The sequence below is a fragment of the Algoriphagus sp. UBA3586 genome, from assembly GCF_002376385.1.
Lineage (GTDB): Bacteria > Bacteroidota > Bacteroidia > Cytophagales > Cyclobacteriaceae > Algoriphagus > Algoriphagus ornithinivorans.
Window position 1 is genome coordinate 1 of the sequence record NZ_DFMT01000041.1, and the last position, 57,671, is coordinate 57,671.

Genomic DNA, 57,671 nt, shown 5'->3' on the forward strand with positions numbered 1-57,671 from the left:
TGATTCGGTGAAACAGTTTGTGGGAACCACCGTGGATTCGTACTCGGTTTTATTTACCGACAAAAACACCGCGTATGTCGATCTGGAAAAAATGGTAGAGGAGCACATCAAAGTGAAATCCTCCAAGGATTCAACAAATGGAACACTCAATTGGGTACACACAGCGATAAGTAACCTGAAGAAAAATCTCCTCGGGATATATCACATGGTTTCAGAAAAATATCTGCAAAACTACTTGGATGAATTTGCTTACAAGCTCAACAGAAGATACTTTGGAGAAAAATTATTTGACAGGCTGATTATCGCGGCGGTCTATCCATACGTGCAACATTACGAATAGTCATAAAAATTAGATAAGCAATCCTCTAAAAGAAGTAAACCGATTCAATAATTTACTGAATCTGAATAAAAGTCGCCACCCCAAACCTAACTCCTCCTCTGAGGTAAGTTCCGTTTTCAAAGCCTGCTCCCAACTCCAACCTGAAAATCCTGAATAAATTATCCAGGGAATAGCCTACTTCCACATAGTGAGGGCTATTTTCGGTTTTAAGGTAGTTCAAAAACAGATTTTCACGTAATCCTGAAAAACGCAACATAGGCAATTGAGTCAGGAGAAATTTTCTAAACTGGTAATGAAAAATACCTGATACATAGGATCCCGCTGTACTGTATTTGTAATAATCCATAAACCTGTAATTGGAGGCAGGACCGAAATTGGAAAAGATGGTTCTATTTCCTCCAAAGTGCTGGAAATCGGGAAAGTATACCTGATTACTGTTGAAAAATGTACCTGCCATCACATTGAAATCCAACTTCCCGCTGACCCCAAACCTAAAATCATGTTCTATTCCTAGTTCCACATGATTAAAATCCGCCGCAGTATTAGATTGTAATAAATTCGGGAAAGCCCTGTCATAATTAAACTTGATCAAAGGAACTCGGTCTGAAATAGGGTATTTCCTTCCATTTCTGATGCCATAACGAATCCCCGGTTTCCACTCTATGTTCAGGTTAAACTTAGCTATTGAGTGATTTTCAAAAGCAGATGGAAAAGCAGCTTGATCGGCTTCTATATTATCTGGTCTATTTGAGGTGTAAGAACGCTCCGGCTTTTTGTAAAAACTATAAGCCGAATTGTTGAATAATTCCCTTCTGGATGCTAATGTGAAATTCATTCTATAGGTAAATCCGTAATCCACTCTATGGGCCCAATAAACCCTGCCAAAACGCTGCTCGTAAAGCTTCATATAATTCTGCCTGAATAGAATGGAGTACAATGCATTCACCTGTTCGTTGATCGGCTCTCCCCCATTGAACTGATAGATGTATCTTCCTCCTTGGATCCCCCAAGAAGTCCCTGAAATTGGAAGTGTTCTAGACCATCGAAAATCAACAGTTCCATAAGCTTTTTTACTGGAAAATCCGTACCGGAATTCCGGTTCTACATTGAAACTTTTCCTTAAAACCGAGACGCTATCAGCTAGCTTTTCTTCTTGGTATTTTCTGTAAAATAGGCCGAGACCTGCTTTCCATCCTTCTACGGTATTGAAAGAAATTTTTGTCCAGTTTTGACGGAAACCAACTGAAACTCCCTTTCCAAAACTATAATTGGCCCCATTAAGAAAATCCAGAGGCTTATACTTTCTTCTTGCCTTTTCTGCGATGGAATCTACATCACTAAGTTTGGCAGCTTCTACAGTAGCCAAACTATCATCCCTTTGATATCCTTGAATTTCTTTAAGCGTCAATGGAACGGGACGAATACTATCCCAATAGCTCAAATCTCTTTTCTTTGCCATAGAATCAATCTCATAATATCGCTCAGTGACCACTTCCGGATTCTTCTGCTCCTTGAGCATTTCTTTTTCATACTCATTCATGAGCTTTCTGTACTCCTTTCTGGTTTTAGGAGATTCAGAAGAGAGTTTTTCGACAACAGATAATTCAGTACTCTGAGCTGTATTTTTTTCAGGAATGGACTCTAATGTTTCATCTATAATCTCAGGAGCTTGTACCAAATCCGGATTGAGTGTTACTTGATAATCCCGAGTTGAGGCCAGGTATTGGAACTCCCCTTCAAAGCCGAAAAACTTACCTCCGAAAGTATAGGTATGAGTCAAAGGCATCCATACATTTTCAGCAACAGAAGCATATTGCTGGGTAGCTCGTATTTGAAAGCCTAAAAGTGAGGTTTTGAGATCTAAGCTATGTATGGCCCATAAATCCTCAATGATATATATGTATCCTTCAAAAACACGTTCCCCGCGGGAACGGGGAGTCACCTTGATTTTATTAACCATCACATTTTGATCAAAGAAACTCCCCTCATATTTGAAGCGATAGTAATTAAATGCTGCTCGGGACAAAGGAGAGATTATTTCATTGATTTGGTCCTGATAAAAACTGGTTTGAATGTAAGGGGCTGGAGAAGTTGCCTGATTATCCCCATTGGTCCGAATTGAGATAACTTTTTCCTCCACCTTATCGGGTTGGGTAAAGGTGATTTTCGATACAGACTCCGAAGTATAGGCTTCATTCAAATTAAGCCCATCTTTCTCCAGGGATTTTCTGAGGAAAAAAGGCGCATCAGTCAATTGACCCGTTCCTTTCAGATATACCATCATGGAATACTTTTGGAGTTGAAGTCTATGATACTTCGCTTTAGCGATCGCTTTTCTCATGATTGTCAATGCTGGATCTTCTGCCCCGGCTTTCACTTCCACCTGACTCAAGGTGTAAACCTGTGGTTCCAACTGCACATTAAACTCTACCCAATCATCCTGTACTATTACGGTTTCTATTCTGGATTTATAGCCTAGATACTGAAAAAGGACATCGTATATTCCTTTTTTAAGTTTGATTTCATATTTTCCATCCAAATTGGTTGGCACTCCATCTCCCAAATTTCTGATATAAACAGAGGCGTATGGTAAGGGATTCCCAGCATCGTCCTTCACTACTCCTTTGATACCTTGAGAAAAGGCGCTAAGAGAAATGATCAAAAAAGCCGAAAAAGAAAGGAGTTGCTTGCTGTATTGAGACATCCAATGAGATAGATTAAAATCTAGGTCAATATAAGTACCTGTTTATAAGCGAAAAAGAACGACTAATGGTTTTAAGGTTTTTTGAGAAAAGTTTATCCAGATAAGGACTAGACGAAAATTACAATTCTATCAAGTTATTATTATAATGTCTGAACTTACTTCAAAACTGACAACAACTTCTCTTTATATGAAAATAATTACTAGTATTGAATATAGTAAGGGAGGATTAATGGTACGTTTCATAGAACAGTTAAAACCCTTTTCCAAAATAAGAAACCACAAACTACAGTGAGCTAGACTGATTTTTTTAATTAAAATTAAATACTTAATTAATTTTTTTCAAAAAGGCTCATTTGTGCTCAATTTGATGATTTTGTTTCTCTAAGAAATTTTCATTTTTTTAATAAAAATTCGATTTTTTAATATTCAGCAAAAGGAAAACGATTTCCATTACTTAATTATTAAAAATAAGTGAATTCCAATGAATTATTATTAAAATATACATTATTCTGTTAAAATTGGATATTTTACGATTAGTGTTGGTGAAAAGTTAATAATTGCAAAATTAAATTTAATACTTCACCTTAGGTTTGAAATTAAGTACTCATACCTATTTCGCTTTTTTCAAAACAAAAAACCCTATGAGAAATTATTTACAACAACTTAAGTCATTGATGCTGGTGATGGCGCTCATATTCGGAGCTTCGCTAGCAGCCAATGCCCAAAGTAGAACCATCACAGGAACCGTCCTGGATGCTTCACTTGGAGACCCTGTACCTGGTGCCACTGTACTAGTAAAAGGCACCACCAGAGGCGTGGCGACTGATTTGGATGGAAAGTTTACCCTTGAAATCCAGCCAGGAGACCGTGTTCTGGTAGTATCATTTGTAGGTTATCTCACCAAAGAAGTGGAGATCGGTAACCAAAGCACTTTCACCATTAATTTGGAAGAGGATATCCAGAGCTTGGAAGAGGCAGTTGTAATTGGTTACGGCTCCCAAGACAAAAAGGAAATTACTTCTGCTGTAGTCGGTGTAAAACCTGAGGATTTTAACAGAGGTAACGTAGCAAACCCTACTCAATTACTTCAAGGTAAGGTAGCCGGTCTATCAATCACCCGTGCTGGAGGTAATCCTAACGGTGGCTTTGATATTCGATTGAGAGGTCTATCTACTTTCGGAGCTAACTCCTCTCCATTGATCGTATTGGACGGTGTAATCGGTGCATCTCTTGACAACGTTGACCCGAATGATATTCAGTCTATCGATGTATTGAAAGATGGATCCGCTGCAGCTATTTACGGTGCCAGAGGTTCTTCCGGTGTAATCTTGATTACTACCACTAAAAAAGGTACTAGAGAACCATCTACAACTGTTTCCATCAACTCTTTTGCAACTTTAGATCAGGCTACTAACCTTATCCCAATCCTTTCTCCTGAAGAATTTGTGGCAAGAGGCGGTCAGGATTTTGGTAGCAGAACCGATTGGAGAAAGGAATTGATTGATGATGCACTTTCGTATACCACCAATGCCAGTGTTTCCGGTAGTTTTAATAATACCTCTTACATGGCTTCAGTTAACTACCGTGATAACAACGGTATTGTAAATGGAGTAGGAAACGAAAGATTGAACACTAGAATCAACCTTTCTCAATCAGCAATCAATAATCGATTGAGAATGAATGTGAACTTATCCTTCACAAATGTAGATTCCGAAGATATCAATGGCGCTGCATTCAGATATGCCACTATCTATAACCCTACTGCTCCAATCTTCGAAGACACAGAAGATGCTAATCAGAGATTTGGTGGTTATTTCCAGAGAGATTTGTTTGACTTCTATAACCCAGTTGCTTTAGCAAATCAACAAAAATTTGTGAATGAGATTAAATCTGCTTTGACTTCGTATAGAGCAGAGTTTGATATTCTTCCTAATTTGACTGCTTCGGCTCAGTACTCTCAGGATAGAAGAAATCAATTGATTGGTGGATTTTGGTCTATTCAAGATTTTCAAGTAGGATTAGGAGCTAGAGGTTCAGCACAAAGAATCACGGAAGACAGACAGCAGAAAATCTTTGAATCTACCTTGAGATATGAAACTGAGGTAATGGATGGTTTAAACATGACCTTATTGGGTGGTGTTGCTTTCCAATCAACAAAAAATCAAGGATTTGGAGCAAGAGTTAGACAATATCTGTTTGACCTAGGATGGGATAATTTAGGGGCAGGCGCTATCCGATTAGGTAACAACACAAACCTATATTCCTTTGCTAATCAGGATCAATTGAATTCTGCTTTCGGTAGAGCTAACTTTAATTACAGAAACTTACTATTCCTTTCTGCTTCAGTGAGAGCTGAAACATATTCTGGATTTGGAGCGAATAACCAAACTGGTGTGTTCCCTGCATTCTCTGTAGGTTCTGACTTCACTCAGATTTTTGATATGGGAGTATTCTCTCAGTTCAAACCGAGAGTATCTTATGGTGTAACTGGTAACCTTCCTCCATCTCCAACCTTGGCATTAGGTGTATTCGGAAATGGAAACAGAATTGACTTGGATGGTGACCCATTGACTACAGATGATATCTACGTAGGTATTGTACAAAACTCCAATCCAAACAGATTCTTGAAGTGGGAAACCAAGAAAGAATTCAACGTGGGTGTGGATTATGCGATGTTTGACGGAAAAGTAAATGGTAGTGTAGACTATTATGTTAGAAATATTTCCGACTTGCTATTCAATGTACCGGTTTCCGGTGGTCCAAATATTTTCGATCCAGGAAGATTCAATACAGTTGGAAGTACTTGGGTAAACTTGGCTGATTTGAGAGCTGCAGGTTTTGAATTCGCAATAGGTGTAGCAAGAATTGGAAAAGGAACATTGAAATGGTCTCCGAATTTCAACTTCACTATTTATGACAAAACCACTATCGAGAGCTTATCAGCAGGTGGTCTTGGATTTGACGAATTGAGATTTGCTACTCCAGGTTCTCCAGGACAAAATAACAACCCTATCATCTACAACAGAGTAGGTCAAACTTTGGGTGACTTCTACGGACCAAGATTATTGGGTATCAGTGAAGCAGGTGAATACATCCTTTCTACAACCAATCCTGATGAATTTGAAAGATTAGGAAATGGTCTTCCACAGGGTGAATTCGGTTTTGCCAACGGATTTGAATATGGACAATGGACTTTGAATGTATTCTTAAGAGGTGCTTGGGGACATGACTTATACAACTCTTATAGAGGTTTCTACGAAAATGCAGATGCTCCATCTAACACTTGGAACTCTGTAATTACAGATAAAACTCCAACAAGTCCTTTGATTACCTCAACTCCAACCTTCAACAGTTCGTACATAGAGGATGCAAGCTTTATCAGACTGGATAACATGGAATTAGGATATAATTTCAAAACTAATTCTCCTAATTTGAGTTCTTTCAGAGTGTATTTTGCAGCACAAAATCTATTTACAATAACCAATTATTCTGGTATAGACCCTGAAGTGAGAGTAAGAGACTTAGAAAATGGTGATCCATTTACAACTTCTTTGTCACCTGGAATTGAGAGAAGAAATACATACTTCCAAACCAGATCTTTCACTTTGGGTCTTAGTTTAAACTTTAAGTAATCAATCAAACAACAGAGATATGTTAAAATCAATTAGTAAAACCTTTCTGTTGATTCCGGTAGTATTCCTACTGGGATCCTGTTGGGAACTGGAGCAGGAGGTACTTGACGGAGTAACTCCTGAGGATGTGGCGAATAGTAATAACCCAGCCTTGATTGACGTTTTGAAAGCTTCTGCATACTCCCGTATTGTGGGTAGCTGGGGTGGACACAACAGTATCTGGTCTATTTACGAGGTATCATCTGACGAAATGGCAATTCCACAAAAAGGAGCTGACTGGGAAGATGGTGGATTATGGTTAAGAATGCACAGACATACTTGGCAGCCATCTGACGAGGCTTTCAATAACTCTTGGGCTTACTGCTATACCGCAATTGGTGAAATCAACAACCTAATTGTGAGTTATAGAGACGTGGAAGCTTTGACAGCTGAATTAAGAGTATTAAGAGCTTTGATTTATTCTTGGTTGATCGACAGCTTTGGAAATGTTCCTATCGTAACTGAAGATGACTTGGAAGGAAACCCTTCTAACAATACTCGTCAAGAAGTATTTGACTTCATCGAAAGATCAGTTAAAGAAAACGTTGACTTGCTACCTAAGTCGGATACTAAAACAACCTTGAATTATTACAGTGCTCATGCTATCCTTGCGAAATTATACTTGAATGCTCAGGTTTACACTGGAACTGCAAGATGGGCTGACGCTAAGGCTGCAGCAGATGTAGTTATTTCAGGTCCCTACTCTTTGTCAGCAAATTTCTTTAGCAACTTTGCTACAAGAAATGGCGGATCTACTGAGAATATCTTGACATTACCGTATGATGAGAATAATGCAGGTGGATTTAACCTTGCTCAAATGACCTTGCACTACTTAAGCCAAAATACTTATAATCTGCAGGCTCAGCCATGGAATGGATATGCATCTTTGGAAGAATTCTATAATTCTTTTGATGACAATGATGTGAGAAAGAATTCCTTTATTGTAGGTCCTCAATTCGCTGCTGATGGTACTCGTTTGAATGATATTTCAGCAGAAGCAAATGATCCTGATGGCCCTCCATTGACCTTTACTCCTCAGATCAACATGTTGGCTCCAAATGCTTTCAGACAAGCTGGTGCAAGAGTTGGTAAATTTGAGTTTGCTTCTGGTGCAGCGCCAAGTTTGAATAATGATTATCCATTGTTCAGATTGGCTGACATGTACTTAACTAAAGCAGAAGCTGCTTTCCGTTTGGGACAAACTTCAGAGGCCTTAACTGCCATCAATATGGTAAGAACTAGAGCAGGTATGCCAGCATTCAATACCTTGACTTTAGATACCATCTTTGCAGAAAGAGGAAGAGAAATGTTTGCTGAAGCTTCCAGAAGAACTGATCAGATCAGATTCGGAAAATGGAATCAGCCATGGTGGGAAAAAGGGCAATCTCAACCTTTCAGAGCTCTATTCCCTATTCCATTACAGCAAATCAATGCTAACCCTAACCTGACTCAGAACCCAGGTTATTAATTAAAAATAATATCTAATTGAAAGGAAGTGTACATTTGTGCACTTCCTTTTTTTTACAAAATCATGAAGTACAGTAAAAGCATACTGCCTATTTTAATGATCATTTTGCTTTCTTCCTGCAAAAAGGAAGAAGCACAGGAAAAGCAACTTTTTAAACTTATTTCAGCAGAAGAAAGTGGGATTGATTTCAGAAACGATCTCACCTATAATGAAAAATATAACCCTTATACATTCAGGAATTTTTACAACGGGGCTGGTGTAGCCCTTGGAGATATCAACAATGATGGACTCTTGGATATTTTTATTGCCGGAAATCAAACCTCTAATCGCCTCTATTTAAATAAAGGCAACTTTAAATTTGAAGACATTACAGACCAAGCAGGCTTAAATTCTTCTGGAGTTTGGTCTACCGGAGTCAGTATGGCAGATATCAATAATGATGGCTTATTAGATATCTATGTTTGCAAATCCGGCCCTCCCGGAGGAGAAAAGAGATACAATGAATTATTTATCAATAAGGGAAACCTAACATTCAAAGAAGAATCAAAAGCTTATGGAATTGCCGAAGAAGGCCTCTCCCAGCATGCGGTATTTTTTGACATGGATAAGGACGGGGATTTAGACATGTACCTTTTGAGTAATTCTGGAAGATCTATAGGACTCTTTGATTTAAGAGAAGGCCAGAGAGAAATCAGGGATCCAGAAGGTGGGAATAAATTATTCAGGAATGATGGAGCATTTTTTACAGATATCAGTGAAGCAGCAGGAATCTTTGGAAGTAGTATTGGCTATGGTCTTGGAGTAACTGTAGCAGATTTGAATGAGGATACCTGGCCTGATTTGTATGTATCTAATGACTTTTTTGAAAGAGATTATCTCTACCTCAATAATCAAGACGGAACTTTCAGAGAAGTGCTTCCCGAATTGATCCCGGAAATTTCTATGGGCTCCATGGGTGCAGATATTGCTGATCTGGATAATGATGCAAGGCCTGACATATTTGTAACAGAAATGCTCCCTGAAGACTGGAATCGGGTAAAAACAAAAACTCCATTTGAAGATTGGGATAAATTCCAGGCCAACCTCAAAGCAGGGTATCACAGACAGTTTACCCGAAACACCTTACAAAAGAACCTAGGTCAAAATCCCAATACCGGAGCTCCCATGTTTACTGAGGTTTCTCGAATGACTGGCATGCATGCCACAGATTGGAGCTGGGGAGCATTGATTTTTGATGCAGATTTAGATGGTCTGAATGATGTTTTTGTGGCCAATGGAATCGTAAAGGACCTTACTGATTTTGACTTTGTGGATTTTTATGTCAATAAACAATCAGATATTAGCCAATTTAAAAAAGACTCAGTTTTGATCACCAAAATGATTGATGAGTTTCCCTCCACCCCACTACAAAATTATTGGTTTAAAAACCTTGGCAATTGGTCATTTGAAAACAAAGCCATGGAAGTTGGCCTCAATCAATTAACCTTCAGTACAGGAGCAGCATATGGAGATTTGGATAATGATGGGGATCTGGACTTAGTTGTCAATAACCTCAATGATTTCCTAGGAGTCTACAAAAATCAAAGCATTGAAAATCAACTCGGCAATTATATCACCATTAATTTAAAAAATGCTTTTGGCGCTACCGTAGAGCTTCATATGGAAGGTCAGACTTTGTATAAAGAATATCAGCCTGTCAAAGGCTACATGTCATCGGTAGACCCTAGAATTCATTTTGGTATTGGACAAAACAAAACTGTAGATAGTCTAATTATCGCATGGCCAGATGGTAGCAGGAGTATCCAGAAAAACATTGCTGCAAATCAGGTTATCAATCCTCAAAAAAATAAAATTCAGACTCCGACTGAAAAGACTTCTAAGCAAACGCCACTCATATTAGCTTCCAACCCTATCCCATTTAGACATCAGGAAAGTCAGTTTATTGATTTTGACCTGGATAGATTACGTTTTTGGTCTATCAGCAATGAGGGCCCCAAAGCTGCTGTGGGAGATCTAAATCAAGACGGAAGAGATGACATTTTCCTTCCAGGTGCAAAAGGACAGGCAAGTCAACTCTTTTATCAACAGCCAAACGGAAGCTTTCAAACTGCCTTGGAGGGCTTATTTGAGCAAGACAGTCTTTCTGAAGATGTGGATGCTTTAATTTTTGATGCCAACAACGATCAACTTCCCGATCTGTTAATTGCCAGCGGTGGCATTGAGTTTGGAATGGGGAATCCACTCTATCAAAATAGGTTGTATATCAATCAAGGAAATGGCAAATTCCTTAAGTCCCAGCAATTATTTGATCCTGTACCTAGCTCATTTATTCTGGCAACTGATATTGATCAAGATGGAGATTTAGACTTAGTCATTGGTGACAGAGAGCAACCTTTTGCTTACGGAATTCCAACTGGATTTAACACTTGGCTAAATGATGGTAAAGGGAATTTCACCAAAGCAGCAACTTCCCAAGAGTTCAAAGAAGGAATGCTGACATCAGGAAGCTTGGCTGACTTGGATGGTGACGGTCAGCTAGAACTTATTATTGCCGGAGAATGGTCTCCTATTCGCATTTTTTTCATTAAAAGTGGGCAGTTCTATGAAAGAACAGAGGAATTTGGTTTTTCCCAGACGAGAGGATTGTGGAACACGCTTCTCGTAAAGGATTTAAATGGAGACGGAAGCACGGATATATTAGCGGGTAATCTAGGTTTAAATACCCGATTCAAACCTCCGACTGGCAGCAAGCTGAGAATGTATGTCAATGATTTTGATCAAAATGGAAGTTTAGATCAAATTCTCTGTTTCTATGACGGAAATAGGGCAATGCCTTTAGTAATGAAGAACACCTTACTCAAGCAGATTCCTTCTTTACGAAAGCAATTGACTACATATGCAGCTTACCAAAATAAGTCAATGGAGGAACTTTTCCCTGCCCAAATTCTTTCAAAATCCCTAAATTTGGAAGTCGATATCTTGCAAACCTCCCTGTGGATCAACGATGGAAATGGGAAGTTTAAACTCCAGGAATTACCTGTTGAAGCTCAGCAAGCCCCCATTTACACCAGCCTTTTCTTTCAGGATTCAAAAAGCAATGATTTCCTCATCTTAGCAGGAAATCAAAGTCGGAATAAGCCGGAAATGGGATCCAATTTGGGAAGCTATGGTTGGTTACTAAACCATACAAAAAACGACACTTGGATGGTATCCCTTCCAGAAGAAAGCGGATTGGTTCTTCCCGGAGAAAGCAGGGATCTTCATAAAATAATAATCAATAACAAACCCTATTTAATAGCAGTAAGAAATAATGATGAACCGATTCTTTTTGAGATTCGCTAAGGCAATTTTAATAGTTAATATGCTTGGTGCCTGCAAATCTGAGTACCAAAAAATTGAAGATAGGGAATTGAGCTCCGGTAAAGAAGCTAATGAGCTATTCTTAGGATTGGAATTGGGAATGGATAAAAAGGAGTTCTTCGAGACTTGTTGGGACCTCAATAAAAAAGGAGTTTTATCTAATGGCCCCACTGAATTATCTGTAGAATATCAGGCTGAAATGCCCTCAGGCAATCCTGCCAAAATGCGCTTTTACCCAAGATTTGAAGAAAATAAAATTTATATGATGCCCATGGAGTTCACCTATGAATCTTGGGCTCTTTGGAATGAAGAGTTAAGCGTAGAAAAACTCAGGGATGACGTTATTGCCTTATTAGAAAGCTGGTATGGAGATGGCTTTTTTGAGGTTTCCAATGAGGATAAATCATTGATAGCATTTGTCAAAATTGACGGAAACCGAAGAATCCGTGTTTTCAAAAAATCTATTTCCTCAGTTCGAGTAGAAATAGTGGATTTGCCTATCCAAAAACAACTAGAAGCTAACCCATCATGAAAAACAATATAATTGGCTTTTGCGCACTCATTCTTATGTTTTCCTGCGGAAAGGAAGAGGCTAAAACTCCAAGTCTCTTTGAACAAATATCTCCAGAGGAATCTGGCATAACCTTCAGTAATGACCTTTCATTTGATAAAAAGTTCAACATTTTCACCTACAGAAATTACTATAATGGAGGTGGAGTTGCATTGGGAGATATTAATAATGATGGATTGCTAGATATATACTTCACGGGAAATCTTGCAGACAATAAGTTGTATCTCAACAAAGGCAATTTTCAATTTGAGGACATTACTGAAAAAGCCGGCGTTAAAGGTAACCGGGCTTGGAGTACCGGAGTGGCTATGGCCGATGTAAACGGAGATGGATATTTAGACATTTATGTTTGTAACTCGGGAGATATTTCAGGAGATAACAAGCAAAATGAGTTATTCATTAATCAAGGGGATGGCACTTTTTTAGAAATGGCTGAACAATACGGTTTAGCTGACCAGGGATTCTCAACCCATGCTGTATTTTTTGACTATGATAGAGACGGAGACCTTGATGTTTATCTTTTGAATAACAGTTATCAGGCAATTGGAAGCTTCAACAAAATGCAGAATAAGCGTCCTGAACGAGACCCTGTAGGTGGAGATAAATTATTCAGAAACGATGGTGGAAAATTTACCGACGTAAGTGAGGAAGCTGGGATTTATGGATCAGTAATTGGATTTGGGTTAGGAATCACCATTGGAGATGTGAACCAAGACGGCTGGCCAGACATTTTTATTTCTAATGACTTTTTTGAAAAGGACTATTTATATATCAATAATCAAGACGGCACTTTCACAGAATCTTTGGAGTCTGCTATGAGATCTATTTCTGCAGCTTCCATGGGTGCAGATATTGCGGATATCAACGGAGATGGACTGTTAGATATTTTCGTCACAGACATGCTTCCAGAGCCTATGGATAGATTGAAGCAAGTGACCACTTTTGAAAACTGGGATAGATTTCAATTCAACAAGAATTACGGCTATCATTATCAATTTTCAAGGAATATGCTTCATATCAATAATGGGGACGGCACTTTCAGTGAAATGGGCAGAATGGCCAATGTAGAAGCCACAGATTGGAGCTGGGGAGCTTTAATTTTTGATATGGACAATGATGGCTTGAGAGATTTATTCGTAGCCAACGGCATCTATCAGGATATTACTGATTTGGACTATTTGAACTTTATCGATAATGAGGAGACCAAAGTAAAAATCATCACCCAAGAAGGAGTGGATTACAAAGCCCTTATTGATCCTATTCCAGTCAATCCAGTACCCAATTATGCATTCAAAAATTTGGGAGACCTTCAGTTTGAAAACAAAGCTCAGGAATGGGGATTGGGAGAAGCTATTCACTCAAATGGCTCTGCCTATGGAGATTTGGATAATGACGGAACTTTGGACTTGGTCATCAATAATGTAAATAAGCCTGCTCAAATTTTTAAAAACCTCAGTAAAACTCTATTACCTGAAAATCATTCCATCCAATTCGAATTGATCGGAAAAGGCATGAACACACAGGCAATTGGAACCCAAATCTTGGCAATTGCAGGTGATCAAAAGTTTTACTTGGAACAAATGCCAAACCGGGGATTTCAGTCCTCAGTGGACCCTAAACTGACTTTGGGGCTAGGGAAAATCACAAAGCTTGATCAAATCTATATTACATGGCCTGATGGAAAAGTAAGTTTATTGGAAAATCAATCAGCAGACAAATTATTACAGTTGAAATGGGAAGATGCTCAAGCAGGAATTGAGGTGCCTAGCTCGAAAGGAATCAAGCCTTTGTTTAGCAAGGAAGAGCAGCCCCTAATTGATTTCCAGCATCAGGAAAATACTTTTGTTGACTTTGACAGAGACCGATTACTGTATCATATGTTCTCTACCGAAGGTCCTGCTTTTGCCAAAGCGGATGTCAATGGAGATGGTATAGAAGACCTATATTTCGGAGGATCGAAAGGGTTTAGCGCCAAGTTGTATCTTGGTTCTAGCTCTGGGAAATACTCCTTATCAAGACAAGCTGCATTTGAAGCTGACTCCACTGCAGAAGACTCCGACGCTTTATTCTTCGATGCCAATGGGAATGGTTTTCTGGACTTATTGGTGACTTCAGGCGGAAATGAATTTCCACTCAATGCACCTGATCTTGCGGACAGGCTTTACATTAATGACGGGAAAGGAAATTTCAGCAAAAGCGTCCAAACTGGCTTCCAAACGATAAGAGGAGTAAGCTCATCTGTTCAGTCCATAGATATCAATGAAGACGGAGCTTTGGACCTTATTATCACCGAAAGGTTAGTTCCTTTTGTCTATGGTGCACCGGCAAGCAGTCATATTTGGATTAATGATGGGAAAGGGAATTTCACTGAACAGAGCCAAGATTTTGCTCCGGGATTTCAGGAAATAGGAATGATCACCGACGCAGCAGTAGTGGATTTGGACCAAGACGGAAAAGAAGATTTGGTACTTGTCGGTGACTGGACTGAACCTATTTTTTTCAAAAACACCGGAAAAAAATTGGAAAGGATGGAGCTTCCCAAACTAGCGAAATTAAAAGGCTGGTACAGATCTGTAGAAGTTGCAGATTTGGACGGAAATGGTTTTCCAGATTTGATTCTAGGGAATCAGGGACTTAATACCCGGTTCAAGGCAAAATCCGATAGCCCTATTCGGATGTATTTAAATGACTTTGACCAAAACGGATCTATAGAGCAAATATTCACTGCTACTCAAGGGGATATTCAGGTGCCATTTACGCTGAAACATGAACTGGAAAAACAAATCCCGACTATCAAAAAGAAGTACATGAGGTACTCGAATTACAATAATCAATCCTTAGATCAGATTTTCGATCCCGCTATTATTTCCAAATCCATTGTCAATGAATTAACTCATTTAGAGTCGGGGGTATTAATGAATCGAGATGGAGCACAGTTTGAATGGGTTTCTTTCCCAAGAATGGCTCAGAGATCCTGGGTGTTTGCAAGCGAGACAATAGACATCAATCAAGATGGAATAATAGATTTGATTTTGGGAGGAAATTTAAGTGGAGTAAAACCGGAAATCGGCAAATCAGACGCCAGTTTCGGTGAGGTGTTGATAGGAAATGGAGATGGAACTTTTCGTTACCTTCCTAACGCTCAACATCAACTCAAGCTTTCCGGTGAAATCAGGGCAATCAGCCGATTAAATGATCAAAAACTCCTAATTGTAAAAAATAACAGTGCTGCAGAAATCTGGAAATATGACAATTACTAAATTTTGGAGATTTACAGGCTGCATCCTGGCTATCACATTGCTTTCCTGCAAAAAAGAGGAGAAAAAAGAGAAACTCTTTGAGTTACTTTCGGCTCAGGAAACGGGGATTGATTTTCAAAATAATCTTACCTCAAGCCCCGAGATAAATATTTTAGAATATCTCTATTTCTACAATGGAGGCGGGGTAGCCGCGGGGGATATCAATAATGATGGACTGGTTGATTTGGTTTTTACTGGCAATCAAGTTCCCAATCGCCTCTTCCTCAACAAAGGCAACTTCCAGTTTGAAGATATAACTGAATCGTCGGGGATATATGAAGAAGGCAGCTGGTCCAATGGCGCCACTTTTGCAGATATTAATGGAGATGGCCTGCTTGATTTATATATCAGTCAAGTTGGAGATTACAAAGGGATACAGGGTAAAAACAAACTTTATATCAACCAGGGCGATCTGACTTTTATTGAGCTTGGCGAGCAATATGGAGTAGATTTCAAAGGTTTCGGTACCCATGCCGTCTTTTTTGATTACGACAGAGATGGAGATTTGGACCTTTATCTGTTAAATCATGGAGTGAAATCACCCGAGGTTTTCGCAAAGTCAGAAAACAGGGTAATAGCTGATGAAGGAGGAGACAAGTTATTAAAAAACCTCGCATCTGAAGGCCAAAGAGGCTTTATAGATGTAACTGAAGAAGCCGGGATCTACTCCAGTGTTTTGGGTTTTGGACTAGGAGTAAGTATAGAAGATTTCAATCAGGATGGCTGGTTGGACATTTATGTTTCCAATGATTTCACTGAGAATGATTACCTCTATATCAACCAGCAGGACGGAACATTTTTAGAGAGTCTTCAAAGTATTATTTCTAATACGTCCCGATATTCAATGGGAAATGATGCTGCTGATATTGACGGAGACGGGTATCCGGATATTTTCACCACAGATATGCTTCCTGAAGATCCGGAAATTTGGATGAAATCTGTTGGAGAGGATAAAGCAGAAGTTTACTCCATCAAAAAGCAGTTCAATTATGGGGATCAATACGTAAGAAATCACCTGCAACTCAATACAGGCAAAGGAGAGTTTAGTGAAGTAGCCTTATATGCGGAAGTTTTTGCTTCTGATTGGAGTTGGTCTCCCTTGATATTCGATATGGATAACGACGGGCTGATGGATATTCATGTCACCAATGGAATTGTCAAGAGGCCTAATGATTTGGATTTCATCCAATACTCTCAAGAGGCAGATCCAAATCTGAAAATGGATGAGCTTAGGAAGCGGCAAATTGAAATGTTACCTTCTGTCCAGCTCCCGAATTATACTTTTCATAATCAAGGTAATTTAAAATTTAAGGCTAAAGCAAAAGAATTTGGTTTGGATCAGGCCTCCTATTCCAATGGAAGCACCTATGCTGACTTGGATAATGATGGAGACTTGGATTTGATCGTCAACAACCTTAATCAACCTGCATTTATCTACCGCAACAAGTCTGAAAGTCTCGGCCATAATTACGTCAGTGTAGAATTAAAAAGTGCTGGAAATAATCCATTTGCGATCGGAGCTGAGGTTAAGGTTATTACTCCTGAAAAAAAATATCGGCAACTTTTAAGCACTTCTAGGGGATTCCAATCAGGAACTTCTACGAATTTAATCTTTGGATTAGGCAAGGTGGACAAAATTGATGCTATCCAGGTTAGATGGCCGGATGGAACTTTTGAGCAATTCGAAGGCCTCTCTATCAATCAGAAGCACTTATTAATCAAAGGAGGAGGAAAAGAATTTATTCCTGAGGGGAGAATATCTGAAGCCGCCAACTCTGACTTTTCTATCTCCTGGTATCATCAGGAGAAAAATGAACTGGACGAAACCAAAAGAGAGTACCTAATCCCTAGAAGTTTTGCAGCTGAAGGTCCTGCATCTGCTAGCGCTGATATCAACGGAGATGGACTTACAGATATTTTTCTGGGAGGAGCCAAAGATCAGGCAGGTGCATTTTTCCTACAAAAGGAAGATGGAGGCTTTGAACCCATAGAAAGTAAGTCATTTTCCCAGCTTGCCAAAGCCGAGGATGTGGTAGCCGCTTTTGAAGACTTTAATGGAGACGGATATTTGGATTTATATGTAGGAAGTGGGGGGAATGAATACGAAGCTGATAACCTCTTTCTCTTTGATCGCATACTTTACGGGAATGGAAAAGGAAATTTTGCCTTCTTTCCCAATGCACTTCCTCCAATTGGACAAAATACCTCCTCACTGGCCATTCATGATGTCAATGGAGATGGCTTTCCCGATATTTTTGTCGGCGCATCGGTTCTAACCGGAGATTATGGAGCGAGTCCATACAGCTATCTTTTGATCAACAACGGTCGCGGTCAATTCCGTGACCAAACTCAAGAATGGTTTGGTGCAGGCAAAGATTTGGGAATGATTCAGGATGCTACTTGGAGTGATTTGGATGGAGATGGAGCCAAAGAGTTGATCCTGTCAGGAGATTGGCAAGCCATTCGGGTTTTCAAGAATAAGGGCAACAAATTGGACGAGATTTTTTCAGGTGGTTTAGAAAAGTCTACTGGATGGGTCAATGAGATAATGGTGGAAGATATCAACGGAGATGGTCTCAAGGATATATTGGTGGGCAACCTTGGACTTAATTCCAAGCTAAAAGCAAGTCATGAAAAGCCAGTTGTTTTTTATCATCATGATTTTGATGGAAATGGTCAAGCAGATCCATTGATATTTCATTATATGGGAGAGAAATTAGTTCCTTTTGCTACGAGGGATGATTTGATCAAGCAAATTCCCGGAGTGAAAAGAATGCATTCTTCCTATCAAGAATATGCTAAGATTTCCAAGCCAGAAGATCTTTTTGGGAAAGATATAATTGGAAAACTTAGCCCTAAATATGCCTATGAGTTTAGATCCGGGGTTTATTTTCAAAAAGAAGATGGGACGTTTGAGTTTGAAGCCTTTCCATGGCAAGCACAACTTAGCCCCATCAAAGACATGAAATGGAATGCTGCAACTCAAACACTTTGGATAGTTGGAAATGATTCAGGATTCAGAGTAGATCTTGGGAAAAACACCTCCAGTTCCAATTTAAAATTACAATGGACAAAGGAAGGGTGGAAAGTAATCAAAGAGGAAAACAAGGTTCCCTCTCAAGCCGAACTGAGAAGAATAGAGCAAATCAAATCCCTGAGCAACAGCTACATTATCGGAATCAGCAATAATGGCCCGGTATATTTTCTAGGTAATTCTGAAAATTGACAAAAATCATTTGAGAGAGCTGAATTTTAACATACTTTTGGCTTCACCCTAGCGGAGAATCAGTCCAAAAACTTGAGTCTCCCAGCACTATTCAGTAAATTTAAGATTCATTAAAAGACAGTAATTCAAATGATTAGATTAAAAGGGTTGCTCTTTTCGCTACTACTCTTGACGATTTTCTCTTGTCAGGAACCAGTGGATTATAGCGATGCAATTACCGACGGCCATTATTTAAGTGAAGCACAGGACAGGATTACAGAAGTAATTATTCATGATATATTTTCTCCTCCCGTAGCAGCACGAATTTATTCCTATTCTTCCCTTGCAGCCTATGAAGTTGCAGCGGCAGTGGATCCAGGATATAAGTCTCTTATGGGACAATTAAATGGCTCAGAAGCTATTAATATTCAAGTTCCGAAGAACATTTATCCTCCACTTGCTTCTTTGGCAGCCTATTACAAAATGGGAACTGCCTTGATCTTTTCAGAAGAAATGGTTCAAAACCACAAGGAGAAAGCTTTTGCAGAATTAAAGGAAAAAGGCATTCCGGATGATGTATTTGAAGCATCAGTGAAGTTCGGAGAAGAAATCGCTGATCATATCAAAGCCTATTCATCCAAGGATAATTATCATCAAAGCAGATCCTTCCCGAAATATACAGTAACTGGGCAACCCGGAACCTGGGAGCCTACTCCGCCAGCATATATGGAAGGAATTGAGCCTCATTGGAATAAGATCAGAACATTCGTTATTGACTCAGCTGCCCAATTTAAGGTTTCCCCTCCCCCAGCCTATTCTACTGATCCAAATTCGGAATTTTATCAAAAGGCCAAAGAAGTTTATGATGCGGTAGTCAATGCTTCCAAAGAAGAACTGGATATCGCCATGTTCTGGGATTGTAATCCCTACAAAATGAATGTGAAAGGACATGTGATGTTTGCAGAGAAAAAAATTACTCCTGGTGGACACTGGATGAGTATCGCTGCTATTGCAGCAAAAACCGCCAATGCAGACTGGAAAAAAACAGCTGAGGCATTAGCAATGACGGGAATTTCCCTGCACGATGCCTTTGTTGCTTGTTGGGATGAGAAGTACCGTAGCAAATTAGTAAGACCCGAAACCTACATCAATCAATTTATAGATCAGGAATGGGTTCCTTATTTACAAACGCCTCCATTTCCTGAGCATACCAGTGGCCATAGCGTAGCATCAACCTCTGCTGCTTTTACACTAACTCAGATATTTGGTGAAGACTTCCATTTTGTTGATAGTTCAGAAGTCAACTATGGACTTCCAATAAGAGAGTTTGACTCTTTCATGGAGGCTTCTGCGGAAGCGGCTATTTCAAGATTTTATGGGGGCATCCACTACATGCCAGCTATCAATGAGGGTGTTTGGCAAGGAAGAAAAGTTGGAGAGCTCATTTGGTCCAGAATTAGTACCAAGCCTGAAAATTTGGCAGAAAACAAGTAATTTAAGCAGCCCTTAGGGGCTGTTTTTTTTAACCCAAAACCTATAAACCCATGGCGAATCCTATTTGGATTATGACTTCAGCTTTTGATCAGCTGAACTTGGAACAGACTATAGAAAAAGCCAATGAAATCGGAGTTCAAGGATTGGACTTATGTGTGTTCAGAAGAGATGGAACCCGGGATGATTTCGTGGCTACTCATTTGGATTATGAGAATTTCAGTGTAAATGAAGCAAAAAAATTAATTGATCAATTTAATGCTGCTTCTTTAAGACTTTCCTTAGGTGCTTTTGAAAATCTAATCGGTGGAGATCCTGCGCAAAGAATAAAAAACCAAAATCATCTTTTGAGATTGATCCGAATGGCTTATTTGCTTGGGGGAGATGAAAATGATGTCAAAGTTGGAACCTTTGTGGGCTACAACCATGAGTTGGGAAATGAAGACGGAGGATTTGAAAAAAACCTCTTGGAATATCAGCGTATTTTCAAACCCATCATCCAATATGCTGCTGATTTAGGAGTAAGTATTTTGTATGAAAACTGCCCAATGGAAGGCTGGAGAAGTTCTGGGCATTTTGGCACTTTCAATAATTTACCGGGAGTCCTAGCCGCCAGAAAACTGATGTATCAACTGATTCCGGAAAAGAATCACGGTGAGATTTACGACCCTTCACATGATATTTGGCAACATACAGATCCTGTAGAAGTCATCAAGCATACAGATATGACTCGCCTTCAGAGAATCCATGTCAAATCGACTCGAAATAATCCAGATCCATTCTGGGGAAATATGTATCCTATGCATCAGATTCCTGAAGATTGGGCCAAAAAGGCTGGAATCCCATCCAGTACCAATCCTTGGGATCGGCATCACTACGAGGCTACCTTACCTGGATTTGGCTTAGGGGATGATCTGGACTGGAGAGCATTTGTGAATATTCTAAAAGAAAAAGGATTCACAGGGCCATTTGAAATAGAAAATGAAGCAGTATTGTCCAAGCAAACCGGAAAAATGGGTGCTATCGTCCAAGGCTGTAAGGCGGCTGTTCAAAACTTAGCCCCTTTGCTTTATGAGTTGACGGATGAAGGCTGGGTATTTCCAGCATCTGAGCATCAAACTCTAATAGAAGTCAATCGAAAAGACATCCAAATTGTAAAAATGGATGACTTACAAGGCTAAAGTTTATATTCACAGAAAACAAAAGTTTATACTGATAAAATAAACTTGTTTATATTATCAAAATAAACCTTTACCTTTGAGTAGGATAAACAGCAGAAATATGCTACTTAAAGAAGAAATAGAACTAGCAGTCAATCGTCAAAAAAAGCTTTTTGATCAACATTTGTCACTCACTCCTAGAGAGGCGAAAAACAAAATAAATCAAGGAAGTCAACAAATAGAGGTAATAACTGGAATCAGAAGGTCCGGAAAAAGTTCGCTCATGCGACAACTTATCGAGGAATATGATCCAAACTACTCCTATCTAAACTTTGAGGATCCGCGATTATTTGACTTCACAGTTGATGATTTTTCCAAGTTGGATGAAATCTTGGAATCAAGTGGCTCGCCTTATTTTTTTGATGAAATCCAAAATGTAAAAGGTTGGGAAGTATATGTCCGGCAATTGCATGATAATGGGCAAAAAGTCTTTATCACTGGATCTAATGCTTCGCTTCTTAGCCGGGAGCTCGGCACTCGACTTACCGGGAGGTATTTAGCTTATGAAATATTCCCCTTCTCCTATTCAGAGTTTTTAAAATATCATGCTTGGGAGGACAATGCAGAGAACTTTCAAAATTATTTGGACTTAGGAGGCTTTCCTGAATATCTCAGAGACAAAAATCCTGAAATCCTTCAAAACTTACTCAAGGATATCGTTTTCCGAGATATCGCTATTCGTTATGGTATCAAAAACACCAAAACACTCTTAGACATAACTCTTTATCTGATATCCAATGTGGGAAAAGAAATAAGTTATAATGGAATCAAAAAAACCTTTGAAATAGGCTCTGCAAATACTGTCTCTGATTATCTAAATTGGTTAGAAGATGCCTATCTTCTATTTTTCCTACCGCGCTTCAGCTGGTCAGCTAAAAGCATATCCAAAAATCCCAAGAAAGTATATTGCATAGATCCTGGATTTGCACGGGCAAATTCATTGAGCTTTTCAAAGGATCAAGGAAGATTATTGGAAAATTTGGTCTATTTAATCTTTCGAAAAACCACCCATAAGTTGTTCTATTACCGTGAGAAAAAGGAATGTGATTTTGTGGTTTTTGAAGAGAAAAACTGTAAATGGGCTGTACAAGTTTCTGAAAAAATCCATTCAGAAAACAAAAATCGAGAAATAGAAGGCCTACTTGAAGCAATGAGTTTTTTTGACCTGAAAGAAGGCTTTATACTTACCTTGGATCAAGAAGACAGTCTTTCTGTGGATGGGAAAATGATTTGGATTCTACCTATAAGGGCTTTCCAAAAGATTTACTTGTCTTAGAGCACTATTTAGTATTTGTCTCATACCCCTCATCTACTTTGAGACCTGGACCTTCCGCAGCTTCTACCGCTAGCTGATCGCAGCGCTCATTTTCAATATTTCCTGCATGTCCTTTCACCCAAACGAATTTAGGCTTGTATTTTAAATGAAGTGGAATATATCTCAACCAGAGATCAGGGTTCTTTTTATCCTTGAAACCTTTTTTCTGCCAGCCCCACAACCAGCCTTTTTCAACGGCATCTACCACGTATTTACTATCTGAGTAGATGGTTACCGGAATTCCGGTCAACTTCAATTCCTGCAAAGCTCTAATCACCGCTAAAAGCTCCATACGGTTATTGGTAGTAAGCCGAAACCCCTCGGAAAGTTCTTTCCTGTGTTGGTTGAATTTCAAGACTGCCCCATAGCCTCCCGGTCCAGGATTGCCCTTAGCAGCCCCATCTGTGTAAATGGTAATCATGATGCAAAGAAAGTAAATTCAGCCCACTGTCTCAGACAATATCCATAGGGAATGCGTTGGACTTGAAAATCTTCACAGCTATCGACAAAAGAATAATACCGAAAATTCGTCTTAAAACATCAAGACCTGTTTTTCCGAGCTTTCTTTCCAGCCAGGTGGTACTTTTCAAAACGGCATAAACAAATACCAAGTTGAGCAAAATCCCGATAGCAATATTCACTTGGGCAAATTCTGCCTTCAAGGTTAGGATAGTTGTCAAAGTACCTGCTCCCGCGATCAAAGGAAATGCAATCGGAACTATAGATGCTCCTGCTGTAGCATCTGGATCCGGTTTAAACAATTCAATCCCCAAGATCATTTCAGCGCCCAAAGCAAATATGATCAAAGCTCCGGCAATGGCGAAGTCCTCCACTCCTATTCCAAAAAGACCTAAAATTGACTTTCCGGCAAGAAGGAATAGAATCATCAAAACACCTGCGGCAACCGTAGCCTTCTCAGACTGGATATGGCCAACTTTTTTTCGAAGATTAATGATGATCGGAATAGAACCGAGTATATCAATGACCGAAAACAGGATCAATGACACGGAAAGGATTTGCTTGAAGTCAATCATGCTGCAAAGCTACACCAAATAAAATTTGCTTTGCAAATATGTGAGGTTAGGATTTTTTTAGCGTTCAGTTAAGTTTCACTCCCAAACTCCTCTACCCTTTTCAATATTGGCTCAGAAAAGCAATCAGTTTTTCCATTTCAGCATCTGTAATAGCAGGAAAATTGGCAATGCGGAATGAAATAGGCTTCAATGGCCCATATCCCGAACCTAACTGCATTCCTTCTTTTTCGGCTGCTTTTTTTACTTGGGAAATCGTATCCTCCAAACCGGTTACACCAAGTACAGTTGTACTTCTGGCTTGTTGATTATCCACCAAAAGTCGAAGCGTTTTAGTCTTAGCAACACAATCCTCCAACTGACTCATTCGACGACGAAGATTTTGATCTATATGCTGAATTTCCTGCATATCCTGCAGCACTCTATTAAGCAAGTAAATCCCCAAGACATTAGGGGTGTAATGAGTCTGATAAGAACGCGCATTTTCCAACATAAAGCTCAAACTATTATACCTGCCTTTCTCTCCTTTTCTTTCTGTTTGGGCTATAGCTCTTGGGGATAAAATCAAGACTCCTAATCCTGCTGGAAGACCGAAGCATTTTTGAACCGAAGCATACCAGATATCTCCCAAGCTAAAATCCAACTCTATTCCAGCCATACTGGAGGTGGTATCCACCGCAATTAATTTCTCCGGATATTTTTCACGGATATCTTCCAAGTACTCCATCCTTACCTGGGAAGCATTGGAAGTTTCATTTTGAGTGATTGCAATTAAATCGAACTCTTCAGAAATCGTTAAAGAAGCTATATCAACCGTTTCATTGGCCTGGATTTTCAGCCCATCTGTTGCAGGAATAATGTGCTTGGCCAACTCTATCCACTTTTTCCCAAAAGAACCCGAATAGATATGAAAGCTGGCTCTTTCTACAATAGATTGAGAGATAATCTCCCAGTTTTCAGTGGCAGAAGAGGTAAAAATCAATTTGTAATCTTCAGGCATATGCAGTTTTTGCCGCATCAAGGATTCGGTTTCTTGATATAGCTGCATAAATGCCCCACTTCGGTGATTGGCACTTAATATTCCTTCTTGATAAGCTTCTTGCAAATAAGTTGGCAAAGAGTCATAGACTTTGGAAGGTCCGGCTGCAAATGTGATCATAGGAATTAGGGGTATTAAAGAAAATAACGGATTCCGAGTTCATAGCCTTTTAGGCCTAAGCCTGAAATCATGCCCACACAGGATTTGGAAATAATACTCTTGTGACGAAACTCTTCCCGCTTATAAATATTAGAAATATGCACTTCCAAAACAGGAGTATTTACACCCGCTATGGCATCAGATATGGCAACAGATGTATGGGTATAGCCACCAGCATTCAATAGAATCGCATCAAAAGTGAAGCCCACTTCATGAATCTTATTGATCAGCTCTCCCTCCACATTGCTTTGAAAATAATGAATCTCCACTTGGGGGAAGGCTTTTCTCAAATTTTTCAAATATTCTTCAAAAGAGGTACTTCCATAAACTTCAGGCTCTCTTTTTCCCAAAAGATTCAAATTAGGGCCATTGATGATTTGAATTTTCAAAATTTAATTTGGTTTGAGAGTATTGAATGATTTTCACTCAAAGTTAAAAAGTACCACGATAAAACGAGTCATGATGCCCTAATCAGGAAGGATTTATTTTTAAAAGGGATAAAGTCAATGCTTGTTTGTAGCTTTGCAGTATGGAAGAAATTCAAAAGCGGGACATTAGAAAACTCAGCCTGAGTGAGTTGGAAGAGTTTTTTTTGGAGCATGGAGAGAAAAAATTCCGGGCCAAACAGGTCTATGAATGGCTGTGGAATAAATCCCTGAAAAACTTCGATGACATGAGTAATATTTCTCTTTCAACCCGAGAATTACTCAAGCAACATTTTTCTATCAATCATATTCTGGTTGATTTGATGCAGCATTCTCAAGATGGCACGATCAAGAATGCGGTGAAACTTTATGATGAAAAAATTGTGGAGTCTGTTTTGATTCCAACCAGCAAAAGAATCACTGCCTGCGTGTCCTCTCAAGTGGGTTGCAGTTTGGATTGTAACTTCTGTGCAACTGCCCGCCTGAAACGAATGAGAAACCTAAATCCTGATGAAATTTATGATCAGGTAGTGGCCATCAAAGAAGAGGCGGAAACTTATTTCAATCGCCCATTGACCAATATTGTATTCATGGGCATGGGTGAACCCCTTTTGAATTACAACAACGTAATTGCTGCGATCGAAAAAATCACTTCCCCTGAAGGATTGGGAATGGCCTCAAGAAGAATCACCCTATCTACGGTGGGGATTCCAAAAATGATCCGAAAAATGGCGGATGATGAAGTGAAATTCAATTTGGCTATTTCCCTTCACTCAGCGATCAATGAGACTAGATCTCGATTGATGCCCATCAATGATAAAAGTCCTTTGGAAGAATTGGCGGATTCATTGAAATATTGGTACGAAAAGACCAAGCGAAAAGTAACTTATGAATATGTGATTTGGGATGGAATCAACGATGATGAAACACATGCCCGAGCGCTAGCCAAATTCTGTAAAATTATTCCTTCCAAAGTCAATATCATCCAGTACAATCCCATCGATGAGGGAGAATTTAGACAAGCAAGTCAACAAGCCGTAGAGATGTACGTTAGAATTTTAGAATCTCAAGGAATCATTGCGAAAGTCAGAAAATCCCGAGGTCAGGATATCGATGCTGCATGTGGTCAATTAGCAAACAAAAATGAAGTCAGTCAATTAACTAATATTTAAGATTTTTTCACTTGTTTTTCATAAGGTCTTTATGTTTCTTAGTCCATTAATCTAAATCTTGCGTGAGTTTATATGAAAAACATCACTTTTAAAGTCATTTTTGGCTTTTGCTTTTTTTGCCTGAACCCAGTTTTTTCTCAAAGTTTTCCGGAAAAAGTTCAGCAATTCTTCGAAGAATATAGAAATGAAACTCCTCCTGAAAAAGTCTACTTACAACTAGATAAACACACCTATACATTAGGCGAGGATGTTTGGTTTAGTGCTTTTTTGGTTGCTGGTTCATATCAAGTTCCTTCTCCATTGAGCCAAACCTTATACGTGGATCTTTTTGATGGGGATGGCTTGCTTCTGGAGCAAAAAATTATCCGACTAGATAAAGGAAGAGGAAATGGAGATTTCACTTTACCATCCTTCGGAAAACCAGGGAATTATCAGATCAAGGCATACACTGCCTGGATGAGAAATTCAGGAGAAGAGTTCTTTTTCGAAGGAGGCTTTTCAGTAATTGACGGTGCAGGAGGTAGTTTTCTACCGAAAATGACAATTAATGCAATTGAAAGCTCAGGAGGAAAGGCAACTTACAGAACTGAACTTTTGGCCATCGACAAATCCGGAAATCCCCTTGCGGGAAAAGCTCTTCAAATGAAAGTCTTTGGAGGGGATGAAGAGGTCCACAGTCAGGACTTATTATTAAATGAAGAAGGGATTGTCAGCTTTTCCTTTTCTATTTCAGAAAAGCCTTACCCATCCCAACATGTAGAGTTGATCTACTTGGAAAATGAAAATTATTCCGTCTCCCAGAAAATCAGACTTCCTTACAGCTTCAATCTGGCAGATATCCAATTTTTACCTGAAGGAGGAAATTGGGTTGTCAGCAAGAAATCCAATATAGCATTTAGGGCTATTGCTCCTGATGGTAATCCTCTTAGCATTCAGGGAACTATTGCTGGAACCGATATTTCTTTTGAAAGCAATTTTGCAGGCTTGGGGAAATTTGAAATTACCCCGGATAAGCAGGATTACCAGGCAGAAATTAGTCATCCTGTCTCTGGGCAGAAGAGAACCATAAATCTGCCAAAAGCATCTACTGATGGTCTTGCATTACAGGTTATTAATAACCCTGCCGCAAGCTATCTTACAGCATTTATTCAGGGAGTTTCGGACGCCAATTCTCTCCTGCTAGTAAGCCAAACCAGAGGCCTAATCAATTATATGATTGAAGGAAAATTGACGAATGGGGTTTGGGGTGTAAGAATCCCCAAAGAAAACTTGATTTCCGGAATCAATCAGATTACAGTTTTGACTTCGGAGGGGACTCCCCTGGCTGAGCGATTAATCTTTATCCGAAAAGAAGAGAATGAGCTAAAACTTGATGTGAATTCCAATTCATCTTTGAGTCCAAGAGAAAAAATCAAATTGGAAATCACGAATCAAAGTGCAGGAAACCAGGTTTCTGGAAGCTTCTCAGTTTCCATTGTAGATGCAGAGCAAGTGTCAGATGAAAGTGAAGTTTACGGTACCATTTATTCACATCTTTTACTGAGTTCAGATCTAAAAGGTCAAATCCACCAACCTGGTTATTATTTCCAAAACCAAGATGAAAGTACTTTAGAGGCATTAGATTTGGTAATGTTGACCCATGGATGGAGACGATTTACTTGGGATCAAATCGCTAAAAATGAACAGGGTGAAATCAATTATTTCATTGAAAGAGGAATAAATATAGAAGGTCAGATTAGCGACCAAGAGGATACTAGAAAGGGATTATCCGGAGGTAAAATTACCGCAATGGTAGGAAATGGAATCGAGATTGTGACGACTGAATTTGGCTCTAATGGGCGATTCATCATTCGAGATTTAGATTATCAGGATTCCGCCAGTGTTACCTTGACAGCAGTGGATAATAGACTAAAGAACTTTGTGGATATCAAAGTCACCCAACCGGAGGCTGTCTTCACCGGTACTTCTGGCAACTATTCTACTGAAATAAAATGGCCTGAAAATCTAGCTGCTACCTATGAGGAAAGAGTCCTTATGAGGAGAATGAATGAGGATCCTGATATTTTGGACTTGGAAGGAGTCACTGTGGAAGCTCAGACCTTTAAAAAAGAGGACGAAGAAGTACAAAAAATTTATGGCCCAGGAGATGTCAGCATAGACCCTGAAAAAATCCCGGGTTCTGTGGGCTTTACCAATGTTTTTCAACTGATCCAGGGAAGGGTTTCTGGTGTCAAAGTATTTGTATCAGGCTTGGATGTAAGTGTACAAATTCGAGGAGTTGGCTCTATCAATGCAGGCACAGGACCGCTGTATTTATTGGACAATATTCCTGTAGATGCTAATACACTACTTCAGGTGAATCCAAGGGATGTAGCTAGTGTGGATGTATTCAAGGATCCTGCAAGAGCGGCTATTTTTGGAGCTCAAGGTGCAAACGGAGTGATTGCAGTTTATACCAAAAGAGGCAGTGGATTTACTCCGAGTGTTGGCGGAACTTTGGTTACTACCTACGGAGGTTACTCCGTTGCAAAGGAGTTTTATCAGCCCAATTATGATGAAAAAGGCACATCTACTGCTCTGAATGATAAGCGTGCTACAATTTTCTGGAAACCAATTTTAGAAATTGGAGAAGACGGAAAAGCAAATTTGGAATACTTTAATACTGATGTAGCCAAGAAGCATTTGATCTTTATAGAAGGAATAGACGAAGAGGGCAGAATTGGTAGAGTGGCACGTATTTTAGAATAATACTTGTAATGTTCACCAAAGCCTTCTAATTTTTGACAGAACTAATAGAGATCAGAACGAGTATATTCCTTGATCGGCAGGCGTTTTTGTTTCGATCATTTTATTTAATATGGATATCCGCTTTCTTACCAGTATTGACAAAAATACGGCTTATTGTCTGCTTAAAGGATCAGAACCCGGAAGCTTCGGTCTTCGGTCATCGGTCTTCCAACCAGTAAAGCAAAGAAAATAAGGAAACTGGCGCAATTGCGGATAACCAGATAATTTAAAATTCTCACTCAAGATTAACAGTTATTCTTATGAAAAAGGCTTTGGTGATTTTAATTTTAGGAATCCTACTTCCTTTGGGGCTAGAAGCTCAATCATTGGAACAAGGAAATACTCGCTTCCACACTTATGGAACCTATGGCCTGAGATGGAAAGACTTTGGAGTAGGCGCAGGAGTGGAGTATTTTTTCCTCGACAATTTCGCCATAATGCCAAGCTTCACTTATATCATGCCGAATGTAGGGAACCGAAGCAATTTTAGCATGGATCTACGCTACTATGTTTCTGATGGTCCGTCCCAACTCTTTTTTCTGGCAGGTTATAGCCAAAATTGGGAGAACCTTCAACCGGGAGACCCAGGAGTCAGACGAACATTCAAAGGCGCCAATGTAGGCGTGGGAGCTTATATAAGAATTGTGGATTGGGTGGGGCTGAACACTGAATTCAGAATACAGAGTCAAAATCCTCAAGAAGCAGGATTTAAAGTAGGTTTTGCTTTCCCACTCTGATTATTTCTTACTGAATTCAAATAGTTTCCTTTTCTCTTCTTTGGTCAGGGCTTCATAGCCTCGGTCCGCAATTTTATCCAGTATTCTATCGATTTCTTCCTGACTCGTTTCTTCAGAGGATTTGGTAGCGGTAGGCTTGGATTTTGGGCTGGAAAAAGAGCCAAAAGATCCCGACTCAGTCTTCGCTTTTCTATAGCTTACTTTCACTTTCGTTGGGCTCTTTTTGAAAAGATTCTCGAAGAAAATCCCCACTTTCTGAACAGGAACTCCCCAATCATTCCCTCTTCTGAGTTGGGTGATATACAGAAATCCCATCAATGCCCCTCCTAAGTGCGCCAGTTCCCCTCCGGCATTTGCGCCAGCAGAATTGGCAAAGGAAAGAACCACATAGAAAATCGCTATGTATTTGATTTTGACAGGCCCTAACAGGATTAGGAAGAAGGTAGTATTGGGAGTCAATGTAGCTGCACCAACCACAATTGCAAACACACCGGCACTAGCTCCAAGCATGAGAGAAGTATCTACCGAATTACTGAAGTAGGGAGCTAAATTATAGATCAACAAATAAAACAATCCCCCTGCTAAGCCTCCAAGAATATATAAATTAGCCAATTTTCGACTACCTAAGTATTGGTGGATCAACAAGCCAAACCAGTAGAGAAAAAGCATGTTGAAGAGGATGTGAAAAATCCCCTCATGTAAAAACATATAGGTGAACAGGCTCCAAGGTTGAGTGGCCAATTTGGGAAGCGATGCCGGCATCATAAAATAGGAGATCAGGGAAGAGTATAATTCTCCAAAGCCTCCAATAGTCATAATGACTCTGGAAATCATGAATACCAACCAAACAAGGATATTGATAGCGATTAGTTTATAAAGGCTATTATCACCGTGCTTGAAAGCGTTCCTAAGATTTTCCCAAAAATTGCCGTACATAATTAATAAAAACTGTTTCTATCTTTTTTCCACTTGTAAACCAATGCGCCACCTATAATCAGCCCACTCAAATGGGCAAAATGGGCCACATTATCCAGCGGATTGTTTATCAATACGTTGTAAATCGTATAAAGTCCATAAAAAAGGACCAAATATTTCGCTTTGACAGGCATAGGAGGAAACAGCAAAAAGAGCTGGGTGTTTGGAAAAAGCATCGCAAATGCAATCAATATTCCAAATAAAGCTCCCGATGCCCCTACCATAGGGATATTTCCCTGAATATCGGAAATGGCCTCTAAAGTTTGATTTGCGCGATCAATTTTCACTTGATCCTGAGGATCTCTACTGAAATCATCCACAAACTCAAATACTCTCCTGTCGAAGAAATTTCTATTTTCTAATACAATCTTGTTGAAGTACTCTGGGTCTGGATTTGCCTGAAATCGCTCTACTTTGGCTTCCAGATTATTCATCCGGTAAATATTATATCCTGAATAGAGAACTCCCGATCCTACTCCGCAAACCATCCAAAGAATCAAAAGCTTCTTTGGTCCGAGGAACTGCTCCAACAAAGGGCCAAAGATCAATAGACCAAACATGTTACTGAATAGATGCCAAAAGTCGGCATGCATAAACATGTATGTCAGAAACTGAAAGGGCTTGAAATACTGGCTTCCAATGTAATACAAAGCAAACCACTCATTGAGAACAGGAAAAATGAAAGAGCTGACGATAAAAAGTATAATATTTATCAGCAGTAAATTTTGTACTACAGGTGTGATATTTCTAAACATGCGATTTTCCGAAGAATGAATGTATGCTGGATAAATCCAATTTTACGAAGGTTTTGTTCCCTCCCAGTCCATAATTTGGGTTTTGGCAGGCAAAAAGCTGCCCAACCAAAGTTTCCATTTCCTGAGAATTGAGTTTTTGACCCTTTTTTAAGGAAGACTTACGGGCTAAAGAGCGGGCAAGATTTTCTCGATTATCCAATGAAAGCTCATTTTTGAAATTCTTGAATTGCTCGATCAATCCTTCAAATAATTCTTTTTCATTTTTTACCTGAATATCAGCTGGTACTCCCTGAACCAATACGGCATTATTGCCAAATTCAGAAATCATAAAGCCAAGGCTGTGCAGCTCTCCCATTAATCCTACCACCAACTCATAATCTGAAGGATTTAATTGAACTACGGGAGGAAAAAGACATTGTTGCGATGGACCTTGCGCCAACTTCAATTGTCTTAGATAGCGTTCGTATAATATCCTCTCATGTGCTGCTTGCTGATCCAAAATCAATAAGCCAGTGGACATTTGAGCTACGATATAGCTTAACTCCACCTGAAAAGTTGTCCCAGTACCCTCGCCCTCTGCTGGTTTGGGAAAAGAACTGCTCTCTTCTTCCGGATTTGCCTTGCTGGAAAAAGTCAAGACTTCAGAATCATCACTTTCCTCAGAAACAGGTCTTTTTTGCTCTTGGATAAAAGTCTGATTTCCTTCAAACAGCCTTTCCCAACCACTAACACTAGATTTTTTGAATTCAGGAGTATTGAAAGTCTTATAACTATATTCCCGATCCACATCCGCCTTCTTCTGCGCGTCAGTATTCCAATTATCTTCGAAATTCACATCCACGCTAAAATCCAATGCCGGAACCACGTGATGTGCTCCCAAAGCCTGTTTGACAGCTGCCCGAATTACCGCATAAACCGTTCTCTCATCATCGAATTTGATTTCGGTTTTGGTCGGGTGTACGTTGATATCTATATGGGATGGATCTATTTCCAAAAACAAAACATAAAAAGGATGCTGATCTGGCTGTATGAGGTTTTCAAAAGCATTGCTAACCGCATGGTTCAGATAGCTACTCTTGATGTATCTGTTGTTTACAAAGAAGAACTGCTCCCCTCTCGTTTTTTTGGCAGATTCAGGTTTGCCTATATATCCTTTTACATTGACATGGGGTGTCAATTCCTCGCAGGGAACCAGCTGACTTTGGTAGTTTTTCCCAAAAATCCCCACGATTCTCTGACTGAGTTTGCCTGGGAGCAGATTATAGATCTCCATGTCATTTTGCATCAAGGAAAATCCAATTTCAGAATAAGCCAGGGCTACTCTCTGAAATTCCTCCACAATATGCCGCATTTCTACAGGATTGGATTTCAGGAAATTTCTCCTTGCTGGCACATTGAAAAAGAGATTTTTCATGGAAACAGAAGTTCCGGGAGTGGTGGCAACAGGTTCCTGTTTTTTAACTTCTGATCCTTCAATATGAATTAGCGTTCCCAGCTCATCCGCATTTCTTCTGGTTTTTAACTCAACCTGTGCAACCGCCGCAATAGAGGCCAGAGCTTCTCCACGAAAACCAAATGTACGGATTGAAAATAAATCCTGACTGGTGCGAATTTTAGAAGTGGCATGCCTTTCGAAACTCATCCTGGCATCGGTAGCCGACATACCCTTACCATTATCAATGACTTGGATTAATTGCTTACCTGCTTCTTTTACAATTACCTGAACTTTAGTAGCACCTGCATCAATTGCATTTTCAAGCAATTCCTTCAGTGCGGAGGATGGTCTTTGAACCACTTCTCCAGCTGCAATCTGATTGGCTATTGCATCAGGTAATAATTGGATTAAATCGCTCATTTCCGGGCTTTAGATTTGAGCTTTGAGAAATAATAAATTGCTGCAATGAAAGCCACTAAATACAGGAGATATTCAAAAATTACCGGCCCGAAGTAAATATATCCACCCAATCCGCCGACTAAAATCAAAAAGATCAGAGATCTGATCATCGCTGTAGAAGCAAAGACACTTTTATCTCGAGGTTTGATTCCTTGATAATTGGAAAAAGCCCCTCTTAGACCAGATTCGTAATTTCTCAATCTATCTTCCTCCTTAATATCTCCTAATTTCCCTTCAGCTTCTAGCTGCTTTTTGATACGAGACTCCCGCTGATCCAATTCCTCTTTGACCGGATCATAATAACGGGGCTTGATATCGAATCGACTGGGGCTGGCTGTTCGAAATATGGAAGGAAATTTCATCTGTTAATAATTTGTTTTTTAGAAGTCAGACGGAATCCCTGCCTGCGGCAGGCAGGTCGCACAGTTTCCCCGATATATCGGGGCATCCCAGTGTGTGTCGTTCTTGTCGTGCTGGATTTCATTTAATCAATTTTTGAATGTGGATGCTTGAACGTTCATCAAGGAACAAGTTAGGAGACTGTCCACCGACAATCAAATTTATACCATTTTTAACCCAAAAACAGGTCTAATGTTGACCTTTCTTTACTATCTTCAATCGATTAGTAAATCTAATCTTCTGCAATTTCAGGCTAAAATGTGAGACACTACGTTGAATACTTTAGATCCTGGCGTAGGAACTTCCACAAATTTAAAGATTAAAAATTAACTCAGGTATGAGGCATAAGCTGGCAGGCATCTTTCTTCTTTGCTTTGTTGCATTATCATTTACATCCGGTAAAATGGATGTAGCTGTGGTAGTGGATGACCCATTAAATGCTCCCGATAGATTTGCACAGAGAAATTGGGTAGACTCGGTATTTCAAAGTCTAAGTTCAGAGGAGCGCTTGGGGCAACTTTTTATGGTTGCCGCTTATTCCAATAAAGATCAAAAGCACATTGATGAAATCAGTCAGCTTGTAAAAGACGAGAATCTTGGAGGATTGATATTTTTTCAGGGAGGACCTGACAGACAAGCTCGTTTGACCAATTACTATCAAGCCTTGGCTAAAACACCCCTTTTCATCGCAATGGATGCAGAATGGGGGATTAGCATGAGACTGGACTCAGTTCCTGATTTTCCTAGAGCCATGACTTTGGGCGCTATTCAGAATTCAGATTTGATTTATGATATGGGAGCCGAAATGGCCAGACAATTCAAAGAATTGGGCATGCACATTAATTTCGCTCCAGTAGTGGATGTCAACTCTAACCCTGAAAATCCAGTCATTGGCTTTAGGGCATTTGGAGAAAACAAAAAAGCAGTAGCTCAAAGAGCAGTGGCCTATATGAAAGGCCTTCAGGATAATGGTGTAATTGCCAATGCCAAGCATTTTCCCGGACATGGTGATACAGAATCAGACAGCCATTATTCCCTTCCATTGATCAAACATGCTGAAAAGAGAATTTGGGACATAGACCTATATCCTTATCAGGAGCTATTCAGAGAAAATTTGATGTCGGTGATGGTTGCCCATCTCAATATCCCAAGTTTGGACAATAATGGACAAACCCCCACCAGTCTCAGCAAAAAAGTTGTGACAGATCTGCTACAAAAGCGAATGAACTTTCAGGGTTTGATCTTTACGGATGCCTTGAACATGCGGGGAGTAACCCAATCTCACAAACCGGGTGAAGTGGATGTAGAAGCTCTTCTGGCCGGTAACGATATTCTATTGTATTCTCAGGATGTACCTAAAGCGAAGGCTTTGATCAAGCAGGCTGTAGAAAGCGGTAAAATATCCCAAGAGGAAGTAGATAGGAGAATAAGAAAAATCCTCCGAGCCAAGTATAAGGTTGGGCTTCATGATTACAAACCCATCAAAACTCATGGTTTGGTAGAAAGACTAAACACTCCAAAAACCGAGGAGATTCGGGAAAAGTTGTATTCCGAAGCCATCACAGTTGCTTCCAATAAGGGAGAATTACTCCCTTTCAAGCAGCTGGATTTGAAAAAGTTTGCCAGTCTTACTATAGGAGGAGAGGGAAAAAACTTCCAGCAAAGCCTCAGCAAGTATAGCAAATTCGATCATTTTGAAATCGAAAAAGCAGCGAGTGAATCCGCTCATTATAATTTAATGAAGCAATTGGAGGATTATGATGTGGTCGTGGTTGGCTTGATGGGCGTGACCAACAGTCCTAAAAGAGCCTTTGGAATCGCTCCTGGAGATGTAGCCCTTCTCAGAAAACTGGAACAAAGACAAAAAGTAGTCACGGTTCTTTTTGGAAATGCTTATGCTTCCCGATTTATTGAAGGATTGGGCAATGTGGTTTTTGCTTATGAGAATAATGACATGACTCAAAAGCTCAGTCCTCAGGTTCTGTTTGGCGCTAGACCGGGAATGGGAATTTTACCGGTATCAGTTAGCCCTACTTTTTCACATGGGTTGGGAGGATATATGGAAGGACTGAGAAGGCTCGCTTATGGAACTCCTGAAAGTGTGGGTATGAACAGCCAAACCCTGGATGAGATCGATGAGGTAGTAGAGAAAGCGATTAAAATGCAAGCCACTCCAGGCGCGAATGTGTTGGTTGTCAAAGACGGTAAAGTTGTTTTCGAAAGGTCTTATGGACAATTGGAATACAAGAATAGCCCGAAAGTCAATAGTGAAACTCTTTATGACTTAGCCTCTATTACTAAAGTGCTGGCGACTACTCAAGCCGTGATGTTTTTACATAGCCGAGGAGAATTGGATATGGACAAAACTTTGGGTGATTATCTCCCGGAGCTGAAAGGCACTAATAAAGAAGATCTGGTTCTGAAAGATGTAATGGCCCATGAAGCAGGATTGAAGGCTTTCATCCCTCATTATGTAAAAACAGTACAATCTGGACAATGGAGACCGGAGTATTATCAGGCCTCAGCGGCTCCCGGATTTTCAAGACCTGTATCTAATGATATGTACGCGGTAGATGGACTTCGGGACAGTATTTGGAGCTGGACAGTAGCATCTGATTTACTACCAAAATCTGGAGGAAGAAATAGATATGTTTATTCAGATTTGACCATGTATTTCATGCAGGCAGTCGTTGAAAAAATCGTCAATCAACCCTTAGATCAATTTTTAGAGCAAAATTTCTATGCTCCTCTTGGACTTTATACCATGACTTTTAATCCATTCAATAAAATGTCTTTGGACAACATCGCTCCGACAGAAGATGATGTAGCCTTTAGAAAAAGACAGGTGAGAGGCTATGTCCACGATCCGGGAGCAGCCATGTATGGAGGAGTTGCCGGACACGCTGGGCTTTTCGGAAGAGCAAATGATTTGGCAGTAATGATGCAGATGATGCTCAATGAAGGCTATTATGGAGATGTCAGCTTACTTAAACCTGGAACAGTTTCCCAATTCACGAAGAGGCAATCCAATCAAAGTAGAAGAGGATGGGGATGGGACAAACCTGAACCAGAAGCTGGACGGGGAGGAAGTGCTGGGGATTTGGCTCCAAAATCCACATTCGGGCATACTGGCTTCACTGGAACCTGCGTATGGGCAGATCCAAAAAATGATCTGATTTATGTCTTTTTGAGTAATAGGGTGTATCCGGATGCTGAAAACAAAAAGCTGCTCAGTGCGAATATCAGGACAGATATTCACGATATTATTTATAAGGCAATGGCTAAAAATTAAATAAAAATGGTCCCGTTATCAGCGGGACCATTTTTATTGATGATTATTTAATAAGGATCAAATCCTCCTGAGGCTGAATCAAATACTCTGCCCCATTCTCTGTTACCACAGCCATCTCTTCCACAGAAATGGTCTTTTCAGTTCCATCTTCCCTCTTCCAGGTATGAAAACCATCAAAGGCGAATACCATTCCCTTTTTCAATAATTTTTGCGCAGCTGGTCTGGGAGTTTCCAGTCTCGCTCCTCCTAAATTTGGTCCAACATCATGAGCCACATAGCCAACCGGATGCCCAGTGCTCCAAGGAACATAAAGAGATCCATTAGCATCCATCAAATCGCGCTGCGCTCTGTCTACATCCTCTCCTTTTACTCCTGGTTTCATGGCTGCCAGAGCAATTCTTGACCCAGCTTTCCCATTCTCCCAATATTTTTGAATATCAGCAGGAGCCTCAGTTTCCCCGTCCTTTAACACATAGGCAAATCGTTGAATGTCACTTACCCAAATTCCGTAAAGTTTCACCCCAAAATCTGTTTGAATCACATCTCCAGGCATGATCACTTTATCCGTTGCATGCGAATGTCCTCGATCAGGACCTGAGTTGACATTGGGGTTTTGATCAGGATGCCAAGCATCTGTCACTCCATATTCAGCCATTTTTGCTTTCAAAAATTTAGCAACCTCAGCATCTGTAGTTTTGCCAGGTACGATCATCGCGTAGGCCTCATATTGAAAATCAGAAGCCATTTGAGCTGCTTTTTTCAGAATTTCAACTTCTTCAGGAAGCTTGATAGACAACCATTCGTAGACTAAATCTGTGGAAGACACCAATCTTGAAGAATAATCTCCCAAAGCCTCTTCCAAATTTCTTCTTTGCGTGTAGGAAAGTCCATCCGCCATGGTATTACTGGAAGAAGAATTAACTGCTATGGTTTTAAAACCCTTTTCTTTGATAAAATCTGCAGCAACCTGAACCGCTGAGGCTCCCCTATCTACTCGGATTACTTCATCGTGAATATCCAATTCATCCAGGGAAGTAGCCTCCCCATCAGGCGAAAAGGCCAATGAATGAAATCCTGAATCATCCAAATAAAACATAAAAACTGCGGTGCCTCCAGCGTTTTCCGCTCCGACATGTACTGCAATGGGATCATTGTGATTTTCTCTACCAATAGTAATCCAGCAGTCCACACCAGCTGCTTTCATAGCCTCAGGAAGTAATTGACTGATTCTCTTTTTTCTGATTTCCGGCCAAGGATTATCAGACCAGTCAGGTTTAACCGTTTCTGTTTGTTGCGGCGGGGTAGAGCAGGCAAATAAAAAACCTACCGCGAAAAGAATAAATAAATAACTCTTATAATTCATCTTTTTATAATTTGTTTTTTAAAGGTCAGATGGAATGCCCAAGATAATCATCCCCCTGTTTGAGATTTTTCCTCATGGGTATTTCATATGGATTGATTGTTGAAAATTTTGATTCAAAGAATTGGTTTGGAAATTGGGGCTTTTAAATGAAAGTTTCAATTCTTTTTATGCTGATAAAAGTGATTTTTGATCCTAAAAAACTGAAAACCAAGTATTCAATGCTCCTGATAAAATTAAGAATTCGTCGGCTTTTGGATTATTTCTTTTTAATTTGAACAAAAGTAATCCTTAAGCGTGTTTAAAGGCAGATTAGCCAAAAAGGCACCTAGAAAAAAATATGAAAATTGGCATTGTATGTTACCCTACCTTTGGGGGTAGTGGTGTAGTAGCCACAGAATTGGGAAAAGGGCTGGCAAAAGCTGGGCATGAGATTCACTTTATCACCTATCGTCAACCAACCCGCCTGGATTTTTTTAGCGAAAATCTATTCTATCACGAAGTAGATATCAAAAGCTATCCGCTTTTTGAGCATGCTCCATATGAACTTGCTTTGGCTAGTAAAATGGTTTCGGTGGTCAAATATGAAAACTTAGATCTATTGCATGTGCATTATGCAATTCCACATGCGTCTGCAGCCTACATGGCCAAGCAGATCTTGAAGGAAGAGGGAATCAGAATTCCAGTAGTCACAACCTTACATGGAACAGATATTACCTTGGTTGGAAAAGATCCAAGCTATGAACCAGTGGTTACTTTTTCCATCAATCAATCCGATGGAGTTACAGCAGTTTCTGAGGATTTGAAAAAAGAAACTTACAGCCATTTTGCTGTCAATCGAGAAATTGAGGTCATTCCAAATTTTATTGACCTAGATCGATTCAAAAAACAGAAGAAAGAGCATTTCAAACTAGCTATATGCCCGCAAGGTGAAAAGCTACTGGTACATACCTCCAATTTTAGAAAGGTGAAACGAGTAGAAGACGTAATTCGGGTATTCTATGAAGTACGCAAGGAAATTCCGGCAAAGCTTCTTTTGGTAGGAGATGGTCCTGAACGGGATAAAATGGAAAGACTCTGCAGGGAATTAGGGACTTGTGATGATATTCGCTTCTTAGGCAAACTAGAGGCTGTAGAAGAAGTACTTTCTGTAGCAGATTTATTTTTAATGCCTTCAGAAAAAGAGTCATTTGGTTTGGCAGCCTTAGAGGCCATGGCTTGTGAGGTGCCTATCTTGACATCCAATGCTGGCGGTATCCCGGAGCTAAACATTGACGGCGTTACGGGGTTTGTTTCAAATGTTGGAGATATACAGGATATGAAGAAAAAAGCCTTGCAAATTCTGGATGAAAAGAATTTACCTCAGTTTAAAGCTAATGCTTTAGCCAGGGCAAAGGAGTTTGACATATCCCAAATTCTTCCACTTTACGTAAAATATTATCAAAAAACCATAGAGGCCTCCTTAGCAAAAGTCTAATTTTTCTCCTGATTATGACGAAAATCAATGTATATTAAGGAAGTTCTGGGTTACTTTTGCACCAAGATTGCAGCCAACTATTAAGAATATAACAAGTAAAGAAATGAAAAAGATTGGAAGACTGGACAGACCCGACAATTTCGGTTCGGCTCGTATGTTCGAAAACCCGATTTTGGAGAGGATCTCTCGTACTCACATTATGATCCCAATTACCATGTTTGTGGTGTTTTCTGCTGTATCTTTTTACTATGCGCTGGAAACATCCATTTATGTGGGGACAGGCCTATTGGTGATGCTGATTGGATACATTGTCTTTACATTCGTGGAGTACATGATGCATAAGCATTTCTTTCATATGGAACCAGACACTCCAATGAAGGATAAATTGCAGTATTCAGTCCATGGAGTACATCATGATTACCCGAAAGACAAGGACAGATTGGCGATGCCTCCTTTTGTGAGCGCTGCATATGCTGCCATCTTTTATCTGGTATTTAAATTAATTATGGGTGATTTTGCCTACTACTTTCTTCCTGGTTTCCTTTTGGGCTATGCCAGTTATTTGGGTGTACACTACATAGTGCATGCTTTCAATCCTCCCAAAAACTTCTTGAAGATCTTGTGGGTGAATCATGCTATCCATCATTATAAGGATCCGGATTCAGCTTTTGGAGTGAGTACACCACTATGGGATATCTTGCTGGGAACCATGCCGAAAAAAGACTAAACTCAAACCTCCTGATTTCGGGAGGTTTTTTTAATATCAGTTCATGAATAAAATTTCAATTATAGGACTCGGATGGCTGGGACTTCCTTTGGCAAAAAACCTTCAGGAAAAAGGATATGAAGTAATCGGTAGTACTACCACCGGAGAAAAAGTGAAAAAACTTGAGGCAGAGGGAATCACATCAGTTCAGTTTTCTTTGGAACCTTATCCCAAAGGCCTGGGCTTTCAGAAACTTTTTGAGGCCGAAATTCTAGTTATTACCATACCTCCACGCTCACGAACTCAATCCGGGGAACGGTATCTAGAAGAACTCAAATTTTTAAAAAGCATGCTACAAAATACTTCTGTCAAAAAACTTGTATTTGTGAGCAGCACAGGAATATATCCAGAGAAAAATCAGGCCGAAAAATATACCGAAGAATTTGAAATGGATCTCTCCATCACAGGAAATAAAACTTTGTGGAAGGCAGAGCAGCTGATGAATCAGGATAAAAGCTACGAATTGACCATTGTCCGTTTTGGTGGCTTGATGGGCGAAGAGCGAGTTCCAGGTAAATATTTTGCCGGAAAAGAAAATGTAGAAGGACATAGCAGAGTAAACTATATCCATCAAGATGATGCCGTTGGAATTATTACTTGGATCATTGAAAAAAATCTATGGAATGAAACCTTCAATGGGGTTGCACCAATTCACCCCTTGAAAAAGGAAGTCATTGAAAAGAGTGCTCTAGACACCGGTTTAGCTCCTCCCAAAAGTTTTCAAAGCTCCGCAGAAGGAGAGAACCGATTAATTTCATCCGAAAAAATAATTCAAACGGGGTATTCTTTTACCTATGCTAACCCCTTAGACTTCAGCTATAATCTCAAAAAGTAAGTATCTTTCTTTATGGATTGGGCAGAATTTGGACAGCGTTGGATACGGGTAGCTGAACTGACTACTTCCCGCTACTTTATCATAGCAGGAGGATCCTTTTTGATTTTTTATTTTTTGCTCAAAAACACCCTTTTCTCAAGAAGGATGCAATCGAAATTTCCTCATAGGAAAGATTATTTCAGAGACATTAGTTTCTCACTCGTAACCATATTGATCTTCGCCACAATGGCAGCTTTGGTCTTTGTGGTTCTCAGGCCTTATACTAATTTTTTTCAACCCTATGATTTGTATGGAAAGGCTTATTACTTTCTGACATTTCCTCTCATGCTATTGGTTCATGATGCATATTTTTACGCTATCCATAGACTGATGCATCACCCCAAATTGTTTCGATTAGTTCATCGTGTTCATCATTTCTCTACGAATCCATCACCTTGGACTTCCTATGCTTTTCATCCTTTGGAGGCTTTTCTAGAAGCAGGTATTATTCCTCTGATTGCATTTACACTTCCCGTACACCCTTCCGCCTTAGGTTTATTTCTTTTGTTTCAGTTTTGCTACAATGTTTATGGCCATTTGGGTTTTGAGCTTTTTCCTAAAAATTTCCAAAAATCCCTGATTGGGAAATGGATCAATACAGGCACTGCTCACAATCAACATCATGAACATTTCCATGGGAATTATGGCCTTTATACCCTGATTTGGGATAGACTTTTTGGAACGTTGAGAAAAGATTATGAGCAAAAATATGAGCAAGTCACCGGGTCACATCGATTGAAAGCCCAGCCTCAGAAAAGGGTTTGAATCATTCGAGAAAACCCCGATATTCTAGCTTGTTATTTACTCTTATGAGACACAAACTAGCTGCAATCTTTCTACTTACTTGGTGCTTTTCTTGCCAAACTGCTGAGGAACAAACCGACTATACAAACTGGGCCCATTACGGAGGCCCTGCTGATGCTTCCCGCTATTCTTCTTTAGCCCAGATAACTAAGGAAAATGTCTCCCAACTTGAGGTGGCCTGGGTTTATCATACTGAGGATGCAGGTGAAAGATCCCAGATCCAGTGTCAGCCCATTGTCATCAATGGGATTTTATACGGAACCACTCCCAAATTAAATGTCTTCGCCTTGGATGCAGCTACAGGCCAAGAGATCTGGAGATTCGATCCATTCACAGTTTTGGGAGGAGAAAACTCCTGGGCAGGCACCAACCGTGGTGTATCCTATTGGGAAAAAGGAAACGATAAAAGAATTCTTTTTGGCGCAGGAAATTGGTTGATGGCGGTGGATGCCTTGACTGGCACACCTAAGCTAGACTTTGGAGATGGAGGCAAAGTTGACCTCAGAAAAGGACTAGACACAGAGCGGGAGGATTTTTTGATCGTGGCCAATGCTCCGGGGGTAATTTATGGGGATTTGATCATTTTAGGAATGCGCCTTTCAGAAGGACTTGATGCTGCACCGGGTCATATCAGGGCATACAACGTTCAGACAGGTAAGCAAGAATGGATTTTTCACACCATCCCACATCAGGGTGAATATGGATATGAAACCTGGGATCCTGATTACATCTCCCAAATTGGGGGCGCAAATAATTGGGCAGGGATGACGGTGGATTACCATCGGGGAATTGTATTTGTACCAACAGGTTCTGCCACTTATGATTTTTGGGGTGGATTTAGAAAAGGAGACAACCTATTCTCCAACTCCCTAATCGCCCTCGATGCATCTACGGGAAAAAGACTCTGGCACTTTCAGGGAGTTCATCATGACATTTGGGATAGAGATTTCCCCGCCAATCCCAACCTAATTCGCATCCAAAAAGATGGAAAATGGATTGATGCAGTAGCTCAAATTTCCAAGCAGGGCTATACCTACGTTTTTGAAAGAGATAATGGGAAGCCTGTTTGGCCAATTTCAGAGCTGCCCGTCACCCAATCTATTCTCCCTGGTGACTTCTCCTCTCCGACTCAGCCCATTCCGCAATTACCCAAACCATTTATGAAAATGGTTTTTGAAGAGCAGGATATATTAAGTCTCCGCCCGGAATGGGAGCAAGATATTCGAGCACAATTAAGCAATACATTGTATGGTGACACTTGGCTACCACCTCACCCTGAAAAACCAATTGTGCTCTTTCCCGGAATGGATGGAGGAGCTGAATGGGGAGGTGCGGCTTTCGACCCAGAGACACAAATTCTTTATGTCAATGCGAATCAAATTCCTTGGATTATTGAGATGACTCCCAACTCCGGTTTCGAAAACGTCGGTAAAAACCTTTATACCACTTATTGCGGGAATTGCCATGGACTGGACTTAAAGGGAAACCTTCCAAGCAGTCCTGGATTGGTAGATCTGAAAAACAAATATAGTGCGGACTCTTTGTCAAAACTTCTGGAGAAAGGCCGGGGAGCAATGCCTGCATTTCAACATATTTCTTCCGAAAACAGAAAAATACTGGTAGACTTCCTTTTAGGTCAAGAAACCCAAAGTGATAAAAAAGAGCTAGAGTCTCAAAAAGCCAACTTAGAACCTCAGTATTATATGAAAGGCTATAAAAAGTTGCTTACAAAGGAAGGACTTTATGGTTCTAATCCTCCTTGGGGATTACTTACAGCAATTGACATGAATAGTGGGCAGCACAAATGGCAGGTCACTTTGGGAGAAATCGACTCATTGAGCGCTCTGGGATTTGCTCCTACCGGCACCGAAAATTATGGTGGCCCAGTAGTGACTGCCGGAGGACTGCTTTTTATTGCAGCGACTAAAGATGAGAAAATCAGGGCTTTTGATAAGGAAAATGGCCAAATCCTTTGGGAGGCAAAACTTCCTGCATCAGGTCATGCAACTCCAGCTATTTATGAAAAAAACGGAAAGCAATTTCTAGTCATAGCCTGTGGAGGAGGAAAAGGGACTAAGAGTGGCGATGCCTATGTGGCTTTCGCTTTACCTGACTGAGCCTATTCGTTGAAAAAAGGCTTCATCTCATTGTGAATGTTTTCACGAAGTTCTTTGAGTCGCAATGCATACTCAGCCAATTTAACTTCTTGCTCGGACTGAGGAATCCAAGACTTCACCGGCTTGGGATTTCCGTTTTCATCAACTGCTACAAAAATGATGATGCAGTGCGTTTTCTTTTCAAATACCTTATCAGAAAAATCTCTTGAATACACCTCCACCATGATATGGATGCTGGTTTTCCCGGTATAAATCACCGCAGCATCTACTTTAATCACTTCACCAATATTAATAGGCTTATAAAAACGAATACCACCCACATATACAGTCACACAATAACTTTCAGCCCAGGTTCTCGCACAGGTATAAGCAGCTTGATCGATCCATTTCATCACCACTCCACCATGCACCTTCCCTCCATAGTTGATGTCTGAAGGTTCACTGATAAATTGAAAAGAAGTCTTATGTAAGTTGGGGAGTTCGGCTATATTTTTCATCTGTTTATAATTTATCTTTCAAAGGTCATATGGCATGCCCTACCCCGATTTATCGGGGCATCCCCCTCCCTATCCGCCGCGGCGGACGGGACAAGTTGTGTGAGATTTTTCCTCATGGGCATTTCATATGAAAGAATAGTTTTAGTGAATTTGATTATCGAACGAGATACAAAAATTTAGGTTCAAACTAATCAAGGCCAAGGCTTAAGATACAGGTTTTCTGCAGGAAAGTATAAATTCTGGAAAAAAGGGGTTTCATCCAGACCCGTTCCCATAAAATTCTTGTTATTTCAGCCAATTTCCCTATACCTTGAGAGATTGAAACTTGACAACTATGCTAAAAAAATCAATTCTAAGCATATTCCTTTTTTCACTTTCCATGTGGACAGTGGCTCAGGATATCCAACAAATATTGAATTCTTACCAATTTAGAAATGTAGGCCCTCTTCGGGGAGGAAGAGTCACAGCTGTAGCAGGAGTGGCTTCAAAGCCTTCGGTATTTTACATGGGCGCTACTGGTGGCGGGGTTTGGAGAACAGATGATTATGGAATTAACTGGGAAAACATCTCTGACGGTTATTTCCCTACTCCTTCTATTGGAGCGATTGCGGTCTATCAGGCAAAACCAGAAATCATTTATGTGGGAACTGGCTCGGATGGACTTAGATCCAATGTGATTGTAGGAAAAGGGGTTTATAAATCTACAGATGAAGGAAAAACCTGGTCATTCATTGGGCTCAAAAATGCAGGACAAATCGGAGCAGTGGAGATTCATCCACAAAATCCGGATATTGTTTATGTAGCTGCAATCGGCCAGCCCTTTGGAAAGAATCCCGAACGAGGAGTATTCAAAACGCTAGATGGAGGAAAGAACTGGGAAAAGGTATTTTACCATTCAGACAGTGTGGGCGTATCAGATTTGGAACTTGCTCCAGATGATCCAAACACCATCTATGCTGGAGCTTGGAGAGGGGAAAGAAAACCCTGGACTATCACATCAGGCTCCTCAGAAGGTGGCGTTTACAAATCTACCGACGGAGGAAAAACTTGGAACAAACTAAAAAACGGACTTCCTACTGGATTGACTGGGAAAATTGACTTCGCTGTTTCCCCAGCTGATCCAAATGTGGTTTATGCCAACATTGAAGCTTCAGATAATCAAGGAGGACTGTATCGATCAGAAAATAGAGGCGAGAGCTGGACTTTTGTTTCAGATAATCCAAATCTGACTAACAGACCCTTTTATTACACGAATATTTACGCCAATCCAAAGGATGCCAATACGGTTTACAATAACTCCCTAAGATTTTTGAGCTCTTTTGACGGAGGTAAAACCTGGAAATCTCTTTCAACTCCTCATGGTGACAATCACGATATCTGGATCAATCCTAACGATACTACCATTTGGATTCAGGCCAATGATGGAGGTGCAAATATCACCCAAAATGGTGGCAAGAGTTGGTCAACCCAGTTCAATCAGCCAACCGCAGAACTCTATCAGGTGGAAGTGGATGATCAGTACCCTTATTGGTTATATGCGGGACAACAGGATAATTACAGCACGATCGCTGTTCCAAGCAGACCACCATTAAGTGTTCAAGCAGGAAGTAATTCTTACATCATCAATACAGGTGGGTGTGAAACTGGTCCAGCCGTACCCAAGCCTGGAAATCACAACATTGTTTATTCTAATTGTAAGGGGAGGTTTGGCGTATTTGATAAGAGAACTGGCCAGGAGTTACAATACTATGTAGGGGCAAGCAATATTTATGGCCACAACCCGAAAGATCTTAAGTTTCGCTTTCAGCGAGTGGCTCCTATACATGTCTCTCCTCATAATCCAGATGTAGTTTATCACACTTCTCAATATGTACACAAGACTACTGATGACGGCAAAACTTGGGAAATCATTTCTCCTGACTTGACCGCATTTGAATCCGACAAGCAGGTGGTACCGGGCTCTCCTATCACCCGTGATGTCACAGGTGAAGAATATTACAGCACCATCTATGCGATTCGTGAGTCACCAATCCAGGAAGGCCTGATTTGGGTGGGAGCCAATGACGGACCTGTACATGTCACAAGAGATGGAGGAAAAACTTGGAAAAATGTCACTCCAAATATGCCTCCAGGTGGCAGAGTGGATGCAGTAGAGCCATCTCCACATAACCCAGCCAAAGCTTATGTAGCAGTGCTGAGATATCAGCTGGACGACTATGCTCCATACATTTACAAAACAGAGGATTATGGACAAACCTGGACTTTAATTTCTGATGGAAAAAATGGTATTCCAGCAGATTACCCTACACGGGTAGTTCGGGAAGATCCGGATAAAAAAGGAGTCTTGTACGCCGGAACTGAATTTGGGCTATTTATCTCATTTGATGATGGAAAAAAATGGCATGCCTTCGAAAGCAATTTGCCTGTCACGCCTATAACTGACATAAAGGTTCATCAAGGTGATTTGGTGATGTCGACTATGGGTAGAGGTTTCTGGATATTGGATAATTTGATCAGCCTTCGAAACGTACCGGAAATCGGCAGTAGGAAAGTTGTATTATTTGAAACTCGTCCTGCTGTCAGAAATCAACTTTCAGGTAGAAGGGAAACCAATGGTCCAGAGTACCCAAGCTCGGGTGCCGAATTGGATTTTTTCCTAGCTGACAAAATCCAGGGTCTGAGATTGGAAATTTTGGATAAAAACAAAAAACTGGTTCGCGCTTTTGAGCCCAATATGAAAAAAGATTCTGTCAATACAGAAAGAAATATGAGTACCGAATTCTCCAATCCTCCAGCTTCACCTACCCTACCCAATCAAGCGGGTATGAATCACTTCAAGTGGAATATGAGGCATTCTGGCGGCTGGGATAAAGATCCTAACAGAGCTTATACCGGCAATGGGCCTTTGGTGGCTACAGGAACTTACATAGCGAGATTAAAAGCGGGAGACGAGGTTATTGAGCAAGAATTTGAGGTAATACTGGACCCTAGAACCACCCTAGTTTCTGAAGAGGATGTGGCAGAACAGGAACAACTCACTTTGGAAATTCAGGCTTTCAGAGATGAAATTGCCAAATTGATTTATGCCATGGACCAGAAAAAAAAGCAGCTGGAAACTCAAATCTCTCAAGAAAAAGGCAATCGGCAGATCGAGATTCAAAAATCAAAGCTTCAGGAACTTTACAATCAAGTTGTCACTGAAGATGGCACCTACATGCAGCCAATGCTGAGAGATCAAGCCTCTTATCTTTATTCCATGCTGGGAAGCGCTGACCAGAAACCCGGAAAGGATGCTTATGATAGGTTAGAGGAATTGAAAAAACAGTTCCAACTAGTAAAGAGTCAATTTGAATCCCTCAAGTAAAATTTAAAACAGGCTGTCTCAAAAGTGAAGTTTGTCACATTGAGAGTCCCGCCTATTGAACGGGATCGAAATGTGCGCCAGATTGATAAAACCGGCCTTTGAATCTACTCAATCTGATATTCAAGCTATTTTTGAGACAGCCTCATTTTTTCAATAAGATTACAATCCCCTATTTTTTCCCTCACTTTTCTTTAAAGCTTCCAGCTGGAGGCGGATGAGGGTCAACTTTTCCAAAGTTTTTTGTCTTAGTTCTTTCAAAGCGATATTTCCAAGGCCTAATTCCAAGGAACGCTCAATTTCTTTGTATACTAGATATTCTAAATCTTTGAGTCGTTTTTCCTGTAATTTTTCTTGCTGAAGATATTCGCGGAATAATAAATAATGAAGGAGAATCAAGCCTAAAAAAACACCCAGAAAAAGAATATATAAAGGATCAAGCGGCTTGGATAAAAACATTTTGCGAAACGATAAAAGGTTTTGGATTGGCTAAAAGTACTAGTATCGTTTTAGGTCTGAAATACGACAAATCGCCTATTTAAAGTGTACTCATGAAACTTCGGTCAGCTTTATTTTTGTACCTGACCCGAGAGTAGAATTGATCTTTAGAACTGCTCCCAATTCCTCTGCTCTTTTTCGGAGATTATATAAACCATTCCCAGCTATGACTTTTTCAAGATCAAAACCCTTCCCATTATCTGAGACTTGAAGAGAAATTCCCTCCTTATTCTTTTCCAACAGTATTTTCACCTCACTGGCTTCGGAGTGTTTGATTGAATTTTGGATGGACTCCTGAATGATTCTGAGAATTTGAATGCTTTGAGAAGAAGGCATGGTCTTTTCCAATGGGAAACTCTGGCCAATGTCGAACTCCATGCTTATTCCTGAAGACTCCTCAGCTTTTTGAGTATAAGCATGAACCCGATTACACAACTCCTGCCAGCTTATTTCACCCGAGTTCATCGCCCAAATCGTGTCTCTTAATTCAGTTATGGTTTGACGGGTAAAATTTGAAATCTGATCGAATCTATGGGTTAATTGTTCCTGAATTGGTTGGTAAAATTTCAGATTCTCTATTGCCGAAATGATAAAAGTCAATTGTGCACCTATGTTATCGTGCAGATCTCTGGAAATTAACTCCCTTTGTTCTTGCAATTTATTTTGGGTTTCAATTTTGGCCAAAGCGGCTTGTAATTTGGACTCTTGCTGTAATTGCTGATTTTTTAAACGCTGTTGCTTATATAACAAATATCCCACTACCACCAAGACCAATGCTAGGGCAAGCGAGCCAAAAAGGAGTAAATTCTTTTTATTGATTTCCAATTCCTGCTCTGCAATTTGACTATCCTTGAGGGCGGTCTGATATTTTGTTTCAAGTTCAGCAGTAGTCTCTCTGGATTCTTTTTCGAATTTGTTCCGAAGAGTTTCTTGATACAAATTGGAATAATACCGAGAGCTATCCGGCAATCCTAAAGAAGCATAGAGTGGAACCAGCTCCAAATAAGGAACCAATACGTCCTCATCAGCTCCTTGGGAAACAAATTTATTGGCAGAGGATAGTAACCATTTTTTCGCCTCCGAATATCTCCCTTGCTCCTTTAGTGCCACTCCTAAGCTCATTTCTAGTACCGCCTCTTCGTATTGAGCATTTACTTCTTTCGCAATCTCAATACCTTCCCGGGAGATTTGTTCCAATAATTGCATATCCCCTTTTTCCTGAAGAAAGACCGAGTAGCTTCTATAGGTCATGGCCAAATTCAATAAATCACCCGTCTCTTCACCAATCTTAATAGCGTTTTGAAAGTAAGGTTCTGCTTCATCGAACTTTTTCAAGTATTTATAAACCGTGCCCAGATTAATGTAGCTCCCGATCAAGCCCCTTTTATCGCCTAATTCTTCGCGAATGGCCGCGGCCTCAAGGTATGCTTTGAGCGCTTTTTCATAATCCGGCAGGCCTTGATAAATGACTCCCAAATTATTTTTGATGGTGGCTACATGAAGTGGAGAATTGAATTTCTCAAAAATGGGAAGTGCTTTCAAAAAATTGAGGATTGCTGAATCAGACTCGTATTTTCGTTGATAAATAAATCCGAGGGCATTATAAACTTTTGCCAGACCCAGTGAATCACTGATCTCTTGACGAATAGCCAATGCCTTTTGGTACCAGTCCCTAGCTGAGTTCAAGTCTCCTTTTTGAAGTAGCCCACTCCCCAAATCCGTGTAGGCTTGAGCGATAACCGCGGGATTACCACTGCTTTCGGCAAGTTCAACCGAGCGTTTTCCATAGAAAATAGATGAGTCTAGATTGACAGCAGCATACTGCCAAGCCAATTCACCGTAAGCATTTGCCAATTCCTCCTTATCAGAAATGGATTTTGTTTTCAATTTGAGACTGTCAATTATCTGTCTGGGATTCTGAGCCCATACAGAACTGACCAGAGAAGAGAATAAAAAACCAATCAAAAAAGCATATTTACCCATAATCGCGCCTTTTAAAATTTATTATCCTAGCCTTTTGAAAAATTTACTGGATGCAATGTCTAAAATCTAAAAAAAATATTTGGAATAGCTGAACAGAAATCACAAAAAAAGGAGGAAAAAACATGCAAACCCCTTATCTTCTACTGATTTACGTGATTTGCTAGAACCAAACTAATTCTGAATCTTAGGGTTAGAATTACAGAGATAAACCCAAAATTTTCCATGTTAAATTTCACAATGAATGAAAATCAGCGCATGATCGCTGATATGATCCGTGATTTCGGAGCAAAAGAAATCACACCCTTCCGTAAAGAGTGGGATGACAATCAACATTTCCCTTTAGAACTTTTTAAAAAACTGGGGGAATTGGGATTAATGGGCGTATTAGTTCCTACTGAATACGGCGGATCCGGATTTACTTATTTTGAATATGTAACAGCCATTGCAGAGCTTTCTAAATTAGATCCCTCTGTCGGATTATCCATGGCAGCTCACAACTCCCTTTGCACAGGACATATCATGCAGTTTGGGAATGAAGAACAGAAAAAGAAATACCTCCCAAAATTGGCTACCTGCGAGTGGTTAGGCGCTTGGGGTTTAACTGAGCCCAATACCGGTTCAGATGCCGGAAACATGCGTACTGTCGCCAAAAAAGAAGGGGAATATTACATCATCAATGGAGCGAAAAACTTCATTACCCATGGTGTTTCGGGAGATGTGGCCGTTGTCATTGCCAGAACAGGTGAAGTTGGAGATTCACATGGAATGACTGCTTTTGTGGTAGAAAAAGGCACTCCAGGATTCCGTGGAGGTAGAAAAGAGGATAAGCTCGGGATGAGAGCTTCCGAAACTGCCGAAATGATTTTTGAAGATTGTAAAGTTCACGAAAGTCAGGTTTTAGGTGAAGTGGGTGATGGTTTTATCCAATCCATGAAGATTCTAGATGGTGGTAGAATTTCCATCGCAGCTTTATCCTTAGGCATAGCTCAGGGAGCGCTTGAGGCTTCTATCCAATACTCCCAAGAAAGACAGCAATTCAATCAACCAATCAGTAGATTCCAGGGCATATCATTCAAATTGGCTGATATGGCTACGCAGGTAGAAGCCGCCAGCTTATTGACTTTCAAAGCTGCTGATTTAAAAAACAGGGGTGAAAAAGTGACATTAGCCGGAGCTCAGGCTAAATATTATGCTTCTGAGGTGGCCGTATCCGTATCCAATGAGGCGGTTCAGATTTTCGGAGGCTATGGATTTACCAAGGATTATCCGGTAGAAAAATATTACCGAGACTCCAAGCTTTGCACCATCGGTGAAGGAACATCAGAAATCCAGAAATTGGTGATTTCGAGAGAGGTGTTGAAGAAGTAAATTGACTTTCTAGCCTTCCCAAAGTTTGAAACTTTGGGAAGGTTTTTTTAATACCGATATTCTGTAAGCCAATCCATAAAGTTTTCTCGGTGAATCACTTGGACCGGTGCGGTTTTATAATTCTCTATAAAAGCTTTAGGGGTTCGCACTTTGGCCTTCGGGTTCCACTTGAATTCAAATGGATATAATTGACCGTCAATCTCTTCTATGTAGTCTATTTCTCCTCCTCGAGCTAATCTCCAAAAATAGTTCTTCCCATAAAAGCCATTATAGCTGAGCAGCTTCACCCTCTCACTGATTAGGAAGTTTTCCCAAATAGGGCCTATATCCTGACGATTCCCTAAGGCTGAAAAATTCCCAATCACAGAATTTCGAATTCCATTATCAATAAAATAGACTTTCCGACTACTACTAATTTCAGATCTTAAGTTTCTGGAAAATGGCTGTAGCCGAAAGACGATGAAAGCCTTTTCCAATAAGTCAAGATAATTTGAAACTGTATTTTTATCTGCCTGTACGGTCCTCCCTAGCTCATTCATACTTACTTCAGAGCCCATTTGCCATGCTAGGGCCTGAAGAATTTTATGGAGTAATTCCGGCTTTCGAATCCCATGAAAATTTAATAAGTCTTTATAGAGAAAGCTTGAAGCTAAATTCTTTAAAATTTCTACTTCATTTCCAGAATTCGTGACTACCTCAGGATAGGCCCCAAAAACAAGGTGCTTTTCCAGGGCCGAAATCATATGAGGAAATCCAAAAGCTTGGATAAGCTCCGCCCAACTGAAAGGGAAAAGCTGAAACTCCCACTTTCGACCAGTCAAAGGTTCATGGATTTGATTAGCTAATTCAAGAGACGAAGAGCCTGTTACAATTAAGTTCAGGTCTTGAAAATTATCAATAATTAATTTGAGTGTGATTCCAATATCAGGAATCCGCTGAGCCTCATCGATCACCACTGTTTTTGAATTTGAAAGGTATGCCTTCAAAAAAGGTAAAGATGGTCTAGATAATGAAGAAATCACAGTAGGTTCGTCCGCATTGAGATATAAAAAATCTCCTTGCGTATCGGCTAACTTTTTGACCAAAGTTGTTTTTCCCACCTGCCTTGGACCCAACAGAATTGTCGCTTTACCCGAGCCAAATTTGGAGAAGAGTTTTTCAAAAATTTTTCGATCGACATGCATATTTAGTGAATATATTCACCAAATATACGTATAATAAGTGATTACGATCACCAATTATGCATTTTCCTACTTTCTCGGATGAAAATCCGTCAGTACCTGTCTTAGGTAATCTCTGTCTAAGTGGGTGTAAATTTCGGTGGTGGTGATACTTTCATGGCCCAACATTTCCTGCACTGCACGTAGGTCAGCGCCTCCCTCGATTAGATGTGTAGCGAAGGAATGCCGAAAAGTATGAGGGCTAACATTTTTTTGGATGCCCACACGTTCCACCGCTTCCTTGATGATCATAAAAACCATCACTCTACTTAGCTTTTTACCACGACGATTAAGAAATATATATTCTTCGTGACCTCTAGCTATTTCCTGATGATTCCGAACTTCTTCCTGATAAATACGGATATACTTTAAAGCTGCCTTTCCCACGGGAACCAATCGTTCCTTATTCCCTTTTCCCACTACCCGCAGGAAACCAATATCTTCAAAAACTTGACTTTTCTTCAGGCCAATTAACTCCGAAACACGCAGACCGCTGCTATACAGCAGCTCCAACATCGCTCGGTTTCTATGACCTTGTGGCTCTCCCATCGGAATACCTTCCAAGATTTCACTGATCTCTTCAAAACTCAAAGTATCAGGCAATTTTCTACCCAATCGCGGAGCTTCTAATAATTGAGCAGGATCTTCCTGAATCAGACCTTCATACATCAAAAACTTATAAAAAGCTTTGATTCCTGAAATGACTCTTGCCAGGGTAAAGTCGGATATTTCCAGTTTTCCCAAGGTGCCCACAAACTCTCGGAGCTGAACTTTAGACGCAGCTTGAGGCCCAACTCCCGGATAGTAAGACTCCATAAAATCTCCCAGCTTTTTGGCATCCCTACAATACGCTTCGATCGAGTTCTCACTGAGGGAACGCTCGATTTTGAGGTAATGATGAAACTGCTTGATGGAATTATCCCAGGATTTGGACATAATTGAAATTTTCTAATTGTCCGCAATCATGCCAGTTAACATATTTTCTTTGCTTGACCGATTGGAAGACCGATGACCGAAGACCGAAGCTTCCGGATTCTGATCCATTGAGCTAATAATTAGCCGTATTTTCCCTCTATGGGCAGAAAAGCGGAATATATTATGAGTTTTGTGAATTAGGTCAAAAATGAGGCCATATAAGAAATTAAGATAGCTACGCAGATAAAATGAAGATAGGGTAGCAAAGGCTACTCAGATAAATCTGAAGAGTTAAACCTTCCCATATCTTGCAAAGCATATCTTGGCGACCAAAGGGAGCCCTATCTGCAAGGCTATCTTTCAGATTTTACCTCCACTTAAAACTTTTCTCATCAATCGCCCGCATCGTGCAAAGTACTCCGTCGAGATGATCGTATTCATGCTGAATCAATTCTGAAATAGCACCGCCCACAGTCCAGGATTGAGCTTCCCAGTTTTCATCCAAATATTCCAGGGTCAAGCTTTGATGCCGCTCTACTTTCACAAATAGATTAGGGAAAGACATGCAATCATCCCAGAGTTCGAATTTCTCATCACTCAAATTTTTAAGAACTGGATTGATAACCACATAAGACCGGTCGAGATTGAGGTAAAACAGTCGCTTCATGATCCCCAATTGGGGAGCCGCTATTCCTCTTCCAAAGCCATATACCCGGCGGATATCCTCCATCGCGTCATGAAGCTGCTCAGTCCATTCAGCAACTTGTGGTAGTTCCGAGCGGAGTACCGGTTCACATGTCTGATACAATCGGGGATCGCCCAGTTTGAGAATGTCATGGATGGTTTTCATAACAGAAAGATATCGCAGGGAGGTTGAAGAATAATCACAAACTTAAAAATTATCAAGATGTTTTTATCAGACAACCATTTATCCCTGAATTTCTACCGCTAAAATATTTTTAAACTAAATTCATTAAATTAGTTTACCTTAATTTTGAATAATAATAATAATAATAATAATATGTTCGAAGTAGTTAGTCGATTGGCTAGCCGCTCCTTTCGGGGAGGATCTGTTTTTCTAAATTTATTTTATTATGAAAAAGTTAATTCTAGGTGTAACTGCATTGTCATTAAGCTTCTAGGCTTTCCCCATCCAACACTATGTAATGAAAACAGAAGCATGTGAAAATGGAGGAATGTATAGCGCTTGCCGAGAATTTCCAGGTGAATTTTGTCCCATAATGGAACAAACTTTCTGCGGTGAAACCCCTTTAATAGGTAATTAAACTTATCCTTTAGTCCCTCACTAATTTTGGTGGTTTTTTTTCCCTCCTGCTCTGCTATGAATAAGTATACTACAATAGTTCTATTATTAATTTTCGCAATTTCGTGCCAAAACAAATATTCTCACACAAAGCAAATTCCCTTAAAATTAGACACATCTGAAAAGGAAAAATTTTCAGATATATTTTCTGAAATCAACTATCTTCTTTTGGATATGGGTGATTCTGAGATTTTGGCTAGACCCTATCATATACTTTTTGGAGCGGATAGGATAATCGTAGAAGACCGGGACCTTTCCAACATCCACATTTTTGACTTGGCAGGCAAACGGCTTTCCTCTATCAAATCGGACTATTCCGGAGGTCCTGGCACCATCAAGCAAAGTGAATATCTCCAGCTTATGGATGACAAGGTCTTGATTTATGACATTCCTCTTTCCAAAACAGTAGTTTTTGACCTTGAAGGAAATTTCCTTGAAGAAAAAAAAGAACCCTTTTTTTTTGACGCATTTTATCATCTTAAAGAAAATAGGCTTCTATTCAATGGCATAAAAGACCTAAAGCAAGGTAAAGTATTTATTAACCAAAAAAAAAATTCTTCTGATGACACAACTTTGCTCTACCGATTCCCCAATGACTATTATTGGATGAGCGTAGGCACCAAAGATGGTTTTATGGCAGATCCATCCAGTGATAATGTATATTTTAATATCCCCTATAGCTATGAAATCGTGGAATTTGATAGAAAAGGCGACATTTATCAAAGCTTTGAATTTGATCTGGGCTCAAAAGGATTGCCGCATGATAAACGATTCAGATTGGCAGAAAACCGTGAGTTAAATAGGCATTTGGCAGAAAATAGAATGATCAATGATATTCATTCTTTCTTCCCTATGAGAAATCATTTTTTCATGTATTTATATCAACATGACCCAAATGGGAAACCCACTCACCATTTTTTAGTATTTGATAGAGGAATGAATCTACTTTATCAATGCATAGATCCAAAAAATGATCTGGATGGAATGACTCTCGGTGGGGTGCCATGGACCTATCATGATGACAAAGTTTATATTATCGTAAATTCCACTACATTTTATAACCAGTATATCCAAAAATTCTCAGGACAAAACGTAGAAATCAAACCCGGAAATGTTCATGAATTTTTTCAGAAAAATCAAGAAAAACTCAAAGATGATCAGACAGTTTTAGTTTCTCTGGAATTAAAAGAAAATATCAAATCTTCCAATTAAGCTTTTTTTTGCTGACAACCTCTTAGTTTTGAGTATGCGTAATTTAAGAAATTCTTATCTTTTTCCACTAGTGTTCGTTCTGTTGATCGCATTTGCTTGCTCGAAATCACCAAAGTCTAGCGAAATCGTCAAACTTCAAGCGAGCGGAGAATTCCTCCGCATCCCCATAGATAGTCTGACCGCCAATATCAGTACCGGCTTAGTTCGATACAAAGACTTTTTGGTCAATGTCAATTGGAATACCAATACTTTGAAGTTTTATGATTTAGATTCAAAAACCTAAAAAATTCTTATTTACAATTCACATTATACTATTAGTCAACCTATAACTAGCCACCTAAATATTAATCATTCCTTTTATCAAAAAATAAACTAATTTCGCTTTAGATTCAAATCTGATTTCTTGCATAATAATAATAATAATAATAATATGTTCGAAGTAGTTAATCGATTGGCTAACCGTTCCTTTCGGGGAGGATCTGTTTTTCTAAATTTATTTTATCATGAAAAAGTTAATTTTAGGAGTTGGGCTTTTTGTTTTTAGCTTCGGACTCTTGATTTCTAATGGAACAACAGCACAAACCAT

At 39.9% G+C, this 57,671-nt stretch carries 39 protein-coding genes (1 of these 39 running past the window's edge); 24 read left to right on the forward strand and 15 right to left on the reverse strand.

From position 1 onward, the window contains the following. Positions 1–340, forward strand: a 340-nt coding sequence (locus B2906_RS14380; RefSeq protein WP_286940682.1) for an IS1595 family transposase, incomplete at its 5' end; no start/stop codon positions are given. A 52-nt stretch (positions 341–392) separates the two neighbouring features. Here B2906_RS14380 and B2906_RS14385 read toward each other — a convergent pair. Further along, positions 393–3,044: a DUF5686 and carboxypeptidase regulatory-like domain-containing protein gene (locus B2906_RS14385; protein ID WP_286940684.1), complete on the reverse strand. Its 2,652-nt coding sequence runs from the start codon at positions 3,042–3,044 to the stop codon at positions 393–395. 641 nt (positions 3,045–3,685) lie between these two features. Between B2906_RS14385 and B2906_RS14390 the strand changes: the two genes are divergently transcribed. The 9 genes from B2906_RS14390 to B2906_RS14430 all read left to right on the forward strand — a co-directional run bounded on the left by B2906_RS14390 (position 3,686) and on the right by B2906_RS14430 (position 22,605). Next, positions 3,686–6,676, forward strand: coding sequence for a SusC/RagA family TonB-linked outer membrane protein (locus tag B2906_RS14390; protein WP_286940686.1), 2,991 nt, complete (start codon positions 3,686–3,688; stop codon positions 6,674–6,676). 19 nt (positions 6,677–6,695) lie between these two features. Next, a complete protein-coding gene (locus B2906_RS14395) occupies positions 6,696–8,183 on the forward strand; it encodes a RagB/SusD family nutrient uptake outer membrane protein (RefSeq protein ID WP_286940687.1) in 1,488 nt (495 codons plus the stop codon). A 63-nt stretch (positions 8,184–8,246) separates the two neighbouring features. Beyond that, the gene (locus B2906_RS14400; RefSeq protein ID WP_286940690.1) at positions 8,247–11,525 is read left to right on the forward strand and encodes a VCBS repeat-containing protein; all 3,279 of its coding nucleotides are present in this window, start codon (positions 8,247–8,249) and stop codon (positions 11,523–11,525) included. After that, positions 11,494–12,075 carry a hypothetical protein gene (locus B2906_RS14405; protein WP_286940691.1) on the forward strand — a complete coding sequence of 194 codons (582 nt, stop codon included), beginning with the start codon at positions 11,494–11,496 and terminating at the stop codon, positions 12,073–12,075. The genes B2906_RS14400 and B2906_RS14405 overlap by 32 nt, the downstream gene beginning before the upstream one ends. Next, complete coding sequence (locus B2906_RS14410; protein WP_286940693.1) at positions 12,072–15,374, forward strand: VCBS repeat-containing protein; 3,303 nt, start codon at positions 12,072–12,074, stop codon at positions 15,372–15,374. The genes B2906_RS14405 and B2906_RS14410 overlap by 4 nt, the downstream gene beginning before the upstream one ends. Continuing rightward, positions 15,361–18,639, forward strand: a complete 3,279-nt coding sequence (locus B2906_RS14415; protein ID WP_219956917.1) for a VCBS repeat-containing protein — start codon at positions 15,361–15,363, stop codon at positions 18,637–18,639. Before B2906_RS14410 ends, B2906_RS14415 begins: the two co-directional genes overlap by 14 nt. Before the next feature lie 129 nt (positions 18,640–18,768). Next, entirely contained in the window at positions 18,769–20,112 is a 1,344-nt protein-coding gene (locus B2906_RS14420; protein ID WP_219956918.1) for a vanadium-dependent haloperoxidase, read from the forward strand. A 50-nt stretch (positions 20,113–20,162) separates the two neighbouring features. Continuing rightward, positions 20,163–21,290 carry a sugar phosphate isomerase/epimerase family protein gene (locus tag B2906_RS14425; RefSeq protein WP_219956919.1) on the forward strand — a complete coding sequence of 376 codons (1,128 nt, stop codon included), beginning with the start codon at positions 20,163–20,165 and terminating at the stop codon, positions 21,288–21,290. Positions 21,291–21,390: 100 nt separating this feature from the next. Beyond that, positions 21,391–22,605, forward strand: a complete 1,215-nt coding sequence (locus B2906_RS14430) for an ATP-binding protein (RefSeq protein ID WP_219956920.1) — start codon at positions 21,391–21,393, stop codon at positions 22,603–22,605. Between the two features lie 4 nt (positions 22,606–22,609). On the opposite strand, the gene rnhA is transcribed toward B2906_RS14430, so the two are convergent. The 4 genes from rnhA to aroQ form a co-directional block, all read right to left on the reverse strand. Next, positions 22,610–23,065: a ribonuclease HI gene (gene rnhA / locus B2906_RS14435; RefSeq protein WP_219956921.1), complete on the reverse strand. Its 456-nt coding sequence runs from the start codon at positions 23,063–23,065 to the stop codon at positions 22,610–22,612. Positions 23,066–23,096: 31 nt separating this feature from the next. Then, the gene (locus B2906_RS14440; RefSeq protein ID WP_091652751.1) at positions 23,097–23,678 is read right to left on the reverse strand and encodes a MarC family protein; all 582 of its coding nucleotides are present in this window, start codon (positions 23,676–23,678) and stop codon (positions 23,097–23,099) included. A 100-nt stretch (positions 23,679–23,778) separates the two neighbouring features. After that, entirely contained in the window at positions 23,779–24,834 is a 1,056-nt protein-coding gene (locus tag B2906_RS14445) for an aminotransferase class V-fold PLP-dependent enzyme (protein WP_286940695.1), read from the reverse strand. A gap of 14 nt (positions 24,835–24,848) precedes the next feature. Continuing rightward, on the reverse strand, positions 24,849–25,262 hold the full coding sequence (gene aroQ, locus B2906_RS14450) for a type II 3-dehydroquinate dehydratase (protein ID WP_219956923.1): 414 nt from the start codon (positions 25,260–25,262) through the stop codon (positions 24,849–24,851). 140 nt (positions 25,263–25,402) lie between these two features. On the opposite strand from aroQ, the gene rlmN reads away from it, so the two are divergent. The 3 genes from rlmN (at position 25,403) to B2906_RS14465 (ending at position 29,994) form a co-directional block, all read left to right on the forward strand. Further along, positions 25,403–26,470 carry a 23S rRNA (adenine(2503)-C(2))-methyltransferase RlmN gene (gene rlmN, locus B2906_RS14455; RefSeq protein WP_286940698.1) on the forward strand — a complete coding sequence of 356 codons (1,068 nt, stop codon included), beginning with the start codon at positions 25,403–25,405 and terminating at the stop codon, positions 26,468–26,470. 72 nt (positions 26,471–26,542) lie between these two features. Continuing rightward, complete coding sequence (locus tag B2906_RS14460) at positions 26,543–29,218, forward strand: TonB-dependent receptor plug domain-containing protein (protein ID WP_286940699.1); 2,676 nt, start codon at positions 26,543–26,545, stop codon at positions 29,216–29,218. Positions 29,219–29,517: 299 nt separating this feature from the next. Then, entirely contained in the window at positions 29,518–29,994 is a 477-nt protein-coding gene (locus tag B2906_RS14465; RefSeq protein ID WP_219956926.1) for an outer membrane beta-barrel protein, read from the forward strand. On the opposite strand, the gene B2906_RS14470 is transcribed toward B2906_RS14465, so the two are convergent. Genes B2906_RS14470 through B2906_RS14485 form a run of 4 tightly spaced genes read right to left on the reverse strand, consistent with a single transcriptional unit; the run spans position 29,995 to position 33,980 of the window. Beyond that, complete coding sequence (locus B2906_RS14470; RefSeq protein ID WP_219956927.1) at positions 29,995–30,930, reverse strand: rhomboid family protein; 936 nt, start codon at positions 30,928–30,930, stop codon at positions 29,995–29,997. A 2-nt stretch (positions 30,931–30,932) separates the two neighbouring features. Next, positions 30,933–31,724 carry a rhomboid family intramembrane serine protease gene (locus B2906_RS14475; protein ID WP_219956928.1) on the reverse strand — a complete coding sequence of 264 codons (792 nt, stop codon included), beginning with the start codon at positions 31,722–31,724 and terminating at the stop codon, positions 30,933–30,935. Continuing rightward, positions 31,717–33,579: a DNA mismatch repair endonuclease MutL gene (gene mutL / locus B2906_RS14480; protein ID WP_219956929.1), complete on the reverse strand. Its 1,863-nt coding sequence runs from the start codon at positions 33,577–33,579 to the stop codon at positions 31,717–31,719. Before mutL ends, B2906_RS14475 begins: the two co-directional genes overlap by 8 nt. Further along, positions 33,576–33,980, reverse strand: a complete 405-nt coding sequence (locus B2906_RS14485) for a hypothetical protein (RefSeq protein ID WP_219956930.1) — start codon at positions 33,978–33,980, stop codon at positions 33,576–33,578. The genes mutL and B2906_RS14485 overlap by 4 nt, the downstream gene beginning before the upstream one ends. Before the next feature lie 374 nt (positions 33,981–34,354). Between B2906_RS14485 and B2906_RS14490 the strand changes: the two genes are divergently transcribed. Then, entirely contained in the window at positions 34,355–37,309 is a 2,955-nt protein-coding gene (locus tag B2906_RS14490) for a glycoside hydrolase family 3 N-terminal domain-containing protein (RefSeq protein ID WP_219956931.1), read from the forward strand. 43 nt (positions 37,310–37,352) lie between these two features. Here B2906_RS14490 and B2906_RS14495 read toward each other — a convergent pair whose 3' ends face one another. Then, on the reverse strand, positions 37,353–38,672 hold the full coding sequence (locus B2906_RS14495) for a M24 family metallopeptidase (protein WP_219956932.1): 1,320 nt from the start codon (positions 38,670–38,672) through the stop codon (positions 37,353–37,355). 337 nt (positions 38,673–39,009) lie between these two features. Here B2906_RS14495 and bshA point away from each other — a divergent pair, with 337 nt between their 5' ends. The 5 genes from bshA to B2906_RS14520 all read left to right on the forward strand — a co-directional run bounded on the left by bshA (position 39,010) and on the right by B2906_RS14520 (position 44,707). Continuing rightward, the gene (gene bshA / locus B2906_RS14500; protein ID WP_144606902.1) at positions 39,010–40,146 is read left to right on the forward strand and encodes an N-acetyl-alpha-D-glucosaminyl L-malate synthase BshA; all 1,137 of its coding nucleotides are present in this window, start codon (positions 39,010–39,012) and stop codon (positions 40,144–40,146) included. 103 nt (positions 40,147–40,249) lie between these two features. Further along, positions 40,250–40,873, forward strand: coding sequence for a sterol desaturase family protein (locus B2906_RS14505; protein WP_219956933.1), 624 nt, complete (start codon positions 40,250–40,252; stop codon positions 40,871–40,873). 43 nt (positions 40,874–40,916) lie between these two features. Continuing rightward, on the forward strand, positions 40,917–41,747 hold the full coding sequence (locus B2906_RS14510) for an NAD(P)-binding domain-containing protein (RefSeq protein WP_219956934.1): 831 nt from the start codon (positions 40,917–40,919) through the stop codon (positions 41,745–41,747). Positions 41,748–41,759: 12 nt separating this feature from the next. Then, positions 41,760–42,551 (forward strand): sterol desaturase family protein, encoded by a 792-nt coding sequence (locus tag B2906_RS14515; protein WP_219956935.1) that lies wholly within the window; start codon positions 41,760–41,762, stop codon positions 42,549–42,551. Positions 42,552–42,595: 44 nt separating this feature from the next. Then, on the forward strand, positions 42,596–44,707 hold the full coding sequence (locus B2906_RS14520; protein ID WP_286940713.1) for a PQQ-binding-like beta-propeller repeat protein: 2,112 nt from the start codon (positions 42,596–42,598) through the stop codon (positions 44,705–44,707). A gap of 2 nt (positions 44,708–44,709) precedes the next feature. Here B2906_RS14520 and B2906_RS14525 read toward each other — a convergent pair whose 3' ends face one another. Then, positions 44,710–45,204 carry an acyl-CoA thioesterase gene (locus B2906_RS14525; RefSeq protein WP_144606912.1) on the reverse strand — a complete coding sequence of 165 codons (495 nt, stop codon included), beginning with the start codon at positions 45,202–45,204 and terminating at the stop codon, positions 44,710–44,712. Between the two features lie 334 nt (positions 45,205–45,538). Between B2906_RS14525 and B2906_RS14530 the strand changes: the two genes are divergently transcribed. Continuing rightward, positions 45,539–48,568 (forward strand): VPS10 domain-containing protein, encoded by a 3,030-nt coding sequence (locus tag B2906_RS14530; RefSeq protein WP_286940714.1) that lies wholly within the window; start codon positions 45,539–45,541, stop codon positions 48,566–48,568. Between the two features lie 546 nt (positions 48,569–49,114). Here the strand turns inward: B2906_RS14530 and B2906_RS14535 are convergent. Then, positions 49,115–51,046, reverse strand: coding sequence for a tetratricopeptide repeat-containing sensor histidine kinase (locus B2906_RS14535; protein WP_286940715.1), 1,932 nt, complete (start codon positions 51,044–51,046; stop codon positions 49,115–49,117). A 222-nt stretch (positions 51,047–51,268) separates the two neighbouring features. On the opposite strand from B2906_RS14535, the gene B2906_RS14540 reads away from it, so the two are divergent. Next, positions 51,269–52,414: an acyl-CoA dehydrogenase family protein gene (locus tag B2906_RS14540; protein ID WP_286940716.1), complete on the forward strand. Its 1,146-nt coding sequence runs from the start codon at positions 51,269–51,271 to the stop codon at positions 52,412–52,414. 47 nt (positions 52,415–52,461) lie between these two features. Here B2906_RS14540 and B2906_RS14545 read toward each other — a convergent pair whose 3' ends face one another. The 3 genes from B2906_RS14545 to B2906_RS14555 all read right to left on the reverse strand — a co-directional run bounded on the left by B2906_RS14545 (position 52,462) and on the right by B2906_RS14555 (position 55,399). Beyond that, positions 52,462–53,598: an ATP-binding protein gene (locus tag B2906_RS14545; RefSeq protein WP_219956942.1), complete on the reverse strand. Its 1,137-nt coding sequence runs from the start codon at positions 53,596–53,598 to the stop codon at positions 52,462–52,464. A gap of 66 nt (positions 53,599–53,664) precedes the next feature. Continuing rightward, on the reverse strand, positions 53,665–54,570 hold the full coding sequence (xerD, locus tag B2906_RS14550; RefSeq protein ID WP_219956943.1) for a site-specific tyrosine recombinase XerD: 906 nt from the start codon (positions 54,568–54,570) through the stop codon (positions 53,665–53,667). A 346-nt stretch (positions 54,571–54,916) separates the two neighbouring features. Then, positions 54,917–55,399, reverse strand: coding sequence for a peptide deformylase (locus B2906_RS14555; RefSeq protein WP_219956944.1), 483 nt, complete (start codon positions 55,397–55,399; stop codon positions 54,917–54,919). Positions 55,400–55,891: 492 nt separating this feature from the next. Here B2906_RS14555 and B2906_RS14560 point away from each other — a divergent pair, with 492 nt between their 5' ends. The 3 genes from B2906_RS14560 to B2906_RS14570 form a co-directional block, all read left to right on the forward strand. Then, entirely contained in the window at positions 55,892–57,085 is a 1,194-nt protein-coding gene (locus B2906_RS14560) for a 6-bladed beta-propeller (protein ID WP_219956945.1), read from the forward strand. Positions 57,086–57,119: 34 nt separating this feature from the next. Beyond that, positions 57,120–57,368 (forward strand): hypothetical protein, encoded by a 249-nt coding sequence (locus tag B2906_RS14565; RefSeq protein ID WP_219956946.1) that lies wholly within the window; start codon positions 57,120–57,122, stop codon positions 57,366–57,368. Between the two features lie 220 nt (positions 57,369–57,588). Then, a protein-coding gene (locus B2906_RS14570) for a hypothetical protein (protein ID WP_144606938.1) crosses the window boundary here: on the forward strand, positions 57,589–57,671 show its 5' portion. The gene runs 124 nt beyond the window's last position; only the first 83 of its 207 coding nucleotides appear in the window; its start codon is at positions 57,589–57,591; its stop codon lies beyond the right edge, outside the window.

Coding starts and splice junctions, on each gene's coding strand:
- B2906_RS14385 (WP_286940684.1), bottom strand. CDS start 3,044: ATGTCTCAATACAGCAAGCAACTCCTTTCTTTTTCGGCTTTTTTGATC.
- B2906_RS14390 (WP_286940686.1), top strand. CDS start 3,686: ATGAGAAATTATTTACAACAACTTAAGTCATTGATGCTGGTGATGGCG.
- B2906_RS14395 (WP_286940687.1), top strand. CDS start 6,696: ATGTTAAAATCAATTAGTAAAACCTTTCTGTTGATTCCGGTAGTATTC.
- B2906_RS14400 (WP_286940690.1), top strand. CDS start 8,247: ATGAAGTACAGTAAAAGCATACTGCCTATTTTAATGATCATTTTGCTT.
- B2906_RS14405 (WP_286940691.1), top strand. CDS start 11,494: ATGATGAACCGATTCTTTTTGAGATTCGCTAAGGCAATTTTAATAGTT.
- B2906_RS14410 (WP_286940693.1), top strand. CDS start 12,072: ATGAAAAACAATATAATTGGCTTTTGCGCACTCATTCTTATGTTTTCC.
- B2906_RS14415 (WP_219956917.1), top strand. CDS start 15,361: ATGACAATTACTAAATTTTGGAGATTTACAGGCTGCATCCTGGCTATC.
- B2906_RS14420 (WP_219956918.1), top strand. CDS start 18,769: ATGATTAGATTAAAAGGGTTGCTCTTTTCGCTACTACTCTTGACGATT.
- B2906_RS14425 (WP_219956919.1), top strand. CDS start 20,163: ATGGCGAATCCTATTTGGATTATGACTTCAGCTTTTGATCAGCTGAAC.
- B2906_RS14430 (WP_219956920.1), top strand. CDS start 21,391: ATGCTACTTAAAGAAGAAATAGAACTAGCAGTCAATCGTCAAAAAAAG.
- rnhA (WP_219956921.1), bottom strand. CDS start 23,065: ATGATTACCATTTACACAGATGGGGCTGCTAAGGGCAATCCTGGACCG.
- B2906_RS14440 (WP_091652751.1), bottom strand. CDS start 23,678: ATGATTGACTTCAAGCAAATCCTTTCCGTGTCATTGATCCTGTTTTCG.
- B2906_RS14445 (WP_286940695.1), bottom strand. CDS start 24,834: ATGATCACATTTGCAGCCGGACCTTCCAAAGTCTATGACTCTTTGCCA.
- rlmN (WP_286940698.1), top strand. CDS start 25,403: ATGGAAGAAATTCAAAAGCGGGACATTAGAAAACTCAGCCTGAGTGAG.
- B2906_RS14460 (WP_286940699.1), top strand. CDS start 26,543: ATGAAAAACATCACTTTTAAAGTCATTTTTGGCTTTTGCTTTTTTTGC.
- B2906_RS14465 (WP_219956926.1), top strand. CDS start 29,518: ATGAAAAAGGCTTTGGTGATTTTAATTTTAGGAATCCTACTTCCTTTG.
- B2906_RS14470 (WP_219956927.1), bottom strand. CDS start 30,930: ATGTACGGCAATTTTTGGGAAAATCTTAGGAACGCTTTCAAGCACGGT.
- B2906_RS14475 (WP_219956928.1), bottom strand. CDS start 31,724: ATGTTTAGAAATATCACACCTGTAGTACAAAATTTACTGCTGATAAAT.
- mutL (WP_219956929.1), bottom strand. CDS start 33,579: ATGAGCGATTTAATCCAATTATTACCTGATGCAATAGCCAATCAGATT.
- B2906_RS14485 (WP_219956930.1), bottom strand. CDS start 33,980: ATGAAATTTCCTTCCATATTTCGAACAGCCAGCCCCAGTCGATTCGAT.
- B2906_RS14490 (WP_219956931.1), top strand. CDS start 34,355: ATGAGGCATAAGCTGGCAGGCATCTTTCTTCTTTGCTTTGTTGCATTA.
- B2906_RS14495 (WP_219956932.1), bottom strand. CDS start 38,672: ATGAATTATAAGAGTTATTTATTTATTCTTTTCGCGGTAGGTTTTTTA.
- bshA (WP_144606902.1), top strand. CDS start 39,010: ATGAAAATTGGCATTGTATGTTACCCTACCTTTGGGGGTAGTGGTGTA.
- B2906_RS14505 (WP_219956933.1), top strand. CDS start 40,250: ATGAAAAAGATTGGAAGACTGGACAGACCCGACAATTTCGGTTCGGCT.
- B2906_RS14510 (WP_219956934.1), top strand. CDS start 40,917: ATGAATAAAATTTCAATTATAGGACTCGGATGGCTGGGACTTCCTTTG.
- B2906_RS14515 (WP_219956935.1), top strand. CDS start 41,760: ATGGATTGGGCAGAATTTGGACAGCGTTGGATACGGGTAGCTGAACTG.
- B2906_RS14520 (WP_286940713.1), top strand. CDS start 42,596: ATGAGACACAAACTAGCTGCAATCTTTCTACTTACTTGGTGCTTTTCT.
- B2906_RS14525 (WP_144606912.1), bottom strand. CDS start 45,204: ATGAAAAATATAGCCGAACTCCCCAACTTACATAAGACTTCTTTTCAA.
- B2906_RS14530 (WP_286940714.1), top strand. CDS start 45,539: ATGCTAAAAAAATCAATTCTAAGCATATTCCTTTTTTCACTTTCCATG.
- B2906_RS14535 (WP_286940715.1), bottom strand. CDS start 51,046: ATGGGTAAATATGCTTTTTTGATTGGTTTTTTATTCTCTTCTCTGGTC.
- B2906_RS14540 (WP_286940716.1), top strand. CDS start 51,269: ATGTTAAATTTCACAATGAATGAAAATCAGCGCATGATCGCTGATATG.
- B2906_RS14545 (WP_219956942.1), bottom strand. CDS start 53,598: ATGCATGTCGATCGAAAAATTTTTGAAAAACTCTTCTCCAAATTTGGC.
- xerD (WP_219956943.1), bottom strand. CDS start 54,570: ATGTCCAAATCCTGGGATAATTCCATCAAGCAGTTTCATCATTACCTC.
- B2906_RS14555 (WP_219956944.1), bottom strand. CDS start 55,399: ATGAAAACCATCCATGACATTCTCAAACTGGGCGATCCCCGATTGTAT.
- B2906_RS14560 (WP_219956945.1), top strand. CDS start 55,892: ATGAATAAGTATACTACAATAGTTCTATTATTAATTTTCGCAATTTCG.
- B2906_RS14565 (WP_219956946.1), top strand. CDS start 57,120: ATGCGTAATTTAAGAAATTCTTATCTTTTTCCACTAGTGTTCGTTCTG.